The organism is Sphaerisporangium rhizosphaerae, from assembly GCF_042665155.1.
In the GTDB taxonomy this organism is placed as follows: domain Bacteria; phylum Actinomycetota; class Actinomycetes; order Streptosporangiales; family Streptosporangiaceae; genus Sphaerisporangium; species Sphaerisporangium rhizosphaerae.
In genome coordinates this window covers 115,034-170,849 of the sequence record NZ_JBHTCG010000006.1, presented here as the reverse complement: position 1 = coordinate 170,849, position 55,816 = coordinate 115,034, and the positions used below count along the sequence as shown (strand labels likewise).

57 protein-coding genes and 1 pseudogene (2 of these 58 cut by a window edge) are annotated in these 55,816 nt (G+C 71.2%); 41 read left to right on the top strand and 17 right to left on the bottom strand.

All coding sequences use genetic code 11. The features are described 5' to 3' along the window. The 5 genes from ACFQSB_RS11475 to ACFQSB_RS11455 form a co-directional block, all read left to right on the top strand. A protein-coding gene (locus ACFQSB_RS11475) for an Hsp70 family protein (protein WP_380826168.1) crosses the window boundary here: on the top strand, positions 1–1,433 show its 3' portion. 151 nt of this gene lie to the left of the window's left edge; only the last 1,433 of its 1,584 coding nucleotides appear in the window; its start codon lies off the left edge, out of view; it ends in the stop codon at positions 1,431–1,433. A 12-nt stretch (positions 1,434–1,445) separates the two neighbouring features. Further along, positions 1,446–4,139, top strand: a complete 2,694-nt coding sequence (locus tag ACFQSB_RS11470; protein ID WP_380826166.1) for a fibronectin type III domain-containing protein — start codon at positions 1,446–1,448, stop codon at positions 4,137–4,139. A gap of 4 nt (positions 4,140–4,143) precedes the next feature. Next, a complete protein-coding gene (locus tag ACFQSB_RS11465) occupies positions 4,144–5,316 on the top strand; it encodes a TRAFAC clade GTPase domain-containing protein (RefSeq protein WP_354843613.1) in 1,173 nt (390 codons plus the stop codon). 66 nt (positions 5,317–5,382) lie between these two features. After that, a complete protein-coding gene (locus ACFQSB_RS11460) occupies positions 5,383–7,926 on the top strand; it encodes a GAP1-N2 domain-containing protein (protein ID WP_380826163.1) in 2,544 nt (847 codons plus the stop codon). A 58-nt stretch (positions 7,927–7,984) separates the two neighbouring features. After that, on the top strand, positions 7,985–9,976 hold the full coding sequence (locus ACFQSB_RS11455; RefSeq protein WP_380826162.1) for a TRAFAC clade GTPase domain-containing protein: 1,992 nt from the start codon (positions 7,985–7,987) through the stop codon (positions 9,974–9,976). Between the two features lie 60 nt (positions 9,977–10,036). Here the strand turns inward: ACFQSB_RS11455 and ACFQSB_RS11450 are convergent, their stop codons facing one another. After that, on the bottom strand, positions 10,037–10,768 hold the full coding sequence (locus tag ACFQSB_RS11450; protein WP_380826161.1) for a hypothetical protein: 732 nt from the start codon (positions 10,766–10,768) through the stop codon (positions 10,037–10,039). A 249-nt stretch (positions 10,769–11,017) separates the two neighbouring features. Here ACFQSB_RS11450 and ACFQSB_RS11445 point away from each other — a divergent pair, with 249 nt between their 5' ends. Continuing rightward, positions 11,018–11,947 (top strand): hypothetical protein, encoded by a 930-nt coding sequence (locus tag ACFQSB_RS11445; RefSeq protein ID WP_380826160.1) that lies wholly within the window; start codon positions 11,018–11,020, stop codon positions 11,945–11,947. On the opposite strand, the gene ACFQSB_RS11440 is transcribed toward ACFQSB_RS11445, so the two are convergent. The 6 genes from ACFQSB_RS11440 to ACFQSB_RS11415 all read right to left on the bottom strand — a co-directional run bounded on the left by ACFQSB_RS11440 (position 11,902) and on the right by ACFQSB_RS11415 (position 16,634). Beyond that, positions 11,902–12,414 (bottom strand): ParB N-terminal domain-containing protein, encoded by a 513-nt coding sequence (locus tag ACFQSB_RS11440; RefSeq protein WP_380826158.1) that lies wholly within the window; start codon positions 12,412–12,414, stop codon positions 11,902–11,904. The genes ACFQSB_RS11445 and ACFQSB_RS11440 overlap by 46 nt on opposite strands. Positions 12,415–12,520: 106 nt before the next feature. Further along, positions 12,521–12,661 (bottom strand): hypothetical protein, encoded by a 141-nt coding sequence (locus ACFQSB_RS11435; protein ID WP_380826157.1) that lies wholly within the window; start codon positions 12,659–12,661, stop codon positions 12,521–12,523. A gap of 262 nt (positions 12,662–12,923) precedes the next feature. Beyond that, positions 12,924–13,802, bottom strand: coding sequence for a hypothetical protein (locus ACFQSB_RS11430; protein WP_380826155.1), 879 nt, complete (start codon positions 13,800–13,802; stop codon positions 12,924–12,926). A 451-nt stretch (positions 13,803–14,253) separates the two neighbouring features. Next, positions 14,254–15,030, bottom strand: a complete 777-nt coding sequence (locus ACFQSB_RS11425; protein WP_380826153.1) for a cysteine hydrolase family protein — start codon at positions 15,028–15,030, stop codon at positions 14,254–14,256. A gap of 12 nt (positions 15,031–15,042) precedes the next feature. Beyond that, positions 15,043–16,209, bottom strand: a complete 1,167-nt coding sequence (locus ACFQSB_RS11420; protein ID WP_380826152.1) for a hypothetical protein — start codon at positions 16,207–16,209, stop codon at positions 15,043–15,045. 86 nt (positions 16,210–16,295) lie between these two features. Continuing rightward, positions 16,296–16,634 carry a hypothetical protein gene (locus ACFQSB_RS11415; RefSeq protein WP_380826151.1) on the bottom strand — a complete coding sequence of 113 codons (339 nt, stop codon included), beginning with the start codon at positions 16,632–16,634 and terminating at the stop codon, positions 16,296–16,298. A gap of 146 nt (positions 16,635–16,780) precedes the next feature. Here ACFQSB_RS11415 and ACFQSB_RS11410 point away from each other — a divergent pair, with 146 nt between their 5' ends. From ACFQSB_RS11410 to ACFQSB_RS11305, 22 genes and pseudogenes are all read left to right on the top strand, one after another. Further along, on the top strand, positions 16,781–16,951 hold the full coding sequence (locus ACFQSB_RS11410) for a hypothetical protein (RefSeq protein ID WP_380826149.1): 171 nt from the start codon (positions 16,781–16,783) through the stop codon (positions 16,949–16,951). 82 nt (positions 16,952–17,033) lie between these two features. Further along, positions 17,034–17,174 carry a hypothetical protein gene (locus ACFQSB_RS11405; protein WP_380826148.1) on the top strand — a complete coding sequence of 47 codons (141 nt, stop codon included), beginning with the start codon at positions 17,034–17,036 and terminating at the stop codon, positions 17,172–17,174. Positions 17,175–17,561: 387 nt separating this feature from the next. After that, positions 17,562–17,744: a hypothetical protein gene (locus ACFQSB_RS11400; RefSeq protein ID WP_380826147.1), complete on the top strand. Its 183-nt coding sequence runs from the start codon at positions 17,562–17,564 to the stop codon at positions 17,742–17,744. Positions 17,745–17,835: 91 nt separating this feature from the next. Next, positions 17,836–18,009: a hypothetical protein gene (locus ACFQSB_RS11395; protein WP_380826145.1), complete on the top strand. Its 174-nt coding sequence runs from the start codon at positions 17,836–17,838 to the stop codon at positions 18,007–18,009. Positions 18,010–18,115: 106 nt separating this feature from the next. After that, positions 18,116–18,703 carry a WhiB family transcriptional regulator gene (locus ACFQSB_RS11390; protein WP_380826144.1) on the top strand — a complete coding sequence of 196 codons (588 nt, stop codon included), beginning with the start codon at positions 18,116–18,118 and terminating at the stop codon, positions 18,701–18,703. Then, a complete protein-coding gene (locus tag ACFQSB_RS11385; protein WP_380826143.1) occupies positions 18,703–18,945 on the top strand; it encodes a hypothetical protein in 243 nt (80 codons plus the stop codon). The genes ACFQSB_RS11390 and ACFQSB_RS11385 overlap by 1 nt, the downstream gene beginning before the upstream one ends. Next, positions 18,945–19,091, top strand: coding sequence for a hypothetical protein (locus tag ACFQSB_RS11380; protein ID WP_380826142.1), 147 nt, complete (start codon positions 18,945–18,947; stop codon positions 19,089–19,091). The genes ACFQSB_RS11385 and ACFQSB_RS11380 overlap by 1 nt, the downstream gene beginning before the upstream one ends. After that, positions 19,091–19,261: a hypothetical protein gene (locus tag ACFQSB_RS11375; protein ID WP_380826141.1), complete on the top strand. Its 171-nt coding sequence runs from the start codon at positions 19,091–19,093 to the stop codon at positions 19,259–19,261. Before ACFQSB_RS11380 ends, ACFQSB_RS11375 begins: the two co-directional genes overlap by 1 nt. Before the next feature lie 27 nt (positions 19,262–19,288). Further along, the gene (locus ACFQSB_RS11370; RefSeq protein WP_380826139.1) at positions 19,289–19,471 is read left to right on the top strand and encodes a hypothetical protein; all 183 of its coding nucleotides are present in this window, start codon (positions 19,289–19,291) and stop codon (positions 19,469–19,471) included. Then, positions 19,468–19,860 (top strand): RRQRL motif-containing zinc-binding protein, encoded by a 393-nt coding sequence (locus ACFQSB_RS11365; RefSeq protein ID WP_380826138.1) that lies wholly within the window; start codon positions 19,468–19,470, stop codon positions 19,858–19,860. Before ACFQSB_RS11370 ends, ACFQSB_RS11365 begins: the two co-directional genes overlap by 4 nt. Then, positions 19,857–20,882, top strand: coding sequence for a hypothetical protein (locus ACFQSB_RS11360; RefSeq protein WP_380826137.1), 1,026 nt, complete (start codon positions 19,857–19,859; stop codon positions 20,880–20,882). Before ACFQSB_RS11365 ends, ACFQSB_RS11360 begins: the two co-directional genes overlap by 4 nt. After that, positions 20,883–21,272 carry a hypothetical protein gene (locus ACFQSB_RS11355; protein ID WP_380826136.1) on the top strand — a complete coding sequence of 130 codons (390 nt, stop codon included), beginning with the start codon at positions 20,883–20,885 and terminating at the stop codon, positions 21,270–21,272. Then, on the top strand, positions 21,269–23,548 hold the full coding sequence (locus tag ACFQSB_RS11350; RefSeq protein ID WP_380826134.1) for a cell division protein FtsK: 2,280 nt from the start codon (positions 21,269–21,271) through the stop codon (positions 23,546–23,548). Before ACFQSB_RS11355 ends, ACFQSB_RS11350 begins: the two co-directional genes overlap by 4 nt. Before the next feature lie 139 nt (positions 23,549–23,687). After that, the gene (locus ACFQSB_RS11345) at positions 23,688–23,933 is read left to right on the top strand and encodes a hypothetical protein (RefSeq protein WP_380826132.1); all 246 of its coding nucleotides are present in this window, start codon (positions 23,688–23,690) and stop codon (positions 23,931–23,933) included. Beyond that, positions 23,930–24,373 (top strand): annotated as a pseudogene (locus ACFQSB_RS11340) (DNA cytosine methyltransferase); the annotation flags it as partial. The gene ACFQSB_RS11345 and the pseudogene ACFQSB_RS11340, both read left to right, overlap by 4 nt. After that, entirely contained in the window at positions 24,351–24,962 is a 612-nt protein-coding gene (locus tag ACFQSB_RS11335; protein WP_380826386.1) for a hypothetical protein, read from the top strand. The pseudogene ACFQSB_RS11340 and the gene ACFQSB_RS11335, both read left to right, overlap by 23 nt. A gap of 23 nt (positions 24,963–24,985) precedes the next feature. Beyond that, positions 24,986–25,144 carry a hypothetical protein gene (locus ACFQSB_RS11330; RefSeq protein WP_380826385.1) on the top strand — a complete coding sequence of 53 codons (159 nt, stop codon included), beginning with the start codon at positions 24,986–24,988 and terminating at the stop codon, positions 25,142–25,144. Then, on the top strand, positions 25,141–25,311 hold the full coding sequence (locus tag ACFQSB_RS11325; RefSeq protein WP_380826130.1) for a hypothetical protein: 171 nt from the start codon (positions 25,141–25,143) through the stop codon (positions 25,309–25,311). The genes ACFQSB_RS11330 and ACFQSB_RS11325 overlap by 4 nt, the downstream gene beginning before the upstream one ends. Beyond that, entirely contained in the window at positions 25,301–26,197 is an 897-nt protein-coding gene (locus ACFQSB_RS11320; RefSeq protein ID WP_380826128.1) for a bifunctional DNA primase/polymerase, read from the top strand. The genes ACFQSB_RS11325 and ACFQSB_RS11320 overlap by 11 nt, the downstream gene beginning before the upstream one ends. A gap of 31 nt (positions 26,198–26,228) precedes the next feature. Then, positions 26,229–27,479 (top strand): DUF3631 domain-containing protein, encoded by a 1,251-nt coding sequence (locus ACFQSB_RS11315; protein WP_380826127.1) that lies wholly within the window; start codon positions 26,229–26,231, stop codon positions 27,477–27,479. 170 nt (positions 27,480–27,649) lie between these two features. Further along, positions 27,650–27,883: a helix-turn-helix domain-containing protein gene (locus ACFQSB_RS11310; RefSeq protein ID WP_380826125.1), complete on the top strand. Its 234-nt coding sequence runs from the start codon at positions 27,650–27,652 to the stop codon at positions 27,881–27,883. A 1-nt stretch (position 27,884) separates the two neighbouring features. Beyond that, positions 27,885–29,150 (top strand): tyrosine-type recombinase/integrase, encoded by a 1,266-nt coding sequence (locus ACFQSB_RS11305; RefSeq protein ID WP_380826124.1) that lies wholly within the window; start codon positions 27,885–27,887, stop codon positions 29,148–29,150. A 76-nt stretch (positions 29,151–29,226) separates the two neighbouring features. On the opposite strand, the gene ACFQSB_RS11300 is transcribed toward ACFQSB_RS11305, so the two are convergent. Beyond that, positions 29,227–30,588 carry a glutamine synthetase family protein gene (locus ACFQSB_RS11300; protein ID WP_354843630.1) on the bottom strand — a complete coding sequence of 454 codons (1,362 nt, stop codon included), beginning with the start codon at positions 30,586–30,588 and terminating at the stop codon, positions 29,227–29,229. 405 nt (positions 30,589–30,993) lie between these two features. Between ACFQSB_RS11300 and ACFQSB_RS11295 the strand changes: the two genes are divergently transcribed. Continuing rightward, a complete protein-coding gene (locus tag ACFQSB_RS11295; protein WP_380826121.1) occupies positions 30,994–33,039 on the top strand; it encodes an expansin EXLX1 family cellulose-binding protein in 2,046 nt (681 codons plus the stop codon). Between the two features lie 196 nt (positions 33,040–33,235). Here ACFQSB_RS11295 and ACFQSB_RS11290 read toward each other — a convergent pair whose 3' ends face one another. Next, entirely contained in the window at positions 33,236–34,204 is a 969-nt protein-coding gene (locus ACFQSB_RS11290; protein WP_380826120.1) for a DUF5937 family protein, read from the bottom strand. Positions 34,205–34,285: 81 nt separating this feature from the next. Between ACFQSB_RS11290 and ACFQSB_RS11285 the strand changes: the two genes are divergently transcribed. Both ACFQSB_RS11285 and ACFQSB_RS11280 read left to right on the top strand, forming a co-directional pair. Continuing rightward, a complete protein-coding gene (locus tag ACFQSB_RS11285; protein ID WP_380826118.1) occupies positions 34,286–35,515 on the top strand; it encodes an MDR family MFS transporter in 1,230 nt (409 codons plus the stop codon). Positions 35,516–35,629: 114 nt separating this feature from the next. Beyond that, positions 35,630–37,420, top strand: a complete 1,791-nt coding sequence (locus ACFQSB_RS11280; RefSeq protein ID WP_380826117.1) for an NAD+ synthase — start codon at positions 35,630–35,632, stop codon at positions 37,418–37,420. A gap of 94 nt (positions 37,421–37,514) precedes the next feature. Here ACFQSB_RS11280 and ACFQSB_RS11275 read toward each other — a convergent pair whose 3' ends face one another. Then, positions 37,515–38,120: a TetR/AcrR family transcriptional regulator gene (locus tag ACFQSB_RS11275; RefSeq protein WP_354843644.1), complete on the bottom strand. Its 606-nt coding sequence runs from the start codon at positions 38,118–38,120 to the stop codon at positions 37,515–37,517. A 7-nt stretch (positions 38,121–38,127) separates the two neighbouring features. After that, a complete protein-coding gene (locus ACFQSB_RS11270) occupies positions 38,128–39,639 on the bottom strand; it encodes an MFS transporter (protein WP_459117331.1) in 1,512 nt (503 codons plus the stop codon). 478 nt (positions 39,640–40,117) lie between these two features. On the opposite strand from ACFQSB_RS11270, the gene panB reads away from it, so the two are divergent. Next, the gene (panB, locus tag ACFQSB_RS11265) at positions 40,118–40,972 is read left to right on the top strand and encodes a 3-methyl-2-oxobutanoate hydroxymethyltransferase (RefSeq protein ID WP_380826113.1); all 855 of its coding nucleotides are present in this window, start codon (positions 40,118–40,120) and stop codon (positions 40,970–40,972) included. A 128-nt stretch (positions 40,973–41,100) separates the two neighbouring features. On the opposite strand, the gene ACFQSB_RS11260 is transcribed toward panB, so the two are convergent. Together ACFQSB_RS11260 and npdG are read right to left on the bottom strand one after the other, a co-directional pair. Next, entirely contained in the window at positions 41,101–42,276 is a 1,176-nt protein-coding gene (locus tag ACFQSB_RS11260) for a trans-sulfuration enzyme family protein (RefSeq protein WP_380826111.1), read from the bottom strand. A 118-nt stretch (positions 42,277–42,394) separates the two neighbouring features. Continuing rightward, positions 42,395–43,066, bottom strand: coding sequence for an NADPH-dependent F420 reductase (gene npdG / locus ACFQSB_RS11255; RefSeq protein ID WP_380826108.1), 672 nt, complete (start codon positions 43,064–43,066; stop codon positions 42,395–42,397). 97 nt (positions 43,067–43,163) lie between these two features. On the opposite strand from npdG, the gene ACFQSB_RS11250 reads away from it, so the two are divergent. Beyond that, on the top strand, positions 43,164–43,748 hold the full coding sequence (locus ACFQSB_RS11250) for a hypothetical protein (RefSeq protein ID WP_380826107.1): 585 nt from the start codon (positions 43,164–43,166) through the stop codon (positions 43,746–43,748). 409 nt (positions 43,749–44,157) lie between these two features. Next, on the top strand, positions 44,158–44,418 hold the full coding sequence (locus tag ACFQSB_RS11245) for a CBU_0592 family membrane protein (RefSeq protein WP_354843662.1): 261 nt from the start codon (positions 44,158–44,160) through the stop codon (positions 44,416–44,418). Here the strand turns inward: ACFQSB_RS11245 and ACFQSB_RS11240 are convergent. After that, positions 44,415–44,597 (bottom strand): hypothetical protein, encoded by a 183-nt coding sequence (locus ACFQSB_RS11240; RefSeq protein WP_354843665.1) that lies wholly within the window; start codon positions 44,595–44,597, stop codon positions 44,415–44,417. The two genes, ACFQSB_RS11245 and ACFQSB_RS11240, sit on opposite strands and share 4 nt — an antisense overlap. A 105-nt stretch (positions 44,598–44,702) precedes the next feature. Here ACFQSB_RS11240 and map point away from each other — a divergent pair, with 105 nt between their 5' ends. Continuing rightward, on the top strand, positions 44,703–45,551 hold the full coding sequence (map, locus tag ACFQSB_RS11235) for a type I methionyl aminopeptidase (protein WP_354843668.1): 849 nt from the start codon (positions 44,703–44,705) through the stop codon (positions 45,549–45,551). Positions 45,552–45,644: 93 nt separating this feature from the next. Here the strand turns inward: map and ACFQSB_RS11230 are convergent, their stop codons facing one another. After that, the gene (locus ACFQSB_RS11230) at positions 45,645–47,594 is read right to left on the bottom strand and encodes an alpha/beta hydrolase (RefSeq protein ID WP_380826104.1); all 1,950 of its coding nucleotides are present in this window, start codon (positions 47,592–47,594) and stop codon (positions 45,645–45,647) included. Positions 47,595–48,016: 422 nt separating this feature from the next. Between ACFQSB_RS11230 and ACFQSB_RS11225 the strand changes: the two genes are divergently transcribed. Beyond that, entirely contained in the window at positions 48,017–48,655 is a 639-nt protein-coding gene (locus ACFQSB_RS11225; RefSeq protein ID WP_380826103.1) for a DedA family protein, read from the top strand. Between the two features lie 180 nt (positions 48,656–48,835). Beyond that, the gene (locus ACFQSB_RS11220) at positions 48,836–50,554 is read left to right on the top strand and encodes a thiamine pyrophosphate-requiring protein (RefSeq protein ID WP_380826101.1); all 1,719 of its coding nucleotides are present in this window, start codon (positions 48,836–48,838) and stop codon (positions 50,552–50,554) included. Positions 50,555–50,818: 264 nt separating this feature from the next. On the opposite strand, the gene ACFQSB_RS11215 is transcribed toward ACFQSB_RS11220, so the two are convergent. Continuing rightward, entirely contained in the window at positions 50,819–51,637 is an 819-nt protein-coding gene (locus ACFQSB_RS11215) for a hypothetical protein (protein WP_380826099.1), read from the bottom strand. A 445-nt stretch (positions 51,638–52,082) separates the two neighbouring features. Further along, entirely contained in the window at positions 52,083–53,000 is a 918-nt protein-coding gene (locus tag ACFQSB_RS11210; RefSeq protein WP_380826098.1) for a LuxR C-terminal-related transcriptional regulator, read from the bottom strand. A 900-nt stretch (positions 53,001–53,900) separates the two neighbouring features. Between ACFQSB_RS11210 and ACFQSB_RS11205 the strand changes: the two genes are divergently transcribed. The 4 genes from ACFQSB_RS11205 to ACFQSB_RS11190 form a co-directional block, all read left to right on the top strand. After that, positions 53,901–54,719, top strand: a complete 819-nt coding sequence (locus ACFQSB_RS11205; protein ID WP_380826096.1) for a helix-turn-helix domain-containing protein — start codon at positions 53,901–53,903, stop codon at positions 54,717–54,719. Then, entirely contained in the window at positions 54,710–54,976 is a 267-nt protein-coding gene (locus ACFQSB_RS11200; protein WP_354843696.1) for a DUF397 domain-containing protein, read from the top strand. The genes ACFQSB_RS11205 and ACFQSB_RS11200 overlap by 10 nt, the downstream gene beginning before the upstream one ends. A 40-nt stretch (positions 54,977–55,016) precedes the next feature. Next, entirely contained in the window at positions 55,017–55,523 is a 507-nt protein-coding gene (locus ACFQSB_RS11195) for a GNAT family N-acetyltransferase (RefSeq protein ID WP_380826094.1), read from the top strand. A 192-nt stretch (positions 55,524–55,715) separates the two neighbouring features. After that, a protein-coding gene (locus ACFQSB_RS11190; protein ID WP_380826092.1) for a hypothetical protein crosses the window boundary here: on the top strand, positions 55,716–55,816 show its 5' end (the start). The gene runs 2,938 nt beyond the window's last position; the window shows 101 of its 3,039 coding nt (coding positions 1–101); its start codon is at positions 55,716–55,718; the stop codon falls past the right edge of the window.

Genomic DNA, 55,816 nt, shown 5'->3' with positions numbered 1-55,816 from the left:
GGGCGACCGCCAAGGACAGCGCCGTCCTGCACCCCGACCTGGTCGTCAGCCGCATCAAGCGCGACATGGGGCAGGACACCCCGCGCGTGCGGCACGGCAGGCCCTACACCCCGGAGGAGATCTCCGCCTTCGTCCTGCGCAAGCTCGCCGACGACGCCGCCACCGCGACCGGCGAGACGGTGGACGACGTCGTCATCACCGTCCCCGCCTACTTCGGCGCCGCCGAGCGCGACGCCACCAGGAAGGCCGGGCAGATCGCCGGCCTCAACGTCATCGACATCATCTCCGAGCCGATCGCCGCGGCCATCACCTACGGGGTGCTCAACCCCGACCAGGACCACACGATCCTGGTGTACGACCTCGGCGGCGGCACCTTCGACACCACCGTGATGCGCATCCAGGGCGGGGACATCGAGGTCGTCTGCACCGACGGCGACCACGAGCTGGGCGGCGCCGACTGGGACGACCGCCTGGCCGAGCACCTGGCCGAGCGGTTCCGCGAGGAGCACCCCGACGCCGGCGACCCGCTGCTGGACAAGCACTCCGAGCAGCAGCTCCGCCGCGACGCCGAGGATCTCAAGAAGACCCTGTCCACGCGCGCCCAGCACGTCGTCCGCGTCATGCACGAGGGCCGGGTCAGCACCGTCGAGCTCACCCGCGCGTCCTTCGAGGAGCTCACCCGCGACCTGCTCGACCGCACCGTCGAGATCACCCGGCGCACGATGGAGACCGCCACCGGCAAGGGGGTCGCCGCCTACGACCACCTGGTGCTCGTCGGCGGCTCCACCAAGATGCCCGCGGTCACCGAGGCCCTGCAGAAGGAGTTCCAGCTCACCCCCCGCCTGCAGGACCCCGACCTGGCCGTGGCCAAGGGCGCGGCCCTGTTCGCCTTCGAGGAGACCTACCGCCGCCTGATGCGCTCCGGCGAGCCGGCCAAGGCCAAGGAGATCGCCGAGCGGGCGGGCCTGAGCGCCGAGCAGCAGGAGCAGATCGCCGGCCGCACGATCAAGACGGTCGCCTCGCGCGCCTTCGGCATCATCGTCACCGACAAGGAGACCCGGCGCCGCAGCGTCGAGCACCTCGTCCACGCCAACGACGCGCTCCCCGCCGGTGTCACGCAGGACTTCTACACCATCGACAGCGGGCAGACCGGGGTCACCATCGAGGTCATGGAACAGGCCGGCACCGCCGAGTCCGAGGAGGTCGAGGACAACGGCGTCATCGCCGAGGGTGTGCTGAAGATCCCCGCGGGCAAGCCGGCAGGGTGGCCGATCGAGGTCACCTTCGCCCTGGACGCCTCCGGGCTGCTGCAGGTCACCGCCCGCGAGCGCGAGACCGGCGAGGAGCTCGAACTGCGCATCCAGATCGGCGGCATGTCCGAGGAGGACGTCGCCGAGTCCCGGGCCGCCCTGTCCCGCGTCCAGGTCAGCTAGCCGGGCGGTCGCATGGCGTTCGACGAACAGCGCTACACCCGGGAGGTGCTGGAGCCCGCCCGCGAGGCCGGCGGTCTCCCGCCGGAGGACCTGCGCGTCCGCTACCAGCTCACCGAGGCGATGACGGCCGCCCAGGTCGCCGAGACCGTGCGCCAGGTGCGCCAGTGCTGGCGGCGCGCCCGGGGCATGCTGAAGTACAAGCGGCTGGCCGACCGGCTGGAGGCCGACCACGCGCGGTTCTCGCCCATCTTCACCGCCGCCGCCGAGGGCGACCTGGCTCCGCTGCGCGAGGCGCTGGGCGACTCCGAGCGCAGGGCGGCGCGCCGGCTGTCGGGCGCCGGCGGCCGGCTGGAGGACGCCGCGGGGCGGCTGCGCATGCTCTCCCCCGCGCTGCTCGCCACCATCGCCCGCTCCAGCGGCGTCAGCCAGGAGGAGGCCGTCCGGCTGGCCGCCGAGCGGGACATCGAGGTCCGCGACCCCGACCCGCTGCCCGACGCGGCCCCCTACCCCGGGTTCGCCAAGGTGCGCGAGGCGCTGGACGTGCTCGGCGCACCCCACCTGGGCCGGTTCCTGTTCGGCGACCGGTGCGCCGAGATGCGGGTGCTCGACGGCTTCGCGGTCGCCGGTGGCGGCTCGGTGCCCGAGGCCATCGCCGAGGTGGGACGCCACTGGGCCGCCCGCACGCGCGGGCCGTGGACCATCGGCGCCGACACGGTGCTGGCCGCCCTGCGCAACTCCCCCGACCCCGCGGCGCTGGTCCTGTACGACATCGTGTCCCGCCTGCGCGAACGGGTCCGCGAGCACCCCTACGACGACACGCTGCTGCGCCACGCGACCACCGAGCTCGACCTCGCCGCCGGCGACGCGCGCCGGCTGATCTTCGCGGTCCGCGGTGAGGGCGGCCTCGGCGGCGGCGCGGCCTCGCGGCTGCGCGAGCTGGTCGACGCCGGAGAGATCCACGCGGCGGCCGACTTCGCCGAGGCGCTGGAGCCCGGCGCGCTCACCGGCGACGCCGCCGAGCTGGCCACCGAGGTGCGGGCCCGGCTCGCGCAGGCCGTGCGGCTCAGAGAGCGGGCGCGCACCGCCCTGGACCCCGACGACGCCTGGCTCGCGGCGCGCGACGCCCTCCAGCGCGTCCCCGACCTGCCCGGCGCCGCCGAACTGCTCGCCCGGCTGGCCCCCCACCCGGCGCGGGCCGTGCGCGCCGCCGTCCAGGGCGAGGGGGTGAGCCTGGTCTGGCAGCCCTCTCCGTCCCGGGCCGGCCGCATCGTCTACGACGTCTACCGCGACGGCATCCTGCTGGCGACGGCCGAGCGGCCCTCCGCTCGCGACGAGCAGCCGCCGGTCAACACCCCGGTCGCCTACTGGGTGGTCGCCCGCAGGGACGAGGCCGTCGCCATGCCGGCGCTCGCCGCCACGGTGATCGTCCGTCCGGAACCGGGCGACCTGCGGCTGACCGCGGGCGACGGGGTGGTGTCCGGGCGCTGGACGCGGCCCGCCGAGGCCACCCGGGTGATCGTCGCCCGGGACGGGCACCCGGTGCCCGCCGGCGACACCGGGTTCCGCGATAGGGACGTCGCCAACGGCACCAGCTACAGCTACACCGTCCGCGCCGTCTACGCCGACCCCGACGGCGAGGTGGTCACGCCGGGCGTGCGGCGCACGATGACGCCCCTCGGACGGCCGCGGCCGATCACCGACTTCACCCTGCGGCCCGACCCGTCGGCGCCGGGCACCTTCCTGGTCCACTACGAGGAGCCCGCGACCGGCGCCCTGGAGATCGTCGGCCTGGACGCGGCGCCGCCCTGGCCGATGGGCACCACCCTGTCGCTGACCGAGCTGCGCGCGGCGACCCGGGCCGTTCCCTCGGCGCCCACCCGCGACGGCCAGTCGATCCGCCCCGGCGGCGGCCAGGGCGTGCTGCTGGCGGTCACCGTGTCCGGCGAGCTGGCCACCGTCGGCGCGCACATCGAGCACGTCAACCTGGCTCCCCCGGCCCGGCTCACCGCCCAGCGCCGCGGCGTCACCGTGTACGTCGGGTTCGTCTGGCCGCCGGACGTCCCGGAGGTCGAGGTCCGCTGGAACGGCCGCAGCATGATCGTCAACTCGGCGGCCTACCGGGCGCAGGGCGGGGTGCGGCTGGACGTGCCCGAGGGCGAGCCGGTCACCGTCGAGGTCGCGCCCACCTCCATGGTGCGCGGCGAGCGGGTACGCGGCGCCGCCGTCAGCCTGCACCTGCCCGGCCGCGTCCCGGTCCGCTACGACCTCAGCCAGCAGGGGCCCGCCTGGCGGCGCTCGCTGGTGGTCGAGATCACCGCCGACCGGCCCGTCCGGCTGCGCCGCCTGGCCCTGGTGCTCAAGCCCGGGCACGTCCAGCCCAAGTCCGCCGACGACGGCATCCTGCTGGACGACTGGACCGACCTGGAGGTCCCGGCCCGGCTCACCGTCCCGGCCCCGCGGCAGGCCAAGCCGTACTGGCTGCGCTGCTTCGCCGAGGGCGCCGTCGAGAGCGCCCCGGCGTGGGAGCCCTACGGGGACGCCCCGGCGGCCGGCCGCACCCCCATTCCCGGCGGCGGGCCCGGTCCCTCGTTCGGCGGCGGCCTGGTGTTCGACGACCCCGATCCGGGGCCGGCGCACGGCCACGGCGGCCCGGGCGGCGAGGTCGCCCTCATCGACCCGCCGGTCCGGCGGATGAAGGTGGGATGACGCCGTGGTGATCACCTGCCCGTTCTGCTTCGCGCGGCTCGATCGCAACCGCATCGCCTTCCGCTGCGCGGGCAGGTCCGGGCGCGGCGGCGGATGCGACGCCGTGCTGGACGAGACCCTCGCCGACTACCTCGGCTCGCCCGCCGCCGCGTCCCTGCCGCCGGTGTTCTCCGTGCGCAGGCCGGGACGGCGGGCCGACTGCCCCAGGTGCACGCGCTCCACCGGGTGGCGGGTGTGCCCCGAGTGCCACAACCGGCTGCCCGCCGAGTACTGCGCGAACCCCGGCAAGATCGTCGCGCTGGTCGGGGCCAAGGGGTCGGGCAAGAGCACCTACATCGCCGTGCTGCTGCACGAGCTGACCAACCGGGTCGGGGCCGAGCTGGACTCCTCGCTGGTCGCCTGCGACGACCGCACCATCGCCCGCTACAAGCAGGACTTCGCCCGGCCGCTCTACGGCGAGCAGCGGCTGCTGGCCACCACCCGGCCGGCCGCCACCGAGCCCCGCGACCCGCTGGTGTACCTGCTCACCCGCACCGTCCCCGGGCGCCTGCGCTCCAAGACCATGTCGCTGACGCTCGTCCTGTTCGACACCGCCGGTGAGGACCTGCGCAGCCGCGAGTCCACCGAGACCCATCTCCGCTATCTCAACGCCGCCGACGCCATCGTCTTCCTGGTGGACCCGCTGGAGCTGCCCGGGGCCAAGGCGTCGCTCAGCGGCATCGCCGCGGCCAGGAGCGGCGTCAACGCGGGCGACCCCGACAGCGACCCGATCAACGTCATCAGCCGGGTCACCGAACTGCTGCGCGACCGGGCGGGGTCGGGGCGGCTGAAGGTGCCGGTGGCGGTGGCGCTCAGCAAGATCGACGCGTTGCAGGAGGGCATGGACACCCAGTCGGCCCTGCACCGGGCCCGCACCCCGTCCGGCACCCTCGACCTGGACGACCGCGAGGCCGTCCACGAGCAGATCAGGGCGCTGCTGGACGAGTGGCAGGCCGGCATGGTCGACCGCTACCTGCGTCAGCACTTCATCGACTTCGCGCTGTTCGGCCTGTCCGCTCTCGGCGGCGTCCCCGGCGCCGACAGCGTCGGCCCCGGCGGCATCCGCCCCTACCGCGTCGAGGACCCCCTGCTATGGCTCCTCCACCGCTTCGGCATGCTCACCGGAGTCCGCCGATGACCCCCACCCACGCCGTGCGGCGGGGAACCCCGCGCTCCTCGGCGGGCATGGAAGGGGGCGGGGCCGATGGCGTGGCAGTTGCATTACACCTCCGCTGAGGCGGGGCCCGCCGGGCGGGCGGGGTTCCAGTTCGTCGCCGAGTCGCCGGGGCTGCCCCCCGGCCTCGCGGGCAAGGTGGCCCCCTACCTGTCCTACCGCCCGCCGCCGGGCGCGCCGCTCGCCCCCACTCCGGCCGAGGTCGCCCGGCTGCCCGTGGCCCTCGCCTACGGTCCGGCCGGGCCTCGGTACGTCCTCACCCGCTGCGTCTACCTCGGCCAGGACTATTCGGGCCGGTACGGCAACTACCTCGGCCACGCCGTCGTCGCCGACCCCGAGGAGCTGACGGGCCTGCGCCCGGTGGAGTTCTGGCAGGCCCCCCTGTGGTCGGACGTGCCCGCCTCCTCCGGGACGGCGCTCCCGGCGCTCACCGACCTGCCGCCAGGCGACCACGTCGACCCCGAGTCGCTGGCCTCCTGGCTCGCCTCCGGCGGCGAGGCCGCCTACACGCGGCTCGGCGCCCTGCTGGAGGCCGTCGTCAAGGCGCTCTCCCAGGGCCACGGACGGCTGGTGCTGGTCTGCGCGGACGTCGAGGAGATCGTGCGCTGGATCGGCGTCATCTCCTACTCGCTCCCCTGGCAGGTGGCCGCGCGGCTGCCGTTCTGCACCTACAGCGCCGACCCGGGCGCGGCGCCGCAGGTCATCGTCGGGACCACCCCCGACGTCTGGCTGCCCTCCGACATCGACGCCGCCGTGGTGCGGCTTTCCGAGCCCCCGGCCGCGGCGGGCCCCCCGCTCGGCCGCTTCGCCCGTACGGTCGCCGAATGCTGGCGGCGCATGGACCTGGCCGGCATCGACGCGATCGGCGAGCTGCGGTCCGCCGGCGGCCTGGACGTCGAGGGGTTCGAACCGGAGACCAGCGCGGCGCTGCTCGCGCTGTGCCGGGGCGACGACAGCGTGACCGCCGAGGAGCAGTCGGCCATCGCGCGCACGCTCTCGCCCGGCCTGCCCGACTGGCTGTGGTCCGACCTCGGGCGCGTGTGCGACCGGATGGAGTACGAACTGGCCGACGCCGCCCGTGCCCTGGCGCCCGCCGAGACCGCCGAGCTGTGCGCCGCGCGCTGCGCCGTCCTGGCCCTGCGCGACCCCACGCTGCCGTCCCCCGCCCCTCCGGCGTGGCCGCGGACGCGCGAGACGCTGCGTGCGGAGGCCGCGCGGGCGCTGGCCGACGTCCGGGACGCCTCCGAGCTCGTCCAGATCGCGGCCACGGCGGAAGCGGTCGGCGCGCCCATCGACCCCGCCGGCCTCGCGCTCGCGGCCCACGCCGTCGTCCGTGCGGGCAGGGGCGACCTCGGCCTCCTGCTCGAACGGGTGCCGCCGGGCATGCGCGAGGCCGTGCTCTCGGGAGTGGTCCGGGGGCTTGAGGAGTCGGCGCCGGCGGTGCGCGGGCGGATGCTGAGCGACGAGGTGTGCGACCTGCTGGCCTCGCGCGACCTGTCGTCCGCGCCGCTCACCGGGACGGCGGTGATCCTGTCCCGGGTCAGGCGCGACCGCCTCCCCCGCGTCGAGGCCACCGTCCAGTTGATCACCCTCCACGAGACCGCGACCGCCGCGTCCGGCCCCGGCCCCGTTCCCGGCGCCCCGCACAGCCCTGTTCCCGGCACCCCGCACGACGTCGGGCCCGGCGCCCCGCACGACCCCGGGCCCGCGTCCGGTTCGTCCCCTCACGGCGCCGAAGACGCCTGCGGCTCCCCTCTTCCCGGGGCCGGGGACGCCTCCCAGGCCCTTCACCCCTATGGTTCAGCCTCTTCCCGCGCCGCCCTTTCGCACGGATCCGTGGACGCGGCGCATTCTCTGGGGGCGGGCGGGAGCGGCGACGACGTGCCGGCCGGGGCGCTGGACGCCGCGGTGTTCGCGGTGTGGGAGCAGGCGCCCGGCCGGGCCGAGTGCGAGGCCCTGGTGCGACGGCTCGGCGCCGCCATGAGTCGCTCGCCGCACCTCAGCGACCTGCCGGCCCGCACCTTCCTCGCCGAGGGCGTCGAGGCCCCCGCCCTGGTGGGGCTGGCCGGGCTGGTGCGGGACACCGTGCCCGGATATCCCGCCGCGGACGCCGAGGTGGTGCTCCTGGTCGCCGGCCTCCGGGAGGCCGCCGACCCCGCGGGCGCGGCGGCGACACTGCGGCGGCTGGAGGACCTGCGGCCGGACTCCGACGACGAACTGCTGCGGGAAGCGCTGGCCTGCGCCGCCCGGACCACGGCCGACCGGGAGCCGCGCTTCCGCGCCGAGGTCATGCGGCGACTGCCCGAGGAGGCGAGGACCGGGCTGGCCCACGCCTGGCTGGAGGAGCGCAGGAGCCGCGACGAGCAGGCCGCCCTGCTGGAGGTCGCCGTGCGCCTGCACCTGGCCGGCGCCACGGTGCCCGAGCTGGACGCGTGGGCGAGATCGCAGCTCACCGGCTGGTCGCCGTTCGGGTCCGCCGACTCGCGCTTCAAGCACGACCCGGAGCTGGCGGCCGGACTCAAGGAGATGGCGAAGGGCCGGCGCACCCTCCCCTGGCAGCGAGACCCCCGATGACCCTCCACATGAGCCCCTCGATGCCCCTCCACATGAGCCCCTCGAAGGGGGTGGGCTGATGCCGTTCGTCTTCGGCGTCGCGGTCGTGCTGTGGGGCGCGTGCATGTACTTCGGGTTCCTGTACGGGTTCCCGGTCGTCGCCACGCTGACCCTGGCCGCCGCGACCGCGGCCGGTGTCGGGCACTACTTCCTGCGTGCCGGGCGGGTGCTGCTCCCGGTCACGGCACGCGGCGCCTCCCCCGTCGTCGCCGGCGCGGCGGACGCGGAGGGCCGTCCGGGCGCCGCCGAGACCGATCGGGACCCCGTCTACCGCCACTACCTGTTCGGCCAGATGGCACTGGACTGGTGGCGGACGCAGCGCGCGGCCGTCCCCGCGATGGCGCAGGCGGCCAGGCGGGCGCTCGGCACGGTCACACGGCGGCTGATGACCAACGTCCAGGGATTCTTCGTCCTGCCCATCTGGCTGGCCCTGGTCGCGGGCGTCGCCGCGGCGGTGGTCCCGCTGGCCGCCGTCGCCGCCGCGCTCACCGCCGCGTACGCGCTGGTCGCGGCGGCGGGGCTGCTGTTGTGGCTGAGCTGTCTGCTGTTGCTGCTCTGCGTGGAGACGGTGTTCATGCGGGCGCGGCGCATCCTGCAGACCTGCCCGCACCCGCAGTGCTACGCGCGCATCAGTCTGCCCGAATACGCCTGCCCCACCTGTGGGCGGCGGCACCGCCACCTGGCTCCCAACCTCGACGGGGTGTTCCGGCACGTGTGCCGGTGCGGCACACGCCTGCCCACGGCCATCGTCCTCGGCCGTTTCCGGCTGCCGGCGTACTGTCCCGAGTGCGGTCGCGCGCTGCCGCCCCGCATCGGCAGGGCCCGCATCGAGCCGCTGCCCTTCATCGGCGGGCCCGACGCGGGCAAGACGACCTTCATGGTGCTGGCGCTCAACGCGCTGAACCGGGTGGTGAAGGACGCGCAGGGCCGCGCCGGGTTCGTGGTGGAGGGCGATGAGATCGCCTTCTCGCGGCTGCGCCAGGAGCTGCGGCTCGGCAGAGTCTCCAAGACCACGACGCGGGCCCCGTCGGCGACCATGGTGGACGTCACGCTGCCCGGCTCGCGGGCCCGCAGCGGCAACCGCATTCTGTACCTGTTCGACCCCTCCGGGGAGGGGTTCACGGGCGCCACCCAGGTGGAGGCGATGAGCTACCTGGCCCACGGCGAGGCGATGCTGCTCGTGGTCGACCCGTTCGCCCTGCCGCTGGTGCAGCTCGGCCTGTCGGAGGGCGAGCGGCAGTCCCTCCAGCGCGCCGGCGTCGTGCTGTCCCCCGAGGACCCCTCCGACACCTTCCAGCGGGTCAGGAACGAGCTGGCCGCACGGGCCGACGGGGGCCGGCAGAAACGCGTCGCCGTCGTCGTCACCAAGGCCGACCTGCTCCGCACGACGGCCGTGGGCCAGGACGCCGACCGGCTGCCGGAGTGGTTCGACGGGGTCGGCCTGGGCAACATGGTGCGCGACCTGGCCAGGACGGCCGCCGAGGTGCGCTACCTGGCCTCCGGGCTTCCCGCCGACGACACCGCCGTCGCCGGCCTGCTCGCCTGGCTGGTCGGCCTGCCCGTGAACGGCTCCGACCCGGACGGCCACGACCACGCCTCCTCCGCGAGCGTCGCCAACGGCGCCAAGCTCAGGCTCAACGGGAGAGTCCGCCTCGCCACGGCCCCGGCTCGGCGGGACACGGCGCGGGACGCGTCCACCGGACCGGGCACGGTGACAGAGCCGAAGGCGGAACCGGCCGCGGGCACCCGGCCCGGCAGTCCGCGGCCCGACGGGGACGAAGGCACGGACGCAGGCCGGGACGGCTCTGAAGGGGACGGCGATCCGGAGCTGACGACGGCCGACCTGCGCGGGCCGTGGGCGCCGAGCCGGGGCGCGGAGGACCGGGTGCCGCTGACCCACCGGCTGCTGCGCTGGTCGATCTTCGGCGCATCGGCCCTGCTGGGCACAGGCGTGCTGGCCCTCCTGGCGATCTGGGCGGTCAGCCTGATCCGCGCCGGCCTCGCGCTCTGACCCGGCGTCCGCACGCGCCGACGGGACCGGCCCTCACACGAGGATGCCGGGGCGGGGCGTTCAGGCGGGGATGATCCAGGTGGCCTTGGCGGCGGCGACGAGGGTGCCGTCCACTTCGTACACCGCGCTCTCGCCGAAGAGCTTGCGCCCTTCGCGCCCGGTGGAGCGTGCCACGACGGAGTAGGTGCCGTTCGGGTACACGCGCCGGAAGACCTGCGCCGTGATGCGTCCCAGCAGGCCCGGGCCGCCCTCCCCGGCGTTCGCCCACCCGGTGGGGCAGTCGAGCGCGGCCCACACCAGGGCGTCCGGGACGACGCCGTCGTCGGTCACGGTCACCGGCACCCGCCACCCGGCCGCGACCAGGCCGGTGCCCTCGACGGGGCCGGGGAAGATCCGCAGCCCGTCGCCCGGGTCGCGCAGGCCGCACACGAAGCATCCGGGCGCGGGATGGCCGCCGGTGAGCCCGGGGAAGCCCGCCTCGGCGCGCGCGGCGTCGGTGAAGGGCACGAAGGGCGGCGGGGTCACGTCGAGCGCGACGGGGATCGCCTCCACGAGCACCTGCCCGTCGAGGGACAGCGACGCGGAGTTGGCCATGTGGCTCACGGCGAGTTCGGTGTCCAGCGGGACGGGCCGGTGCAGGGTGACCTCGAGCGCGTGGGCGCAGTCGAGCCGATCGGCGAGGGTTCCGGCCAGCGTCCCGGCCACCCAGCCGCCGTTCGCCATCCCCTCAGGGCCACGGAACCGGGCCGGTACGGTAAGCGCGGTCTGCACACCTGCGGACGTCGTTGTCATGCGGTAGCACCCCCCATGCTGCTCCCAACAGGAGCGATAGACCGTAAATTCCGGTAGATACCGCCAGATATTATCCGTACCGCTTGATCGTCATTGCATCAGCCGACGATGACGGAGCCGTTAGCGGTGCGTAACGGCGGCATGACGCATGAGAGCCGGTCCGCCCACCACCATCGGCTCCCTTGACGGAGATCACCGCGGTCGATACCTCTTGATGCGTCGCGACAGACGGTCCCGGGGGTGCCAACGGTGGATCCACTCACTCCTCTGCTGGGAGGCGCGGAACTGGCGCGCGGCCGGATGTCCTTCTACATCAGCCTTCAACTGGCCAGCGTCCTCGCGCCGGGCCTGGTGGTCCTCACCGAGGGCACCGTGCTCGTCAACCAGTTACGTCACGAGGACACCCTGCGGACATTGGCGGGCGCGACGGGCGTTCTGGGGGTGATGGTCGCCATCTGCGCGCTCGCGGGCGCCTTCGTCCTCGGCTACATCTGCCGTGAACTCGCATTCAAGCTGGTGAGCCGACTGGAGCGGTTGAGGTTCGTCAGGCGCAGGTACCAGATCGGGTCTCAGGACCGGCTGAAGGAGTGGTTCGCGCCGGAGGATCTCGCCGAGTGCTTCGAGGTGCACGCGCATCTCGGGCGACGGGAGCGATCGGGCGAGCCCGTCCCGCAGGAGCGCGAAGGCGCCCGCACGAGCGAAGCGGCCCCGCGGAAAGGGGGCACCCCACGGGAGCCAGGTCAGAGGGCCGCCCGGCCGGCCAAGGCGGCCGAGGCGGCGAGCGGTCGTTTCCACCCGACCGGCGGCTACCACACGGGCGATGTGCAGTACTACCGGTTCGTCTACAGCAAGCTCTGGCTGCGGGCGTACGCGCCCGTCTACAGCATCGACAAGACGGAGCTGGAGATCAACGTCCTGGCCGCCATCCTCGCGCCCGTGCTGCTCGCGTCGGCGAACCTCATGGTCGCCTTCGGCTTCCACTGGACGGCCGTCGTGGCGGGGCCGGTCGGCGCCCTGCTGTTCTGCGCGGTTCTGCTGGACTCGCTGCTGCGGCTGCGGGTGTCCGAGAAGCGGGAGGCGGTGGAGAATCTGCTCCTGGACTTTCTCGCCCGCCGCGCCGCCGCCCGCCCCCCTTACGCGTCCGCTCCGCGGGCGGAAGCCGCCGAAGAGGCCGAATAGCGGGCGAGATCAGGAAGCACGGCCGCGTCCATCGGTCCCTCGATGGAGAACACCAGCAGCCGTACGTCCAGGCCGGACAGATGCGCCGCGACCGCGCGGTGGGTGCCGTCGAGCAGCAGAACCCGGCCGTTCCCCAGCGAGTATCCGGGCAGCACGAGGTGAACCGGACGGCCCTCACGCTGGAAGGCGTCCCTCAGGCGCGCGATGCGGTCAGCACGCCCTTCCGGCCAACCGCTCGACGTGGTGTGGGCTTCGCCCACCCGCAGTGGCCGGTCCCGCTCACCTCTCCAGTCGCCGTCGGAGCCGTCCGGAGTCACGTACCACATGGTGTACAGCCCCGCGAGGTACTCCCTCGACCGCGTGCAGATCTGCGTGACCGGGCAGTCCGACGCGGTGACCGCGTCCCAGCGCAGCCATGCGCCGACCACCTCCGGGTCGAAGAACTCGACGTACTCGCCGATGTCCATCAGCGGTTCAGGTCGCCACGAGGGGGATGTGGCAGAAGGCCGACGACCCGCCGTCGCGTCCCTCTGCCACCTCTCGCCCGTCGGCGCGCACGCCGCCCCAGCGCGATCACAGCACGGGCAGGTAGCGACCCAGTTCGAACTCGGTGACCTGGCGGCGGTACTCGTGCCATTCGGCGCGCTTGTTGCGCAGGAAGTGATGCCCCGCCGAAGCGACCTGCGGACACTCCCGCACCCCCCTGCTCAGCATGCTATTGACCCGTCAACCCTAGGCGTCTGTTGTCATCATTGGCCCGCTCCGGACGGCCCCAGGACGGCCCACGACGAAGGCGCGCGACGAAGGCGCGCGACGAAGGCGCGCGCGAGCGCGATGCACTGCGCCAGCCTTGGCACCGCCACCCTCTGCTCCGTCACGGTGTGCGGCCCGACAGCGCCCAGTCCTTCGAATACGGCGCGAGGGTGGTCGCAGAGGATCGGCTGTCACGGATCGCTGATGGCTCTTTTCAAGGCAATCAACACTCGAACTCGAACCAGTGAGTATTCTTCTTCGATTCAATGCCGTTTCTGCCATATGCCCAAATGTGATCATAAGAAATATGACCCATGACAATATCCCGTCCATCCTTAGCCATCACGAAATTGCCCCTTTTGTCACGCGGAGCAGGATCAACACAGTTGAAGGGCGTGACCAAGAAGGGTCGTTCGCCATATCCGATGATCTGGTGACGTCGCTGTCCACCAATCCGGTAGTCGATACGGATCTTGAACGAGACTGCATACCGAGTGCCGGTCATGGCGATGTTGATCTCATCTTCCTTGCCGTCCTCGATTGTCAAAGTGTGCTTATCGAAGTACGGCACGCCTGGCTTAAGAGGGGCGCCACTCACGTCGTCGCCGTCTATAGTTGTCCGGGCACGGGGTGTAATCTCGTCGAAATTGAACATCATCTGCAAAGTGTCTCCGCCGCCCTCAGGTGTAATGTTGACTAAGGTTCCGCTGTAAGGGGCGGTTCGATGTATCTGGACGGGATATATGGCGTCCACATGAATCGGCTGGCGACGACGACCTTCTACAGAGATTGCGATGTGGGTTACATCGACAGGAGTCGCGGCTCCGATTTCCCGTAATTCTTTCAACAGATCTGGCACCTTTTCGTCCGAGTTGCGCGCGCCTTCTCTGGCCAAGCTCCACCCCTTCAAGTAGGCCGCCTGCTTTGCCGTCAGGTCCACGCCAGCAGGCAGCACCAACTGAATAGCGGGATCGTTGTAGTCAACGGCATAGCGGAAGTCGTCGGCGTCTCTCCACTCGCGCAAGTCGTCCTGGATGGCGGGTATATCAAATAGATCAGGTCCCAGGGTGGTCCCAACGGTAACAATAACGGCTACGATCACCGGGCAGACGACTCCCACGGCCCAGGCGCCTGGGGACTTCAGCCAACGCCGCCATCGCGACGACGGCTGGGCCGAAGAGAAGTTTCCCTGCGATGCAGGTACCGTAGGCGCTGAGCCCTGAGGTACCGAGGCCGGGCTCTGCGCCCTGGGCGCTGAGCCGTTGGCAGCCCGGGGTGGGGTCTTCGTTTTGGACGTCTTGGTGCGGTGGCGTTTCGGCATCAGCACTAAGCCCATGTGTGAGTCTGGCGGACAGAAAGCGCGCGTCCGTCTGATGGCTTTCAGTGTGGAGGATAGTTCCGGTTCGGGACAACGCGCCTACGGACATGTTCGGCACCTTAGAAGGCAGGCTGTAGTACCTGCAGCACATCATCCTATTTGTTATCAACCCGCTTGGAGTCATGACCCTCGCCAACCTCGGCCGACCGCACGCTGAGCGGAACCCGTCACGGCCTTACGGTCGTTCAGTCGCCTTCTGCCCTCGCGTGGACGTCTCCAGGGCGACCCGGGCCGATGAGTCAGACATCCCTCGTATGGTCTCAGCGAGACGAGCGGCGCCATGCGACGCCTCTTGTGCATCGGAGATGCCACGAACGGCCGTTGCCGCCTGCTGGTAGGCGCGTGTGAGTGCTACGAGAGCCGCATCCATGCGGCCGTTCTCATCCGACGTTCTGCTTTCGCTCTCGTGTCGCGGGTACCGAGGGTCGGCCTCAGCGGCCTTGACGAACTGGCGAGGGCCGATGAACCGCGCGGTCACGAGCAAGCCCGCTTCGTGTGACATCTCGCCGGCGTGGCTGGCCGAAGCGTCCTCGATCACCCATGGCGTCAGATTCCGCTCAAATGCATCAGCCGCAGTTTTTAGCACGCAGCTCTCAGTGGCTATTCCACACACGTAGATGTCAGTCCATCCGCGTTGCGATACGAGCGCCTGTCCTTCGTCGTTGAAGAGACTGTATATAGTCTTGTCGATAACTGCCGTTGCCTTTGACAGATATGGCTGTAGTTCAGGAACAATGTCTACCTCAGGCGAGGTCATTAGCTTGGACCACGCGAAAAGCCGCTGAAATATGCTGCCTTCATAGTTGAGGTAGCGAGTGAAGATGACGTCGCCGCCTACCGCCTGCCAACGTTTGACGAGATCGGCGATCACGGGGACAACGTGCGCCGACTCTTCGCGCACGAACCCGTTTTGAACATCTACTACGGCAAGGACGGCCGATCTGTTGATCACTAGCCCTACCCTTCACTCGGTCTCGCGAAGTATATCTATGGCCTGTGCCAGGTGCCCTGGCAGGCCGCTAGTGTCCAGGATGGCGGCGCGCATGAACCGGTGTTGGTCGGTTTCCTGCGGGCGAGGGTTCGTCAGGCGGGAGCGCACTCCGCGAAGAAATCGCCAACTGTACTCGGCGGGCACTGTGGGGTCACGGCCCTGCTCAACCTGTTCGTTAATGTGGGCGCAGTAGGCCCAGATCGCTTGCGTTGCCAATTCGGTGGATACCAGCTCTTGTTCTGCTAGCGAGCGCTGTAGAGCTATCGGAGAGTAGACAACGCCTGACCACGACGCGTAGCCAAGAGAGATGCCCTTTACGCCGAAGGAGGTCATCTCCGGATATTCAAATCCGTCCGCCAATAGGGAACGCTCTACTAACTCGGCATGCGCAAGAGAAGATTCCGAGGTCTCGGGGTCGCGGGCGAGAAGAGTCTTAGGAAAGCACATGATCCGCAGAGCCGTGTCGATCTCGTGGGCCGGCCATATCGGAGAGTGCACCCAGTAGAGACTCAACACATATGAGGCTTCCGCTTCGGCTCGCACCAGGTTACCGATGTAACGGGAGGCCCATGCCAGGTTTTCGACATAGGTTCGCCTTCTCCATATCGCAAGGTGTGCGACGTTGGGGAAGGCGAGTTCTTCGGCAAGATGGAATATGGCGACGCCGAACGGCCAGACATGTAAGCGGCATAAGCCTTCGTCATGCTCTACCTCACGGGCCATGCACCCGAGTCCATGGTGCGACGCACCGGGTGTGACCAGCTCCCTGGCCGCCAGTTCCGCCACTCGATCGGCCCCGATGTAGGCAGCGATGAACTTATGAGAGCGCACACCGTAGCGCTCCCCGACTTGCGCCGCGGGCGCTACGCCTCCAAATAGCTCGTGAGCTGTGGCCTTGTAGGCGGCGCAATACAACTCGATGTACAGCGGGTCACGGCAGACCGTCGCGCCAGTTTCGTGGCGGTACAGCGCTTTCTCCAGCGCATCTAGTTCCGGCGTGCCCAGACCTCGCGCTTCGCCGATGCGCTGGAGTTCGCGGGCCGCGCGCCGGCGGCTCCAGCCCAGCGATTCGCGCTTGGAGATCAGGACATAGTTCGGGCCCCGGCGCCTGCCGTTGGCTTGTCCCGTCGCTTCGGACATGCACCACGTCCTTTCGCGTCCGTACCTGTCATCTAGTGCTCAGCAGGCTTGATCACGACTCTTGAGGTGTGAGCAAGCACACGAGATCACTCCTGATCAGCCAGGCGAGATTCGATGGCATCAACCCTGCGACGAAGCGCGGCAAGTTCCTTGACAAGCTGCGCGACCGTCGCATCCTCGTCGTCATCGCGTCCTGCGTCTGGCTGCGACCGAGCGGCGACGTGGCTCAGGTGCTCCTCAGGGAAGCCGAGCGCTCTGGAGATCGCAGCAAGAGTGTTCCTGTTGCGCTTCCGATCTACGCCCTGCTGAATCTGCCGAATGGTCATCGGGGCGACCTTCGACCGCTCGATGAGCTCTCGCTGCGTCATGCCAACTTCGGCCATTCGATCGTTGACGACCTTCGCCACCGCCGCCCAGTCCGCCACCCGTAACGCCCTCCTAGCTGGGCTCATCCCCGCACCTGCACTGATCACAGCGTAGCCAACAGGCGCGCTATTGACAGCGGCGCTAGAGGCGCTAATATTAGCGCTGTAAGTAGCGCGGCATTCGGCACGAGAAAGGCAGTCCACAGATGATGCCGACGCCCAAGCCTCACCGCGTTCTACCGATCCTGCTCGTGATCTGCGCTTTGTTCTTCGTCGTTCGCGAGCCGGCCAAGGCCGCGGTTGCCGCTACGAACGCCATGCACGGCATTGGCGTGGTGGCCGACGCACTGATCACGTTCGCGTCCAACCTCGGCTAACCCGTCCACGCAAAGAGGGACGGCCCCCATCCCGCAAAGACGTTGGGCCGCCCCTCGACTCCCACAAAGGAGCGCAACCATCATGACCCACCGATCGCACGTCGCCAAGGCTGACGGTTGTCCGTCGGACTGCCGTAACGGTCAGATCTGGAACCCCGGCTCCGGCCCGTACCCCTGCCCGTTCTGCCAGAGCGACAACTCCAGTCAGGGCGGCGGCAAGTGATGCGGCTGCCCGGCGGTAAGCCCGCCGCGCTGGCCTGTCCGACGTGTAGCGGTGTCGGGCGCATCGTGACCCGTACCGCGGTGCTGGGGAAGGGCTGGGTGACCAAGGGTCCCAAGTGCCCGACCTGTAAGGGCCGTGGCATGTTGAGGACTCGATGAGCTGGCCCGTCCGGCGCGTGATTGGGCGCTGGGTCGCGCTGGCCGATCGGCTGATCTGTGCCTCCGATGAGGAGATGGCCCGCCATCTGGGCTGGCAGGTCACCCGGACTGGGTTCGGCGCCCGCCGTTTCCGTGACCGGCGATTCTCCGCCACCGTGGCGGCCCCCGCACCCCCGGACCTCGATTCGACACCACACCCGGTTCACACCGCCTCTTCAGGAGTTCAGCGATGACCAAGGCCGGTAAGACCATTCGTTTCAGCACCATTGGCGGCAACTTCGTGACCTTCACCCCCGACCCCACCTCCTGCCACGGCTACGGCTCGTGGAAGTGCCTGGGCTGCGAGGAGTCGGGAATGCGTGGCACTCGCGGCGAGGCCAACAAGCACGCCGAGCGGTGCCGCGCCCTGTGACCTGATCACAACCACGTGCGCCCCGGGGCGGCACATCGGCTGTGACGCCGGCCGCCCCGGTTCGGACCGACACCAGCACAGGAGTTCAGCGATGAGCGACCCCGTCAAGTTCAGCACCGTCGGCGGTAAGACCGTCACCTGGACCCCGGACGAGGCCCATCCCACCTGGGGTGACTACACCTGCGACGGCTGCAAGCTCACCCGTCTTCGCGACGCGCGGCGCGAGCACGCCGACGAGCACGCCGCCACGTGCCGCGTCGTCTGACCGATCAGCACCAACAGCGCCCGGGGCGGCTCGTATCCGCCAAGACCCGAAGCCGCCCCGGGGCTCTCCCTTCCCTCTTCGCGAGTAGTCAGGAGTGCTTCCCATCATGGCAAATCCCGTTCGCCTGGACACCGCTCACCCGCCGGCGCTCTCGATGCGGCACACCGTCGGCATCGAGCCCGTCACCGCCGAGCTGCGCCGCTTGGACCCGTCCGTGCCCGCCGGCGCGGTGCTGGCCGTGGTGGAGCGGACCGGGGGCCGGTTCGGCAAGGTCTGCACCACCGACCTGCACGCTGCCAAGCAGGGCACCGGCGACCTGGAGTCCTGCGCGCGTGGCTACGCCCACGCCTACGGCGCCCACTTCGTCCCCGCCGCGCCCGAGGTGGCGCACCCCGCCATCGTGGCGGCCGATCAGATGCCCGCCCCGCTGGTGCCTCTGGTCGAGCGGGCCGAATGCGTCTATGACCCCGAACTGCACACCGGCCCCGACAGCGCCGCCGGCGTCGAGACGGGCCAGGAGCGGGCGGCGCGAGAGCAGGTGGCCCGCGAGGTGTGCGAGGGCTGCCCGGTGCGCACGCTGTGCCTGGCCTACGCCCTGGCCATCCGCCCCGCCGCCGGCGTGTGGGCCACCTTCACCGCCGAACAGATCGCCACGCTCGCCGTCCGTCTGCCCGAGCTGGCGGAGGTGGCCTGATGAGCGCCGGCTACTTCTCGGTGACCGCGCCCGCGTCGTGGAACAAGTCCGGTAAGGCCACCATCACTATCCGGACCGGCGGCGCCTACCCGGTGTACCTGTGTGTGGGTAACCAGCGCACCGGCCTGAACGAGGCAGAAGCGTGGGCGCTGTGGGTCGCCCTCGGCAACGCCCTGCCCGCCACCTTCGGCCCCGCCCCCACCTGGGCCACCTCCCAGAGCCACACCGACGGGGGCAAGTGATGGGCCGCTACCAGTGCCCGCTGTGCAACGGCATCCACCGCCACGAGGACACCCCGCACTGCCCGGTGCATGGCATGGGTTCGGCCCGTGACTGCGCCGACTGCGCCCGCGTGGCCGCCCTGGTGCCGTGCGGGGGTGGCCGCTGATGGGTCGCTTTCAGTGCATCGACTGCGAGCACGAGCACGGCACCGCGACCGGTTGCCCGCGCTGCCAGGTGCTGCGCGGACAAGTGGAGATCTGCGGCTCCCACGGCGCCCGGCACGTCCACCGCTGCCCCGCCTGCCGCACCCTCACCCGTTCCCAGTCCGGCATCTGACCGGCCAACTAGGAAGCGAGCACGAGCGTGAAGAAGCTCACCATGCGCACCCCGGGCGGTAAGAGCACCACCTGGACCCAGACCACCCCCGACCTGTACGTCGGCCGCCTGGAATGCGACGGCTGCCACGCCAACGCGCCGGAGACCACCCTCAAGTCCGCCAAAGACCACGCCGACAAGTGCCGCGTCATCAGCGTGGAGGACCTGTGAGCCGCACACGCGCCGCCTTCTTCGACCCCACCGGGCAGCGCTACGGCATCCCCACCTGGCCATGGCGGATGGCCCCGCCGCACCTGCTCACCTTCCGCCAGCTCACCGCCCGGGGCCTGCGCCCCGGCGGACAGCAGGTACAGGCACAGGTGCTCTGGCGCTCCCGCCGCTACCGCGCCCCCGGCGGCATCCGCGCCGCCTACCTCTACGACATCCGGCTCGCCCTGCCCAAGCGCACCCCGACCCCGCGCCAGCTCGAAGCACTCGCCAAGGCCAACGCCGCCCGGCGCACCTGCCCCACCTGCGGTACCGATGCCGGTTACGTGCTGCCCCGCCACCTTGGCACCTGCCTGGACTGCGCCGACGGCAACGAAAGGAGCGCCGCATGACCACCGCCACCCCGACCCCGGAGCCGACGCCTGAGGACATCGCGCGCGGCCTGGCCGAACTGGAACACCACCTGGCCGCCAACACCCCCGCACCGGCGCCGACACCGGCCGGCATCGACGGCCAGACCCGGCGCGTGGCCCGACTGCGCGCCGAGGTCGCCGAGGCTCACCAGCTCGCTCGCCTTCAGAGCGACGACGCGCCGCTGTTGCTGGACACGCCCAAGGTGCGCAAGCGGCGCCGCGCCGCGAACGAAGCCGCGCGGCTGCACGAGCTGGGGCAGGACCCAGCCATGCGCGCCTGGCAGGCCGCCCGGATGCGGCGGGTCCTGGTGGCCGCTGCCATGGCCGCCCTGACCCTGGCCCTGGCGTGGTCCACCGCCGGTGTGCAGCACTTCGCCGCCGACGGCGCCGCCGCATGGTCGCCGTCGTGGGTGTTCGCCTGGCTGGTGGAACCCTTCATGTCCCTGGCCCTGCTGGTGGTCGTCGGCGCCCGCGCCTACATGGGCACCCGCGGCCAACCGATCGACTCGCTCACGCTGGTGCGGATCGAGTGGCTGTTTCTGGGCCTGACCGTCGGCATGAACGCCTGGCCCTACCTGCCGTGGTCGGTGCCGGTGTTCTCCCTGTCACGGCTGGTGCTGCACGTACTGGGACCGATCGTCGCCGTCGCCATCGTGACCGCCCTGCCCATCATCCTCGCGGCATTCACCGACCTCGACCACAGCACCGGCACCGGCACCGGCACCGGCACCGGCACCGGCACCGGCACCGGCACCGGCGGCAGGCTTACCGCTCTTACGTACGGGGCGAACGCCCATGATCCGGTAAGCCCGACCGCCACCGACCCGGCACGGCCGGCCGCCCCCGAGATGCCCGCCCTGGTGCAACGGGCACGGGCACTGATCACGGCCGGAGAACTGCCCGCGACCCCGAGCGCCTACAAGCTGCGGCAGGTGCTCCGGTGCGGCATGGACGACGCCCGCGCCGTCCGTGACGCCCTCCTGGCCGAGGGGATGGCCTGAATGGGCCTGCATATCACCCCCGCCGCCATGACCCTCACCCCCACCGGCCCCGTCGTCCCGGACGGCGCCGCCACCACCGCCGCCGCCGAGTACCGCGGCGGCGCCTGGCAGGTGACCGGCCACCCCGGCCGGCGCTTCACCAGAGACCAGGCCATCACCGCCCTGACTCTGGCCGAACTCCTCACCGACCCCACACCGGCCAACGAGATGCGGCTGGTGGTCATCAACGACCTACGCGCCGAACTCGACCTGCCACCCCTCACCACCGCCGACGCCGGTACCAACACCGGCACCGGCACGACGCGGGACGCGGCCTCATCCGCCAAGACAACGGCCGCGCCCCGCCACCCCGCCCGCTCCAACAACTCGCACGAGGTGACCCCATCATGACCCCGCCCAACGACCCGAGCGAACACCGCCCGGCCACCGACCCCGACCAGCCCACCACCCTGCCGACCACCGACCGCCCGGCCGAGGCGGAGCGGGACGACGACGGCCCCGGCGCCGAGGTCGTCTCGATCGAGACCGCCCGCGCCGGCCGCCACCCCTACCCGCCCACCACCCCGGCGCCGGAGTCCCCGGCGTTGGAGGGCGAAGTCGTGCGGGTTGACCTGCCCGGCGGGGAGCGCCGTGACTGGCTGACCGATCTGGAGAACAAGGCGCGGACCCGCCGGCCGATCGTGCCGCTGTGGCTGCGCTCGCGTACCGAGGCCGTCCACACCCTTCGCTGGGTCGGTGTGCATTACGCCCACGTCGCCGGTTACCAGGCCACCCGGACCCCGCTGTATGCCGGGCGGCTGGCCGCCCGCTCGCCGCGGGGGCTGGTCCGGCTGGTGGGCGGCATGGTGAAGTGGACCTTCGACCTGGAGGGCGAGCCGGTACGGCTGGCCGCGGTCCAAAAGGCCGACCCGGAGAACTACCTGAAGCTGTCGCGTCAGCGGGACGCCCGCGTGCGGCTGCGCGTCCCGGCCACCCTCGGCGCTCTGGTGACGCTGCTGATCGTGGGCATCGCGGTCGCCGCCGCCCCCACGTCCGCGCAGTGGGGTGCGCTGGCCGTCGCCCTGGCCGTTCTCGGTGTGGTCGGCAGGCCCGCCGACCGGCCGCTGATCGACCGCGCGGTCATCCCCGCCAGCGTGGAGAAGCTGACCAGTGACATCGTGATCCGCGCCCTGACGGCGCTGGGCATCGCCGGCATCACCCAGGCCATGGCCAAGAACCCCAAGGACGCCATCCGGTTCGTCGCCCCGATCACCCGCGATGGCCCCGGCTGGCGCGCTGACCTGGACCTGCCCTACGGCGTGACCGTGGGCGACGTGCTCGACAAGCGCGATCGCATGTCCGGGGCGCTGCGCCGCCCGTTGGGCTGCATCTGGCCCGAGGGCGACCCCTCCGTCCACGAGGGACGGCTGATCCTGTGGGTCGGCGACAAGGACCTGTCCAAGACCATCGTCAAGTCCCCCCTGCTCAAGGCCGCCTCGCACGATGTGTTCAAGGGCATCCCGTTCGGCAACGACCCGCGCGGTCGGCTGGTCACCGTGCCGGTCATCGAGAACAACGCGCTGATCGGCTCGCTGCCCGGCCAGGGCAAGACCGCCTCGGTGCGCGAGCTGGCCGCCGGCGTGGTGCTCGACCCCACCGCCGAGGGATGGTTCCACGAGCTGAAGGGCAGCGGCGATCTGGACCCGTATGAGAAGGTCTGCCACCGCTACGTCTCCGGCATCCAGGATGAGGCCATCGCCTACGCCGCCGACTCCCTGGCCCTGCTGCGCAAGGAGGTCATGCGCCGCGCCGCCGCGCTCAAGACGCTGCCCCCGGACCTGTGCCCGGACAAGAAGGTCACCCGGCAGATCGCCGATAAGCGCTCCCTCGGCCTGCACCCCCTGGTGTGCATCATCGACGAGTGCCAGAACCTGTTCGCCCACCCTGCGTACGGGGCGAAGGCGGGTGAGGACGCCGAGTTCATCATCAAGTTGGGGCGTGCCCTCGGCGTGGTGCTGATCCTGGCCACCCAGCGCCCGGACAAGGACAGTCTGCCTACCGGCATCTCGGCGAACGTGTCCATCCGGTTCTGCCTGAAGGTGGCCGGCCAGATCGAGAACGACATGATCCTCGGCACCTCGGCATACAAGAACGGCATCCGCGCCACGATGTTCAACCCTGGCCCTCCGGACAAGGGCGGCGACGCCGGTACCGGCTACCTGGTCGGCGCCACGCCGATGCCCAAGGTCGTCAAGTCGGCCTACCTGAACACTGCGGAAACCCAGCTCATCGCCGATCGCGCTTACGCGCTTCGGCGGGCTGGCGGCACGCTGTCGGGTCACGCCCTCGGCGAGACCCCTGCCCCGGCCGCACCGGCTCATGACCTGCTGGCCGACATCCTCGCCGTCGTGGCCGTGTCCGAGGCCAAGGTGTGGAACGAGGTGGTCGTGGCGCGGCTGGCCGAGCTTCGGCCCGAGGTCTACGGGCCGTGGATGGAGCTGGAGGCCGATGCCCGCGCCGCCCAGCTCACCACCGCGCTCAAGCCCTACGGCGTGCGCACCGGCCAGGTGTGGGGGACGCCCGAGGGCGGCGGCAAGGGCGCCAACCGGCGCGGCATCACCCGCGACGACATCACCACCGCAATCACCGAGCGTGACGGAAAGAAGGGGTCCGGCGGCGCTGCCTGACCGGCGAACCGGTGCTAGGTCTAGCACCTTCCCCCGCTAGACCTAGCACCCCCGCTAGCACCCCATCCGCTGATCTACCAGCGACCTAGCGTCTAGCGCCCCACCTGCGAAAACCCCGCAAACCGGCCTGGGAGGCCCTGTGGCAACCGCCATCGCCCTGCTAGTCCTCTGCCTACCCGCCATCACGCTCGGTTACGTCGGCTTCTGTCTCGCATCCCCGTGGGGCACCTGCCGGCGATGCCGCCCGGCGTCCGCGGCCAAGCGCCGCCGCACCTGCCGCACCTGCCGCACCTGCCGCACCTGCGACGGCACCGGCATGCGCCCCCGCATCGGCTGGCGCCTGTACGTCCACTTCCGCCGCCTCCACCGCGACGGCACCCGATGACGCCCCCGCTGCTGACCGCCGGGTCGGTGTGCACCGGGTACGGCGGCCTTGACCTGGCCGTCTCGGCGATGGTCAGCGCCCGGCCGGTCTGGGTCGCCGACCCCGGCCCCGCCGCCGCCCGCATACTGGCCCACCGCTTCCCCCACCTGCCCAACCTCGGCGACATCACCACCGTGCGATGGGCCGACGTCGAACCCGTGGACGTGCTCACCGCCGGGTTCCCCTGCCAAGACCTCAGCTACGCCGGACGCGGTGCCGGCATCCGGGAGGACACCCGAAGTGGCCTTTGGTTCACCATCGCCCGCGCCATCGGTGCGCTACGACCCCGACTCCTCGTGCTGGAGAACGTCCGGGCCATCGTTGGTCGGCGACCTGGCCTTGACGTCGTCCTCGCTGACCTTGCCCGCCTCGGGTTCGATGCGAACTGGACATGTCTGCGAGCGTCCGACATCGGCGCCCCGCACCGCCGCGAACGCTGGTTCTGCCTCGCCTGGCCTGCCGACCCCGAGGGCACGCGACAGCAAGGGACCCGGCTACCCCGACGACCTGCCCACGACGGTGGAGACGCTGCTACCGACGCCGACCACCTCGGAGGGCACCGGGACCGGGCATGCGGCACGCGGGGGGATGAACCTGCGCCACACCGTCTCCCTGTTACCGACCCCTCGGGCGTCGGAGCGGGAGAACCGGCAGACCAAGCGCTCACCCTCGCAGGAAGCGGGCCGGCATGGCCTGTGCCTGGCCGCCGAGGTGGCCACGTTGCTGCCGACCCCGAGGGCGAGCGACACCGGGACACCGGGCAGACGCGCGAGCGAGGGTTTCCGGCCGCCGCTGTCACAGGTGCTCCTGCCGACGCCGAAGGCGACCGACGGCACCAAGGGCGGACCCAACCAGCGAGGCAGCTCCGGGGACCTGACCCTTCCCTCGGCGACGCACCGGATTGGGGACCCTACGCCCCCGCCATCGCCCGCTGGGAAGCCGTCACCGGCCGCCGGGCACCCCGGCCAACTGACGATCGACGACGCCTAGCCCCCGCCTTCGTCGAATGGCTGATGGGCCTGCCCGCCGGATGGGTCACCGACGTCCCCGGCCTGACCCGCAACCAGCAGTTGCACGCCCTGGGCAACGGCGTGCTCCCCGCCCAGGCCACCGCCGCCCTACTCGACCTCCTACCCGACCACCTCGCACCCGGCATCAGGAACGCGGCGTGATCGGCCGGACCTACCTCGAACGCGGGCGCCCCGTCGTGGTCCTCATCCGCTGGGGACCCGGCGGCGGCCCCCGCAACGTCCTGATCCAACGCACCGACGGCACCAAAGTCGTACGCCCCTTCCGCGGCCTACGCCGCCCAAAGGAGGACACCAGCAATGCCGGCTGACCTCACCCGCTACGCCCTGGCCGCCGCCGCCCGCGGCTGGCACGTCTTCCCCCTGGCCCCCGGCGGAAAGGTCCCACCCCGCGGGCTCGACCACTGGCAGACCCGCGCCACCACCAACCCCGACACCATCCGCCGCTGGTGGACCCGCGCCCCCTACAACATCGGCATTGCATGCGGTCCCTCACGCCTGGTGGTGCTAGACCTGGACACCCCAAAGCAGAAGGAGGGGCTTCGCCCCCCGCCCCCCTTCGACCTGCCGGGCGTCACCTGCGGCGCCGATGTGCTCGCTCTGGTCTGCGAACGCGCCGGCCAACCGTTCCCGACCCTGGAGACCTTCCAAGTTCACACCCGCCGCGGCGGCCTGCACCTGTACTACGCCGCACCCAACGGCGCCGAACTGGGCAACACCCAAAGCCGGTTGGGGTGGCTCATCGACACTCGCGCCCACGGGGGCTACGTCGTCGGCCCCGGCAGCTTCGTGGATCTACCCGACGGCACCGGCACCTACCAGGTGATCCACAACGCGACCCCGGCCCCGTTGCCCCCCTGGCTGTTACAGCCGCTCTCACCCCCGCCGCTACCGCCGCAGCACCCCATCACCCTGCCCATTCCCGACACCCGTGTCAGCGCCTACGTGCGCGCCGCCCTGGAACGCGAAGCCGAACGGGTGACCACCGCCCCACCTCATGGGCGCAACCGCGCGCTGTACGTGGCCGCCGTCGCGCTCGGCCAACTCGTCGCGGGCGGCTCCATCACCGAGCAACAGGTCACAAGCCTGCTGGAACAGGCAGGGGGCGCCGTCGGACAGACCCCCTCACAGATCAGCCACACCATCACCGCGGGACTCAAAGCAGGCGCCCAACGCCCCCGCACGGTCGCCGCATGACCACCCGCCATCTCACCCGGGAGATCCCCTCATGACCCCACCCCACGCCCAACCGCACACCGACGGCGCCGCCCTCCTGGACGCCCTGCGCGACGCGCTCACCCGATACGTGATCCTGCCAACACCTGAGGCCGCCGACGCCGTCACCCTGTGGATCGCCGCCAGTCACGCTCAACTCGCCTGGGCGCACGCGCCCCGCCTGGTGATCCGTGGCCCGGAGAAGCGATGCGGTAAGAGCCGCTTGCTCGACGTGGTGGAAGCCACCTGCCATGACCCGTTCATCACCGTCAACTCCTCATCCGCCGCCATCTACCGGTCCATCAGCGAGGACCCGCCCACGATGCTGGTCGATGAGGCCGACACCATCTTCGGTCCCAAGGCCGACGGCAACGAGGACCTACGCGGCCTGCTCAACGCCGGCCACCAGCGCAACCGCCCGGCCAAGCGCTACGACGCCGCGACCAACCGCGTGGAGAGCATCCCCACGTTCGCCATGGCCGCACTCGCCGGCATCGGCGCCATGCCCGACACCATCGAAGACCGCGCCGTCGTCATCCGCATGCGCCGCCGCGGCCCCGGCGAGTCGGTCGCGCCCTACCGGCACAAGCGCGACCGCCCCAACCTCCGCCAGCTCGCCGAAGCGCTCGCCGCCTGGCTGCGACCCGACATCGACACCTTGCAGGAAGCCGAACCGCCCATGCCCGTGGAAGACCGCGCCGCCGACACCTGGGAACCCCTCGTCGCCGTCGCCGACCACGCCGGCGGCACCTGGCCCGCCCGCGCCCGCGCCGCCGTGCTCGCCCTCACCGCCGAAGCCGACGACAACAGCGAGACCTCCACCCGTATCCGACTGCTGACCGACTGCCGCACCGCGTTCGGCACCGATTCCGTTCTGCCCACCGCCACCCTGCTGGAGCGACTCAAAGCCGACCCTGAGGCCGGATGGGCCGACTACGGACCCACCGGCCTGACCCCCATGAAGCTCGGCGCCCTCCTGCGCGAATACGAAATCCGATCGGACACCATCCGCTTTCCCGCCCCCGTCGGACAGGCCAAGGGCTACCAGCGCGCCGCCTTCACCGACGCATGGGCGCGCTACTGCCCCACGCCCAACAGCGTCGAAAACGACCCGCCGGCCACAACCGAGCCCGCCGAAGTGCTCCCCTTCGGCAGGGGAAGCCGTACCAGCCGTACCAGCCTCAACAGCGCAGGTCAGCCCCGGTACGGCTTGCCGCCTGGTACGGCTCAAGCCGTACCACCGAGCGACCTTGGTACGGCTTGAGCCGTACCACAGAACAAGCCGTACCAGCCCTGACCAGCAAAAACGAGGCTGGTACGGCTGGTACGGCTACCCCCCTCAAACCCGACCTCAACGTCTTCAGCGGTACCCCTCGAACGCCAGGTTCGCGACCGCTTGCCGCCCGATCCCGGAATCGGAAGGACTTTCGCCTGATGGCCCCCGCCCCGCCCCTTCACACGATCGATAACAGCGCGCTCGCCGGACCGCGCTTTCTCACACCGGACGAGATCGCCGATCTGTTCCGTGTGCCGCTGGAGACCGTCTACCAGTGGCGACGCAAGCGCACCGGCCCGCCGGGCTTCCGCGCTGGCCGGCACCTCCGCTACGACCTGACCGCCGTACTCGCCTGGGTCGCAGAGCAGACCCGACCCGCCGGGAGGGCTTGATTTGGCCGGACACATTCAAGACCGCTGGTACAAGAACGAGACGGGACCCGACGGTAAGCCCAAGCGCGTACGGACCGACCGCTACGGCACCGGCCTGCGGTACCGCGCCCGCTACATCGGACCTGACGGCACGGAAAAGAGCCGCTCTTTCCCCGACCGTCAGAAGCGCCAGGCGGAAGAGTGGCTAGCCCGCATTGAGGCTGACATGTCCCGAGGTCAGTACGTTGATCCCCGCGCTGGCCGCATCACCTTCAGGCAGTACGCAGAACAGTGGCTAGCATCCCAAACCACCGACCTGAACACCCGCTACTCCGTCGTGTCGCAGATTCGCCGGCACGCCATCCCCCATCTCGGCCCCCGCCCGCTCGACTCGTTCCAGCCTGGCCACATTCGGGCCTGGCTGAGTGAGCTGGAAAGCGCGCTTCCCACGTCGTCGTATCGCCGCGTCATCTTCGGCAACGTAGCGGCCATATTCACCGCCGCGGTTGATGACGGCCTTCTCTCCAAGAATCCATGTAGCGCACGATCGGTAACGGCCCCGGCGCCGGCGCGGGGCCGCGTGCAGCCATGGACGGCTGAGAGAGTGTTCGCTGTCCGCGCTGGACTGCCGAAGCGCTATCAGGCCATGGTGGACCTCGGTAGCGGCTGCGGACTACGGCAGGGGGAAATCTTCGGTCTGCCGCTCGATGAGGTGGACTTTGACGGCGGTTGGCTGCACGTCGCCCATCAGGTCAAGGTCATCAACGGTCACCTTGTATTCGCGCCGCCGAAGCGAGAGAAAGAGCGTGACGTCCCCCTCCCGGCACGAGTAGCCGATGCTTTGAAGGCGCACGCCGATCTGTTTCCACCCGCCAAGGTCACCCTTCCCTGGCGTACGCCGGACGGCGCACCGCTCACCAAACTGCTGTTCTTCTCCCGGGACGGCCGCTTCCCCGTTCGTCGGAGCGACTTCAACGTCTTCGCCTGGAAGCCCGCTTTGGTAGCCGCCGGCGTCATCCCAGCACCGACCAAGGGTGAGCGTCACCAGGCGGCGCGAGAGCACGGCATGCATGCCCTCAGGCACTTCTACGCCTCCGTGCTGCTCGACGCCGGCGAGAACATCAAGGCCCTGAGCCAGTACCTCGGACACAGTGACCCCGGCTTCACGCTCAGGGTCTACACGCACCTGATGCCGAGCAGTGAGGGGCGTACCCGACGAGCCGTAGACAGGGCGTATGAGGCCGTGAACCACAGGTCTGACGGCCCACAGACGGCCCAGGACCGATGAAACGGTGAGGGGCCAGCGGTTGCGCACCGCTGGCCCCTCACTGTTCTATCAACGATAGACCGGTTCTGAGCTGCGACTACAGCACCGGCAGGTAGCGGCCCAGTTCGAACTCGGTGACCTGGCGGCGGTACTCGTGCCATTCGGCGCGCTTGTTGCGCAGGAAGTAGTCGAAGACGTGCTCGCCCAGGGTCTCGGCGACCAGTTCGCTGCGCTCCATCGTGGTGATCGCCTCGTCCAGGCTCTGCGGCAGCGGCTCGATGCCGAGGGCGCGCCGCTCGGCGCTGGTGAGCGCCCACACGTCGTCCTCGGCGCCGGGCGGCATCTCGTAGCCTCCCTCGATGCCCTTCAGGCCGGCGGCGAGGATCACCGCGTACGCCAGATAGGGGTTGCACGCCGAGTCCAGCGAGCGGAACTCGACGCGGGTCGAGTTGCCCTTGTGCGGCTTGTACATGGGGACGCGGACGAGCGCGGACCGGTTGTTGTGTCCCCAGCTGATGTAGCTGGGCGCCTCGCCCCCGAGCCCGGCGATCGCCTCGGCGCCGCCCCACAGCCGCTTGTAGGAGTTCACCCACTGGTTGCAGACCGCGGTGATCTCGGCCGCGTGCCGCAGCAGGCCGCCGATGAACGACCGGCCGATCTTGGAGAGCTGATAGTCGGCGCCCGGCTCGTAGAAGGCGTTGCGGTCGCCCTCGAACAGCGACATGTGGGTGTGCATGCCAGAGCCGGGGAAGTCGGTGAAGGGCTTGGGCATGAACGACGCCCAGATGCCCTGCTCCAAGGCGACCTCCTTCATGACCAGCCGGAAGGTCATGATGTTGTCGGCCGTCGTGAGCGCGTCGGCGTACCGCAGGTCGATCTCCTGCTGGCCGGGGGCGCCCTCGTGGTGGCTGTACTCCACCGAGATGCCCATCGCCTCCAGCATCATGATCGCGTTGCGGCGGAAGTCGTGGCCCGAGCTGTGCGGGGTGTGGTCGAAGTAGCCGCCCGAGTCGATCGGCACGGGCCTGTCGCCTTCCTCCGGCCGTCCCTTGAGCAGGAAGAACTCCACCTCGGGGTGGGTGTAGAAGGTGAAGCCCATATCGGCGGCCTTCGCGAGCGTGCGCTTGAGCACCCAGCGCGGATCGGCGTGCGACGGCGAGCCGTCCGGCATGAGGATGTCGCAGAACATGCGGCCGGCGCCCGGCGTCTCGCTGCGCCACGGCAGGATCTGGAACGTCGAAGGGTCGGGCTTGGCCAGCATGTCCGACTCGTACACGCGGGCGAACCCCTCGATCGCCGACCCGTCGAAGCCGATGCCCTCGGCGAAGGCGCCCTCGAGTTCGGCCGGGGCGATCGCCACGGATTTGAGGAACCCGAGCACGTCGGTGAACCACAGCCGGATGAACCGGATGTCGCGTTCTTCGAGCGTACGGAGCACGAATTCCTGCTGGCGGTCCAAGGCATCCCCTTCTGCCGGACGGTGTTCGGACACCATCGTCGTCACGCTGAGCCAGGTTCTGAGTCGGCGGAAGACATGTCTGGTCATCTACCAGTCTGCCCGCTTGGTGTTTCGCACACGTTACGCGGGTCCGTAGTGAGGAGTCGAAGCCATGACCTTCACCATTTCGCGCCGGTCCGCGCCCGCCATCGGCCCGCGACGACCTTCGCGCCCATCGGTCACCGAATGCCCTGCGATCGGCATCCCACTCCGGAGATGGGACAAGACCAGCCTGCGGTTGCTTAATGTGACAGCATGGTGCCGTTCCGCATTCGTCAATGCCGACGTCCGGCGAGGAGAGCACACATGGAGGCGGATCGGCGGCGCGCCAGGCCGACGGCATCGCGACGGTGGCCACGGCGTCCGATGACGCACGCTCATGATCAGGCGCGGGCAGGAGCCCGCGACCTGCCGGACGCGCGCCGCGCGCCGGGCGACGACGAGATCACGTCAGGACGCTCGCCGAGCGACGACGAGATCACTTCTGGACGCTCGCCGGGCGACGACGAGGTCATTTCCGGACGCTCGCCGGGTGACGGCGACGTCATGCCCGGGCGGGCACCGCGCGATCGCAGGGCCACGTCGAGACGCTCGCCGGGCGCCGGCGAGGCCGCGTCCGGACGATCACCGGACGACGGCGAGGTCGTGTCAGCGCGCCCTCGGGGCGACCGTCGGCGCAGGCGGCGACGGGCGCGGGCGGCGGCGTGGCACCGGCTGGCGTGGGCGGTGTCCCTGGGCACCGCGCTCGCGCTTGTGGCGCTCGGCGCGCAGGTCGGCCGCAACGCCGCGTGCGCCGCGTCGGGCCCGGGGCCGGGCGGGCCGGCCGGCCTGTCGCGGGTGCTCGGCGGCGACTGCTCCCTGCTGGGGGCGGTGCGCGATGCCCTGGTCGTCGCGGTCTCCCCCGTCGAGTACGCCGGCTCGGCCGCCTGCGGCGCGTATCTCGACGTCACCGGCCCGCGCGGCACCGTCCGCGTGCAGGTCGTCGACGAGTGCCTGTCGTGCGCCACGGGAGAGCTCGACCTCAGCCGCCCCGCCTTCGCCCGCATCGCCGACCCCGGCCGGGGCGTCGTGCCCGTCGGCTACCACAGGGTGCGCAACCCCGCGGTCCCGAGGCCGGTGGCGTTCCGCCTCAAGCAGGGGTCCTCGGCCCGCTGGCTCGCCATCCAGGCCGTCGACCACGGCAACCCGCTGCGCCGGCTGCAGATCTCACGGGACGGGCGCTGGCGCGACCTGTCGCGCGCGCCGGACAACTACTGGGTGGCCGACCACGGGGCCGGGTCCGGGCCGTACACCGTCCGCATCACCGACGTCTACGGGCAGCGGCTGGTCGCGCGCGGCATCGGCCTGCTGCCCGGCAGCCTCCAGCGCACCTCCGACCGCCTGTACGCCCCGGGGTCGGCATCTCCCGCCCCATCGGCGTGGGGGGCGTCCGCGCGGCGCACCTCCGGCAACGCACCTCCGCGCATCGGCGGGTGGCCGCCCCGCACGGGCGGCGGCGTCCCCTCCCGCGTGGACGACCGACCGGCCGGCGCCTCAAGGTGGTCGGCCGCACATGGCGCCCCCGGTGCGCCGGGCTCCCATGGGCCCGCGGGCTCTCGATGGCCGCCGGGTTCCCGGGCTCCCTCAGCCGGCTCGGGTCCCTCGGGTCTCTCCGGCGCCTCGGGTGCGCAAGGGCGGTCCGGCACGCAGGGGGCCTCCGGCGCCCACGGAGCCCCCGGCGCGTCCGCGCCTTCCCGCCCTGGCGGTTCGGGCGGTTCCGGCACTTCCGGCACTTCCGGCGGTCCCGGCGGTCCCGGCGGTTCCGGCGGTTCCGAGGCTTCCGGGCCTTCTGGTGGTTCCGGGGCCTCCGGGCCTCGTGGTTCCGGGTCTTCCGGCGGTTCCGGGGCCTCCGGGCCTTCTGGTGGTTCCGGGTCTTCTGGTGGTGCCGGGGCTTCCCGGGCGGGCGGCCGAACCGCCGGGCTGACCGGCGGCGGGCCGGCGGCACGGCCGCGCTCCGGGGACGGCACGGCCGCGGACGTCGCGCCAGGGGGCGGTACGAACGCGAGCCTTCCGCCCTCGGCGGGTGCGAACGGCGCCGGCGGGGGCGCCTCGTCCGCGAGCCGATCCTGGGGGGCCGGGTCCGCGGACGCCTCCTCCCTGGCCGGCGCGTCCGGCGGGACGCGTCCTGACGGGGCCGTCCCGGACGGCGCGGCGCTCGGGCCGGCCGCGTCCGGTCTCGCGTCGGCCGGCGGCATCGCCTCCGAGGGCATGCCGGTGGGCGGCGGTGAGTCCTCACGGGCCGTGGCCGAGGGGCCGGTGAACGAGAACGGCGCGGCGCGGGGCACGTTGGACGCCTATCCGGGCGGCTCGCGTCCCGCGTCCGGCCGCGCCCCGTTCGCCGCGCTGCCCTCCGTCCGCCCCTTCTTCTGCTGACGCCGGCGACCCGCCCGCCGTCGCCGGGATCGCCGGTCCGGCGGCGGTCAGGCGGCGGTCAGGCGGCGGTCAGGGGCGGCTCGCGCGCCGTCGCCCGGACCACCGATCCAGACGGAGTCACCATCACCGCCGTCCCGGATCCGGCTGGGGTCAAAGGAGGGACGCCGGCCGGTGTGCCGCCGCCGGTGCCTTGAAGTCAGGAGGCTCCGGCGAGGGCGTCGCCGGTGGGGGTGCGCCGGTAGAGGACCTCACGGCCGAGTCGTCTGCGGACGACCAGGCCGCTGGCGCTCAGGACGGACAGATGCTGCGAGACCGCGCCAGGGGTGATGGACATCCGCCTGGCGATGGCCGTGGTGGAGGCGGGGTCGCGCAGCGACAGCAGCAACTGGGCGCGGGTCCTGCCGATGAGCGCGGCGAGCGCGCCGGGCGCCGGGGGCGGGCCGGCCTCCCACAGCGTGCCGACGCCACGCGCCGGGTAGACGAGCATCGGCTGGTAGGGCTCGGCCATGACCGCGATGTCCGGCCAGCGGAAGGCGCTCGGCACCAGCAACAACCCGTCTCCTCCCAGGTCACCGGCGTGGCACCAGGCTCCTCCTGTGGCGGTGGTGAGCCGGTCGCCCTCCCAGCGGACCGAGGGGTGCAGGTCGGCGAACAGCTCCTTGGCCCCGCCCGCGGCCAGACGGCGGGTGCGCCACATCAGGTCGGCCTCCAGCAGCCCGTGCACGCGCGGCCAGTGCTCGGCGTGCGCGAGCTCCCAGTACGCGGCGAGGGTGTCGGCCACGCGGCGGACCCCGGCGGCCGGGTCGGCCTGGAACCGGGCGATGGCCCGGGTGTCGGGCGTCGTCACCCAGCCGGCCTCCTCCGCGGCCTTCTCTGCGGGCGTCTCGCGCACCCGGGCCAGCTCGGCGGCGAAGTCGGGCAGCGGCGTGTCGGGCGGCGGGGTCAGGAAGTCGGCGATGTACCCGCGGGCCGGGGCCAGGGCGAGCAGTTCGGACAGGTCGAGCTGGCCGAGCCGCGGCTTGACGGCGCGCAACCACGGCAGGTGGACGGAGTGGCGCGCGGGAGCGCTGAGCACGCGCAGGCTCGCGACGACCTCCCAGAGCGGGGAGAAGGCGAACCGCAGGCGCGCCAGGTCGTCGGCCTCGAACCGCCACTGCACTGCCACGGGGCCCCCGCCCTTCACCGATGTTTTAGCACAGCCTAAAAGATTGGCACGGCGGCGAGGCCATGTCCAAGGCTGGACCTCGTGACCAGCGTTATCTCCGACAGGCCTTCCTTCCTCCGGTCCAGAATCGGGGGGTTCCCGCGCGCCTTCTGGGTGCTCCTCGGCGGCACCTTCATCAACCGGCTCGGCACCATGGTCGAGCCCTTCATCGGCATCTATCTGACCCAGGCGCGCGGGCTGCCCCTGGCGACGGCCGGCCTGGTGCTGGCGGTCTTCGGCATCGGCTCGTTGATGTCGCAGCTCGTCGCGGGCTGGCTGGCCGACCATCTCGGCCGGCGCGCGACCCTGGCGGGCGGCATGGTCGCCACGGCGGCCACGATGATCGCCCTCGGGTACAGCACCTCGCTGCCGGCGATCGTCGCCGCGATGGGCGTGCTCGGCGTCGTCGTGGACGCCTACCGCCCGGCCTCGCAGGCCCTGGTCGCCGACCTGATCCCGGCGCACGACCGGTCGCGCGCGTTCGGGTTGCTCTTCTGGGCGATCAACCTGGGCTTCGCGGTGGCGATGGTCGCGGGCGGCATGCTGGTCAGGTCCGGGTTCGTCTGGCTGTTCTGGATCGACGCGGTCACCTCGGTGGTCTTCGGCGTGCTGGTGTGGCGTGCCGTGCCGGAGACGCGCCCCGACAGGACGCGCGAGGCGGGCGGCTTCGGTGATGTGCTGAAGGACCGGCTGATGGTCACCTATGTCGCCTTGACGCTGCTGTACACCTTCGTCTACCTCCAGGCGTACACGACGCTGCCCCTGGCGGTCACCTCCTCGGGGCTGCCCGCCTCCGCGTACGGGTTCGCGATGGCGGTGAACGGTCTGCTGATCGTGGTGGTGCAGCCGCTGGTGGGGCACTGGCTGGCCAAGCGGGACCCCAGCGGCACGCTGGCGCTGGGCATGGCGGTGTGCGCGCTCGGGTTCGCGCTCACCGCGTTCGTCTCCACCACCGCCGGGTACGCGGTGAGCGTCGCGATCTGGACGCTGGGCGAGGTGGTCACGGCGGGCATGGCGGGCACGGTCGTCGCGCTCCTGGCTCCGCCGCATCTGCGCGGCCGTTACAGCGGGCTGTTCGGCTTCGCCTGGTCGGCCGGCGGGCTGCTGGCCCCGCTGATCGGCACCCGCCTGCTGAGCGCCGGCCAGGCCACGTTGTGGATCACGGTCGGCGTACTGGGGCTGCTCGCGGCTCTCGGTCAGCTCGCCATCGGCCCCGCCATCCGCCGGCGCGCCGCCGCCGGCCACCCCGTCGGGGTGGGCGTGGGCGCCTAGAGCAGGGAAGGGATGGGCGGCCCCCGCCGGGGAAGGCGGGTCACGGCCGGGCGCTCGTCCACAGCCACGGTCCGGCCCCTGTTCGCCGACGCCGTCACACGTAAGGTGGACACCGTGCCTCAACTGCGAATAGCCCTCGCCCAGACCAACCCGTCGGTAGGCGACCTGTCCGCCAACGCCGGTGAACTCGTCGAGTGGACGCGGCGCGCCGCAGATCGCGGCGCACACCTGGTCGTGTTCACCGAGATGTTCCTGACGGGTTACCCCGTCGAAGACCTGGTGCTGCGCACCTCGTTCGTCGACGCCTCGATCGCGACGCTCTCGGCGGCGGCGACCCGGCTGGCCGACGAGGGCCTCGGCGAGCTGCCCGTGGTCGTCGGCTACGTCGACCGTTCCGGGGTCACGCCCCGCGCCGGGCAGCCGAAGGGGGCGCCGCTGGACGCCGCCGCGCTGCTCCACCGCGGCCGGGTCGTCACCAGGACCGCCAAGCACCACCTGCCCAATTACGGCGTCTTCGATGAATACCGCTACTTCATCCGCGGCGACCGGCTGCCGATCTTCCGGCTGCACGGCGTGGACGTGGCGATCGCCGTCTGCGAAGACCTGTGGCAGGACGGCGGCCCGGTCTCCGCGGTCGCGCAGGCGGGCGCGGGCCTGCTCGTGGTGCCGAACGCCTCCCCCTACGAGCGCGAGAAGGACGACGTGCGCCTGGGGCTGTGCGCCAACCGCGCCCGGGAGGCCGGGTGCGCCCTCGCCTACGCCAACCAGGTCGGCGGCCAGGATGAGCTGATCTTCGACGGCGACTCGATCGTGGTGGACGCGCAGGGTGAGCTGGTCGCCCGGGCGGGCCAGTTCCGCGAGGAGCTCCTGGTCACCGATCTCGAGCTGCCGGCCGCCGACCCGTGGGTCAGCCCCGGCTCGTTTCCCGTGGACGCCGGCGACGGCACCACGATCACGGTCGAGCGGCTGGTGCTGTCGGGTGACCCGCTGCCCGCCTACGACCCCGAGCCGCCGACGGTCGCCCCGCGTCTCCCCGACCTGGAGGAGGTCTACTCGGCGCTGGTCCTCGGCGTGCGCGACTACTTCGCCAAGAACGGCTTCCGGTCGGTCATCCTCGGCCTGTCCGGCGGCATCGACTCGGCGCTGACCGCCACGATCGCCGCCGACGCCGTCGGCCCCGACCGGGTCCACGTCGTCCTGATGCCCTCCCGTCACTCCTCCGACCACTCGGTGAGCGACGCGCGCGACCTGGTCGACCGGCAGGGGTTGCACTCGCGGCTGGTCCCGATCGAGGGCATCGTCGACGCCTTCGAGAAGGAGGTCGAGCTGAGCGGGCTGGCCGCCGAGAACCTCCAGGCGCGCGTGCGGGGCATGCTGCTGATGGGGCTGTCCAACGAGCACGGCCACCTGGTGCTCACCACGGGCAACAAGAGCGAGCTGGCCACCGGTTACTCCACGCTCTACGGCGACTCGGCGGGCGGCTTCGCCCCGATCAAGGACGTCCTGAAGACGACGGTGTGGCAGCTGTCGCGCTGGCGCAACGAGCAGGCCGGGCGTGAGGGCGAGCTGCTGCACCGCTTCGACGGGCCGCCCATCCCCGAGAACTCCATCACCAAGGAGCCGAGCGCCGAGCTGCGTCCGGACCAGCGGGACACCGACTCCCTGCCGCCGTACGACGTGCTCGACCGGCTGCTCGCCGACTACGTCGAGCACGACATGGGCAAGGGTGAGCTGGTCGCCGCCGGGCACGACGCCGAGCTGGTGGCCAGGGTCATCCGCCTGGTCGACCTGGCCGAGTACAAGCGCCGGCAGTATCCCCCGGGCCCCAAGATCACCCCGAAGAACTTCGGCCGTGACCGCCGCCTGCCCATCACCAACCGCTGGCGGGAGACTCCCGCCTCGTAGTCTCCGCCCTACGCCGAGCGGCGGCCGGGCCACGATCCCTCGGCCGCCGGCCGCCCTCGAAGCCCCCCGGGGAACGCTCGCTGGGACGAACCGCTCAGGGCCGCAGGCCGCTGAGGATGAGGTCGGCGATGCGGTCGGGGAGGTCGGCAGGCAGTTCGTCGTCGTTGTCACGCCATTTGGTGAAGAACATCATCGCGCCGGACAGCGCCGCGATCGCCATCTCGACGTCCACGTCCGGGCGCAGCTCACCGGATTCGACACCCCGCTGGATGACCGACCGCAGGGCCTCCCGCCGGGGACGCACCACGATCTCCCGGAACCGCTCGGTCAGGTGGGGGAAGCGGTCGGACTCGCCCAGCGCGATGTTCATGATGCAGCGGGTGCGCGGACTGTGGCTGTCGGCCTGCATCGCCGCCAGGTAGCGGATGACGTCGTCGCGCACCGACAGGCCGGGCAGCTCGGGTATCGGGGCCTTGAGGCTGGCGAGCGCGTCGACGACGAGCTCCTCCTTGTTGGACCACCGCCGGTAGATGGTGGTCTTCCCGACACCCGCCCGCGCGGCGATCGCCTCGATGGACAGCTCGGCGACACCGGTGCCATCGGCGATCATGGCGATCGCCGCGTCGATGATCGCCTTCTCGGCCTTCTCGCTGCGGGGACGGCCGGGCGTACGGACCGTCCCCGTCTGCTCAGTCACCATGGTCAGATCACACTACTGCCGGTTCCTTGCTTTCTGGTCGAGCGACCGGGGTGGCGGTCGCGTTCTTACCTGGCAGCCACTTGGCGACGACGGCCGCGCCGATGAGCGCGACGACCGCGCCGCACAGCGCCGTCACGTGCATGCCGTCGACGAACGCCTGCTTGGCCGGGGCGATGAGCGCGGCGCCCTTGGGGCCGAGCGACTGGGCGACGCCCAAGGTGGCCGTGATCGACTCGCCGGCCGCGTGCCGCACGTTCTCCGGCAGCCCCGACAGCGCCCCCGCCATGTTGTCGCGGTAGCTGGCCGACAGCAGCGAGCCGAGGACGGCGACGCCGAGCGCTCCGCCCACCTGGCGGACGGTGTTGGTCATCGCCGAGCCGACGCCGGCCTTCTCCCGCGGAAGGGACGACATGACGGCCTCGGTGGCCGGCGGGTTGATGTTGGCCATGGCCGCGCCCTGGACGAAGGCGAGTCCCATGAAGACCCAGATCGAGGTGCCGACCTCCAGGAAGGCGAAGCCCGCCAGCGCGCCGGCCACGATGACCAGGCTGACCGTGGCGACGGCCTTGCCGCCGAACCTGCGCACCATCTGGGCGCTGAGCGGCGAGAAGATGAGCTGCGCCGCCGCGAACGGCAGCATCAGCGCCCCCGCCTGCAGCGGGCTGTACCCCTTGACGATCTGCAGATAGAACGCCAGGAAGAACATCACGCCCATCATGGCGAAGAACACCAGGCCGACGCTGGCGACGGCGGTGGAGAACCTCGCGATGCCGAAGTAGCGGACGTCGAAGGCCGGGTGGGCGGTCCTGCGCTCGTGCCAGACGAAGGCCGCGAGCACCGCGACGCCTGCCAGGCCGGGCGCCCACACCTCGGGGTCGGTGACGGTGCCGAGCTCGCCGCCCTTGATGATGCCGTAGATGACGCCGACCAGGCCGATGATCGACAGCAGCACGCCGACCGGGTCGAGCTGTGCCTTGTCCGGGTTCCTGGACTCGGGCACCAGCAGCGCGATCAGCACCGAGCTGATGAGCACGACCGGCACGTTGACCAGGAAGACCGAGCCCCACCAGAAGTGCTCGAGCAGCACGCCGCCGGTGATCGGGCCGATGGCGATGGCCAGGCCGACGCCGCCCGCCCAGATGCCGATCGCCTTGGCGCGCTCCTGCGGCGCGAATACGTTGGCGATGATCGCCAGAGTGGCCGGCATGACGGCGGCGCCGCCGAGGCCCATTGCGGCCCGCGCGAAGATCAGTTGCGTCGGGTCCTGCGCGTAGGCGCTGGCCAGCGAGGCCAGGCCGAACAACACCATGCCGACCTGCAGCATGCGCTTGCGCCCGAACCGGTCACCCAGCACGCCGAAGGTGAACAGCAGGCCGGCGAAGACCAGCGTGTAGGAGTTGATGGCCCACTCGAGCTGGCTCTGCGTCGCGCCGAGCCCTGCCTCGGGGTCGGAGATGACCTTCAGCGCGACGTTGAGGATCGTGTTGTCCAGAACGATCGCCAGCAGGCTGAACACCATGACGCCGAGGACCTGCCATCGGCGTGGGTGACCTGTCGGTTGTTCCACTGCTTCATCCCCCCAGGAATTAACACGTCCGTAATTTCGATACGGTTGAGTATCGCAACGCTACCGTAGCGCTTCTAGATTCGATACGCAACGGTTTCGTTTCGTTATTCACCGGCCGTCCACCCGGCCGTCCCATTCGCGGGCATGACGGACCTCGGGCGTTCCCGGGCGGCGCCGGACGCTCTCCCAGGGGCCTGCGGGACGCTACCCGAGCGCACCGACAGAACCTCCTCGGACGTGCGGCGGCATCCCCGCCGGCGCGCCCGCGACCTCTCCGGCACGGGCTCGCGGACCCAGGGGTATGGGGGACTCCGACAGGGGAACGCCGGGATGAGGAGGGGGCCTCCCGGGTGTTGCCTTGACGGTCAGACATGCGATGATCTGACCGTCCGGGGACGCCACAAGGGCGCCTCGAGGCCTGGAGGGATCCATGATGTCCTCTACGTCCCAGATTGCCAGCTCGCCGACCGCGCTCTACGGCGGCCAAGCTGGACGCAGGATCACCGTCCGCGACATCTCCGCCGCCAAGGAACGCGGCGAGAAGTGGCCGATGGTCACCGCCTACGACGCGATGACGGCTCGGGTGTTCGACGAAGCCGGCATTCCGGTCATGCTGGTGGGCGACTCGGCCGCCATGGTCGTCTACGGGTACGACTCGACCCTTCCCGTCTCCGTCGACGACCTCATCCCGCTCACGGCGGCGGTCGTCCGCGGGTCCTCGCGGGCGATGGTGGTCGCCGACCTGCCCTTCGGCTCCTACCAGTCCTCACCCCAGCAGGCCCTGGAGTCCGCGGCGCGGTTCCTGAAGGAGGCCGGCGCCCACGCGGTCAAGCTGGAGGGCGGCCGCCGGGTGCTCCCCCAGGTCGAGACGCTGGTCTCGGCCGGCATCCCGGTGATGGGCCACCTCGGGCTGACCCCGCAGTCGGTCAACGCGTTCGGCGGCTACCGCGTGCAGGGACGCGGCGAGTCGGGCGAGCAGCTCATGGCCGACGCCAAGGCGCTGGAGCACGCGGGCGCCTTCTCCGTCGTGCTCGAATGCGTGCCCGCCGACCTGGCCGCGCGGGTGACCGCCGCCCTGTCGATCCCCACCATCGGCATCGGCGCGGGCCCGTCCTGCGACGCCCAGGTGCTCGTCTGGCAGGACCTCATGGGTCTCACCCAGCGTCCGGCGAAGTTCGTGAAGAAGTACTTCGACCTGGCCGGCGAGATGGACCACGCGGTCCGCGCGTTCGCCGACGAGGTCGTCTCCGGCGCCTTCCCGGCTCCCGAGCACAGCTACCGCTGACCGCCCGCGGCGGCCCGCCGACCGGCCAGGCCGCCGCCCGCGCTGCACCCCGTACCCGGCCGTCCCGCCCGCTCTACCTCGTTCCCACCAACGGAGCAGAGCGGGCGGGTGGCGTGGTGACCGTCGGTCTAGGCGTCGAGGGCCTGGGCGAAGTCGGCCCACAGGTCGTCGGGGTGCTCGATGCCGACCGCGACCCGTACGGTGCCCTCGCCGATCCCCGCCCGCTGGAGCTCGTGGGCGGTCAGCGAGCGGTGCGAGGTCGTGGCCGGGTGCAGGATCAGCGTCTCGACGCCGCCGAGCGAGGGGGCGAGCAGGGCGAGCCGGACCGAGCTCATGAACCTCTCCCCCGCCGCGCGCCCGCCCACCAGGTCGAAGGAGAACACCCCGCCGAAGTCGGGCAGCAGCTTGGCGGCCAGCTCGTACGACGGGTGCGAGGGCAGGCCGGGCCAGTGGACGGCCGCGACGGCCGGGTGCTCGGCCAGCCGGGTCGCGAGCGAGCGGGTGTTGTCGCAGTGGCGGGCCATGCGCAGCGGCAGCGTCTGCATGCCGCGCAGCGTCAGCCAGGCGGCGAACGGGTCGAGGGTCGCGCCGAGCTTCGTCGCGTACGACCAGACCTCGCGATGCGCCGCGTCGTCGGCGAAGACCGCGATGCCGCCCAGCACGTCGCTGTGCCCGCTCAGGTACTTGGTCATGGAGTGGACGACGACGTCGGCGCCGTGCTCCAGCGGCCGGCACAGCACCGGGGAGGCGAAGGTGTTGTCCACCACCGTGGTCACCCCGGCCTCGCGGGCGACGGCGCACATGCCGGGCAGGTCGGCCACCTGGGTCATCGGGTTGGCGATGGTCTCCAGGTACAGCAGCTTGGTCTCGGGCCGGATCGCCTCGCGCGCCGCCGCCGGGTCGTCCTGCGGCACGTAGGTCACCGACACCCCGAACCGCTCCTGGAGGTCGGAGAACGACGCGGCGGTGCCGCCGTACAGGGCCGTCTGCGCGATCACATGGTCACCGGGCTGGAGCAGCCCGAACAGCACGGTGTTGATCGCCCCCATGCCCGAACCCGCGGCCACCGCGCCCACGCCGCCCTCCAGGCCCGCCACGGCCTCCTCCAGCGCGCGCACGGTCGGGTTGCTCAGCCGCCCATAGACGAAGGCGCCGTCGGGACGTCCCATGCCGTCGGCGAAGACGGCCGGATCGTCGAACACGAACCCCGACGTCTGGTACAGCGGCACCGCGATCGGCGTGCTTCCGTTCAGCGGCGGGTTGGGCAGGTGGACGGCACGGGTCTCCGGGTGCAAAGAGCTCATGCCGTCAAGAATGACCGCAAACGCCCCGTTTTGTCAGATCGCCTCCGGGCCACAGGCCGCAACCCCCACCACCGTCCGGCACCCGCACCACGGTCAGGCGCCCTCGCAGGACGCGAGGTCAGACGTCGGTCACCCGCAGACCGGCGTGGGCCTTGTACCGGCGGTTGATCGAGATGAGGTTGGCGGTGAACGCCTCGATCTGCCGGGCGTTGCGCAGCCGCCCGCCGTACACGCCGCGCGCACCGGGGATCCGCGACGCCAGCGCCTGCACCGTGTCGGTCGCCTCGCGGTCGTCTCCCAGCACCAGCACGTCGAGATCGATCTCCGCCACGGCCGGGTCGAGCAGCAGGACGGCGGAGACATGGTGGAAGGCCGCGACGACGCGGCTGCCGGGCAGGACCGCCGCCGCCTGCTGCGCGGCGCTGCCCTCCTCCACCTCCAGCGCGAAGGCCCCCTGCTTGTCGAACCCGAGCGGGTTCACGCAGTCGACGACGATCTTGCCGGTCAGCTCCGAGCTCAGCGACGCGAGGATGGACCGGTGCCCGTCCCACGGCACGGCCACGATGACGACGTCCGCCTCCGCGGCCACGGCGGCGTTGTCGGCGCCGCTGATCGGCAGCCCGGAACCGAGACCGTCGGCCGCCTCCTGGGCCCGCGAGGCGCTGCGCGAGCCGATCATCACGGTGTGCCCCGCGATCGCGAACCTGCGGGCGAGCCCCTTCCCCTGGTCGCCCGTGCCGCCGAGGATCCCCACCGACAGGCCGCTGACGTCCGGCAGTGCATCGCTCATGGTGTGCCTGATCTCCTCGTCGCGCTCTGATCCTCTCGATCATGCCAGGTGGCGCTATCCGGGACGGCGGCGGGGGCGATGATGCACCATGGAGGCCATGGACGCTGCGTCGGTGGCCTTCCTGCGCGAGGTGCTCTCCACCACCCGCTGGGTCGAGCGCACCCGTGAGCTCGGCACCTTCCTCCGCTCGACCCGCTCGCCCGGCGGGCTGCTGCTGGTCGGCACCCCGCAGGACGAGCCGTGGCACCTCGCCGCCCACCTCGACGACGAGGCGCGCATGTCGGGGCTGTCCCAGCTGGCCCCGACGCTGGTGCGCTGGTCGCCCCCGGCGGACGCGCCGCCGCACCTCGCCGTCGGCATCGACCGCATCCAGGCGGCCCGTCGCGGCGAGACGCTGTTCGTCGTGGCCGAGGACAAGGCGCCGGCGCCTCTGCTCGAACGCGTCGACGACGCGCGGCGCACAGGGGCGACGATCCTCGCTCTGGACGGCGGCGACCCCGAGCTCGAGGGTCTGGCCCACGACGCGCTGGCGGTGCCGTCCCACGACGGCCTGTTCACCTTCGACGCCGCCCAGCACCTGGTCAGCATGGCCGCCGGGGAGGAGCCGCGCTCGGGCGGCCGGCTCATCGATCGCCTGGCCCGCCTGGCCGAACGCATCACCGGCCCGCGCCTCCCCGACTGAGCCACCGGCCCCGCACGACGGCCACCCTCCGGGGCCGGACGGACATCGTCGAAGAAAGACCCATTCGGCCGGGATATCGGAAGCAGAACCTACGTCCCGATAGGACGTAGATGCGCTCGCTGCTGAATCATGCCCAACCAGGTGGCATGCCTGTTCAGGGCCCACCCCGGACGGCGCCCGCACCGGGCGTACGCTGGCGGACAACACCGGTCAAGCGAGGTGAGCCGCACGAACGCCGGCACTCGCGGCAGCGCGCGGCCCGGCCCGCCGCGGACGCCGGCATGTCGATGGATAGGGGGACCAGAGTTGCACTGCACCCACCCACGCCAGACATTTCCCGTTATAGGCGACACACGCCGCCTGCATCGCCTTTCCCGCCGGCCGCGCGCTTCCGCCGGGGCATGAGACGGTGCCGCTCCTGATCGACATCCTGGGCATGCTCGGCGCCGGGGTGCTCGTCTATGCCTACGCCATGCTGTCGATGCGCAGGTTGTCCGGCGACGGCCTCGCCTACCAGCTCCTGAACCTCGGCGGAGCGATCGCCCTAATGATCAACTCCGCCGTGCACCTCGCGTGGCCATCGGCCCTGCTCAACCTCGTCTGGTGCGGCATCGGCATCCTCGCCGTCCGGCGCGTGATGGCCACCCGGCCGTGGAGGCGCGAGGTCTAGTCTCCGTCCCACTCCTTGTCGCCTTCCTGCCAGCTCTTGTTGCGCGCGGCGGCCGTCTCCAACGCCGCCGCCGCCGCGTCACGCGTGGCATAGGGCCCCATGCGGTCCTTGTTCGGACAGCCCTCGTCCGGCTCGACCGCCATGTGCTTCAGGCAGAACCACCACTGGTCGGCGCTCATGTCTCTCCTTGCCGTACGGATGATCGACAACAATGCCCGCAGAACGGCCGGCGCGCTCGTTCTGCGGCAGATCCTGCCCGCTTGCCGCCGAACTAGACTTGGCGCATGACGACACTGCTCCGGCCAGGACGGCTCTCGCCCACCCGCAAGGTTCCCGCCGACATCGAGCGCCCGGAGTACGTCGGCCGCAAGGAGCCCCGTCGCGGCACCTCCGACGTCCAGACGCCCGAGACGATCGAGCGCATGCGCGTCGCGGGCCGCATCGCCGCCCAGGCGCTGGAGGAGGTCGGCCGGCACATCGCCCCCGGCGTGACCACCGACGAACTCGACCGCATCGGGCACGAGTTCCTCTGCGACCACGGCGCCTACCCTTCGACGCTGGGCTACCGCGGCTACCCCAAGTCGCTGTGCACCTCGATCAACGAGGTGATCTGCCACGGCATCCCCGACGACACCGTCCTCAACGACGGCGACATCGTCAACATCGACATCACCGCCTACATCGGCGGCGTGCACGGCGACACCGACGCCACCTACCTGGTCGGCGAGGTGGACGAGGAGTCGCGCCTGCTGGTCGAGCGCACGCGCGAGGCGATGATGCGGGCGATCAAGGCGGTGGCCCCGGGGCGTCAGCTCAACATCGTGGGCCGGGTGATCTCCGCGTACGCCAAGCGCTTCGGCTACGGCGTGGTGCGCGACTTCACCGGGCACGGCATCTCGACCTCCTTCCACTCGGGTCTGATCGTGCCCCACTACGACGACCCGTCGCTGTCGGTCACCCTGGTGCCCGGCATGACCTTCACGATCGAGCCCATGCTCACCCTGGGCACCATCGAGTACGACCTGTGGCCCGACGGCTGGACCGCCGTCACCAAGGACCGCAAGCGCACCGCCCAGTTCGAGCACACCTTGGTGGTCACCGACACCGGCAGCGAGATCCTCACCCTCCCCTGACCGCTCCCCGCGCACCGCGCCCGCCCTGAACCGCCATGCGCGAGATGCGGAGCATCGTCGGAGTGCCGCGCACCGGCCGGCGGCCGGGCGTGATCACAGGTACAGCACCCACCACAGCAGCAGGGTGACGGCGGCGGCCACGGGGACGGCGGTCTGCCAGTGCAGGCGGCTGCGGAGCAGCGCCACCAGGCTCAGCGCCGCCGAAAGGGCCGCGACGGTGCCGTACCACAGGACCGCCGAGGGGATGCCGATGCCGAGCGCGGTCTGGTTGGACGCCGCGGCGCTGTAGAGGCCCACCGCGGTCAGCAGGATGAAGGTGACCCCCGTGAAACCGGCGACCGTGGTGAGGGCCACCACCGAGCTCACCCTGCCTGCCGCGCTCTGCCGGACCAGCGCCCGCATCCCCACCACGAGCTGGCCGAACGAGGTGACCAGGAACAGGGCGAACGGGATGAGCAGCCACCAGGCGCCGGTGCTCACGCGGTAGACGACCGGGGTGACGTGGAAGTCCCCCGGGCCCGAGATCGCGTACGACGCCCGGCCGGGATCGCACGGGGCCGCCGCACGGGGGTCGGACACGAAGGCCGAGATGGTCTGCCGCCCGCACCGGCTCGACAGGAACACGGCGTGCCCCACGCCGGCGAACTCGACGACCCTCGCCCCGGGCAGTGCCCGGGCCGCGGACCTGGCCTTCGCGACCGGCGTCGTGGGATCGAACTCCCCGCCCACCACCAGCACCGGCGCGCTGACGCCCCTGCGCGGCGCCGTCGGTGCGGGGCCGCGGGTGAGGACGGCGGACGGGGAGGCGGGCAGCCCCCAGGCGTCGCAGACCGCCTTGTCGGCCTCGACCGTGAACAGCCGAGGGTGGCCCTGGCCGGAGAAGGTGTTGAAGGGCGCCTCGTCCTGGCACATCACCGCGTAGAACAGCCCGAACTCGTGGGACACCAGCCCGCCGCCGGCCTGGTCGGCCAGCACCTGCAACGGGCGGTCGTCCCCGTCGGCCACGGCGTCCACCAGCGCGGGCACGACCGGCAGGACGTCCACCTCGTGCATCGCCTCGTCCAGGATGGTGGCCACGTCGTCCCCGGTCAGCCGGACGGTGATCGGACGGCCGGTGAGGGGGTCGGAGGTGCGGACCTGCGCCGGCCGTTGGTTCAGGCGCCGGACCATCGTCGCGAAGCGCCCGGACAGGCCCGCCCATTCGCGGCCGAGCGACGCGACGGAACCCGCCAGATCGGCGGCCGCCTCGTCGTACCGGCGGGTCAGCGGGGGGAGGAAGGAGTCCAGGACGACCGATCGCGTGCCCTCGGGGTCGGCCTCCGCGGCGGCGAGCATCGACCTGGTCGAGTAGCTGACGCCGAACAGGTTCCACCGGTCGTATCCCAGCGCGCGCCGCAGGTCGACGACGTCGGCGGCGATCTCGGAGGTCACGTAGCCGCGCAGGTCGACCCCCTGCCGCGTGAGCCGGTCGCGGCAGGCCGTGGCGCCGGAGGCCATGCGGGCGTGTTCGGCCGGGTCGGCGGGCCCGCCGGGCATGCTCAGGGTGTCGAGAAGGGCCCGGGCGATCTCGGGGCAGTCGAGCCGCGGCCGTGACCACCGGCTGCCGCGCTGTTCGAGCACGACGACGTCACGGTCGCGGCCGAGAGGCATGTCGGTGAGGTAGCCGGTGAGCTGGACGGAGGCCGAGGCCGGGCCGCCGCTGGTGTAGACGACGGGATCGGGCCGGCGGTCGGCCGCCGTGGAGCGGTGAAGGGCGTAACCGACGCGGATCTCCCGGCTGTCGCCGACGTCCCTGCGCTCGGGCACCACCAGGAACCCACACTGCGTGCCCGCCGGCACCGGGACCGGGCAGACCGCCGCCTCCACCCGGGGAACCCGGGCGGTGGTGGCGTCGGTGAGGGGAGGGGCGGCGGCCGCCGCGGAGGGCGGGGCGAGGGTGGCCGGCAGAAGGGCAGAGGTCAGGGTGAGCAGGGTGAGCAGGGTGAACCCCAATGCCGGCCACCGCCGGGTCAGGCGCGTGAAACCGCGGAACGGCCGGTGCATCGATCTCCTCCAGCCCGGGGCCACTCGGTCATGTGTCCCGAGACTAGTAGCCTGATCTTCGCCACGAGCAGGCCGACCTCTGCCCTGTGGACAACCGCTCTAACAGCGGACGAGCGCAGGCCGCGGCACATGATCGTCCACGGTTCGCGGACCGGCCTGCCCCCTTTAGTGCGCTGTCCACGAATGTTCACCGGTTCGGGCGCCGTGGCAGGCGCCGGCATCGCCGTACCACGACCCGGCGCCGATCACCGCAGCACGTGGCCGGGGATGGAGAGCCGCGCCCGGTGAACGCATGTGGTCACCGCGCTAGCCACTCGCGGTGGCGTCCGGGGCCCGGTGACCTCGCGGCCCTGACGCCGGATCGCCCACCCGGTTCTCGCCCTCATGCCGCGGAATGCCCGATCTTGCATAGCGTGTCGGGCATGGACACGACGGTTGACGGGGTCGCCGGATGGGCGACCGGGATGATGGAACGGCTCGGAGCCCCGGGCGCCGGACTGGCGATCGCGCTGGAGAATCTGTTCCCCCCGCTGCCGAGCGAGGTGATCCTCCCCCTGGCGGGGTTCACCGCGAGCAGGGGTGAGATGAGCCTGTTCGACGCGCTGCTCTGGACCACCCTCGGCTCGGTGATCGGCGCTCTGGCCCTGTACGGCGTCGGGGCCGCGCTCGGGCGCGATCGGACGGTGGCGATCGCCGCGCGCCTGCCGCTGGTCAAGGTAGAGGACATCGAGAAGGCCGAGGCGTGGTTCCGCGAGCACGGGACGAAGACGGTGTTCTTCGGACGGATGATCCCGGTCCTCCGCAGCCTGATCTCGGTGCCCGCCGGGGTGGAGCGGATGCCGCTGGCGCACTTCGTCACCTTGACGACCCTGGGAAGCCTGATCTGGAACTCGGTGTTCGTGCTGGCCGGATACCAGCTGGGCGAGAGCTGGTCGCTGGTCGAGGGCTACGCGGGCATTCTGTCGAAGGTCGTCGTCGGGCTCGCGGCGCTGGCCGTGATCACGTTCGTGGTCGTGCGGCTACGCGAACGCCGGAGCAAGGGCAGGCACGCCGCCCGCTGATCCGCCGGCACACGGTCGACGGCACGGCGGCCGCGGCCGCCGGATGCCCGGGGTGCCGGGCGCCTCCGGTCCTGCCGCCGAGGGGGAGACGGCGCGGGCGCTGATCTTCTACGCTCAGCACTCGACGCAGATTCAACGCGCGATAGATGCCGCTATGTCAGTTATGTCAGGAGATACCGCGTGGACCACTTCCAGCCGGCGACGACCGCCGAGCACCTGCTGTGGCTGCTCGCCGAGCACGGCGTGGAGCACCTGTTCCTCAACCCCGGCACGGACTCCGCCCCGCTGCAGGAGGCGATCGCCACGCTGGCCAAGGCCGGCGCGCCCGCCCCCAAGGTCATCATCTGCTCGTTCGAGGCGGTCGCGCTGGCCGCGGCGCACGGCTACTGGCAGGTGACCCGCCGCCCGCAGGCCGTGTTCGTGCACGTGGACGTGGGCACGCAGAACCTCGGCGCCATGGTGCACAACATGCTGCGCGACCGCGCCGGAGTGGTGGTCATCGCGGGCAAGACGCCGTACGCGGAGGAACCGGGCGCGCCCGGCGGCCGTTCCCACACCATCCACTGGCAGCAGGACGTCCCCGACCAGGCCGGCGTCGTGCGCGGGTACGCCAAGTGGGTCACCGAGATCACCCGGCCGGGCATGCTGGCCCGGGCCATCGGTCGTGCGGTGCAGGTCGCGACGGGCGGGGTGCCCGGGCCGTCGTACCTCATGGTCTCCCGCGACGTCCTGATGGACCCGCCGGCGCCGGAGCTCGGCCGCACCACCGGCTACGCGGTCCCCCGCCCGCCCGCGGCCGACCCCGAGACCGTGCGCTGGATCGCCGAGCGGGTGGCGGGCGCCGAACGGCCGCTGCTCATCACCGCGAAGGTGGGCCGCCGCGCCGAGGGCTTCCACGCGGTCACGCGCCTGGCCGATCTCGCGCGGGTCCGGGTCGTCGATCTGGCCGAGAGCGGCTGCGTCAGCATCTCGACGTCGCACCCGATGAACCTGCTGACGGCGGCGGAGGCGCAGCAGGCCGTCGAGGAGTCCGACCTGATCATCGTCGTGGACGCGGACGTGCCCTGGATCCCGAGGTTCACCCATCCCCGCGAGGACGCGACGGTCGTCCACATCGACGTCGACCCGCTGAAGACCGACATGCCGATGTGGACCTTCCCGGTGGACGTGGCCGTGACGGCCGACGGGGCCACCGCCCTCGGCCAGATCGCCGACCGGCTGGAGGAGATCGGCCACACCGCGCCCGCGACGCGGCCGGCCGCGACCGCCACGGCCACCTCCACGTCCGCGAGCACGACGGCCTCGGCGGCCACGAGCGGCGCCGCCGAGGGGCCGATGACCGGGGCCGAGGTCGTCACCGCGCTGAACGAGGTGCTGCGCGCCGACGACCTCGTCGTCGAGGAGTCGGTCACCAACGCCCGCGCGCTGCACGAGAACCTCGGCCGCACCGAGGCCGCGACCATGTACGGCACGGGGTCGCCCGGCCTGGGCTGGGGGCTCGGCGGGGCGGTGGGCGTCAGCCTGGCCTCACCGGGACGCCGGGTCGTGACCGTGGTGGGCGACGGCAGCTTCATGTTCGGCGTGCCGACGGCGGCGCTGTGCCTCGCGGCCGAGGCGGGCGCGCCGATCATGGCCGTCGTGCTCAACAACGACGGCTACCGCGCCAGCCGGCTGCCGGTCTTCGAGCTGTTCCCCGAGGGCCTGTCCGCGAACCGCGGGGATGCCGAGGGGACGCGTTTCAGCGCGCCGCCCGACTTCGCCGCCGTCGCCCGCGCCTGCCACGCCCACGGCGAGACCGTCACCGACCGTGCCGACCTGCTGCCCGCGCTGCGCCGCGGCCTCGAGGCCGTCGAGGCGGGCCGGTCGGCGGTGGTGGACGTCCACATCATCCGCGACTGAGCACCCTCTGACAGCGGTGCGGGCGCTCGATCACGGCCGCCCGCACCGCCCACAGCGGACGACACCACCGGTAGGCGGACGACACCGCGGACGCCGCACCGCGCACCGGCACAGGTGGACGACACCGCGGACGCCGCACGGCGGCACCGGCACCGGCACCGGCACAGGTGGACGACATCCCGGACACCGCGCGGCGGCGCCGGCGAAGGACACAGGCCGGTCCCGTCGCCGCCCACCCGGCGACGGGGCCGGCCTGCGCGCCGGTCAGGGCCTCGGCACGGCGTCGCACCGTCTTCGGCCCGCGTCCACTCCGTAAAGCACGTCCACCGCACCGCGGGCGCCCGCCCGATGCCGGGCCACCGCACCTCGCCGGACGCGCATCAGCCGACCGCTACCACGCCCGGCATGCGCACCGCGACCGCTGTCCGTTCCCTGACCGGCGTCCGTTCCCTGACCGGCGTCCGTCCCCTGACGGCCATCCGTCCCCTGACCGGAGTCCTCCCTTCGCCGGGCGTTCTCCCTCTGGCCGGTTTCCCGCCCTTGGCCGGCGTTCGTCCTTCGGCCGGTGTTCGCGGCGAGGACGGTCTCCGGCTCGTGGACGTGATCCACTCCGGCCGAGTCCCCCTCGCGTGCCGCGAAGGCGAGGGCGTCGAAGACCCGCTCGCGCCGCCGGAGCAGCCGCGCGGGGTTCCTCGGCATGCCCGCCGTCATGGTCAGCACGTCCGCCGGTGAGACGCCGAACCCTCCCGGTTGCGGCATCCGGACGATCGCGATCTCCTCGGCCCGCCCGGTGACCCGGCTTCCCGACGGGGTCTGGCGGATCTCGAACGACATCACTCCCGCACCGCACTCGATCTCGACCTTCAGTACATCTCCGCTACGCGTCACGGGCACGGCTCTGCCGTTCGCCCTTTCCCGCCATGTCAGACCAGCCTCCATCGCGATCAGCGCGGCCTGCTCGGGCGTCATCGGGAATTCACCGGCGATCGACGCGAGCGCGTCGCTCCCCCGCCGGTTGCTCCACGAATAGACGACTCCGGACAGCAGCGTGATCCCGAGGATGGCGATGGTCAACCCCTCCATAGCCGCTCCTCGCCTGCGCCGGCACCACCGGCGACGTCGACCCGTCTCCCCCCGTGCCGACGGCCGGAAGCCGCCAGGTGCCGACAAACCCCTCCCTTTTGACATAAGGACGATATCCGCATCGATCACCCATAGCGCCACCCCTTGGGGTGGGTTTTCCCGGTGGATGCCGCAGTACTAAGTACTGCCTGGGCTCGCTCGGTGAAGCCGAGCGAACAGCCGGTGACCAGAATGCGGGGAGAGGGCAGCCGAGAAACCCCTCAAACGACCTCAGAGCACCATACAGAGAACGCGGAACGTGCAGACGAACGTGTGTTGCGAATGGTTCGCAAGTAACGTGCGAGACGCCGCCGTCCAGGGACGATGCGGTCACACAAGATCGGCCAGGGGTCCTCAGGGGGTACGGACGCGCCGGGAGCGCCGCCCGCGCCCGGAACCGGCGGCACTAGTCGAAGAATTGCTCCAGCCTGGCCGCGATACCGGACCGTTGCTCGACGCCGAGCTTGCGCAATATGCGGGAGACGTGGCCTTTGATGGTGGATTCGGTGACGAAAACCCGCGCGGCGATCTCCTTGTTGCTCAGGCCGCCGCGCGCGATCAGCAAGGCGATCTCCCGCTCCTTGGAGGAAAGCGAGTTGAGCAGGTTCTCGGCCCGGACGGAAGGCCGGGCGATGATGTCCATGGTCTCGGTCTGGCCCCGCTCGCACTGGTGCCGCAGTTCCCTGACCATGCGCACCAGCTCTCGCTCTCCGATGGGGATGGCCTCCTCCACCGCGCAGATCTTGCTGTGCAGCTCGGCGAGGATCTCCGAGACGTCCTGCACCACCTCCACCACCGACGGCTGGTCGCCGTCCGCGCCGGCCGGCGGGACGGCCAGCCCTTCACGGTTGAGCTCGTCCTCCCGCTCGCGGGCGAGCACGGTCGCCACCGAAGCGGCCGTCCATTCGAAGGCCCGCACGTGCTCGTCGGTGTAGGCGTGGCTCTTGTAGGTCTGGATGGAGGCCAGGCCGATCACCACCTCCTCGCCGTCGCGGGTGTCGAACATCGGGATCGTGATGGCGTCGGCCGACACCCGCTGCTCGTCGCCGAAGGCGACGCCGTGGTGCAGGAGCATGCCGTTGTCGCTGGCGTAGGTGTAGGTGCGCTTGTTCCGCAGAATCCACGCGGCCTGCCCTGTGGGGCCGTATCCGAACACCTCCGGCGGCATGTAGCGCTTGACGGCGATGGTGTCGTCGTAGGTGTACGGATAGACGATTCTGCGCCCCTCCCGGTAGAACCCCACGTAGAAGGCGTCCACGCTGCAGATCGTGCTCATGGCGAAGCGCCAGTAGTCGAACAGCGCGTGATGGTCGCCCATCCGCATGCGAATTCCCCGGTCAGCCTGGCTCAGAGCCGCTGCGACGTCCGGCGAGAACCCGGAGTTGGAACGAGCTGCCGACACTCGTCTCTCCCTTGACCATCTCGGCGTCCGTGGACTCACACCCGGCGAATGCGGATGTGCTGTCGAGCCTTACTGACCGACGTCCACTACGTCATCATTCCACCGGAATTGGTGCCATTAAGTGATCGTTTCGCTCCCAAACCCACCCAAAGAACACGGACAACCGCGGCTCACAAGCCCGCGACCTCGGTCGATACCATTTCGTTATATGCGTGCCACTGGAACATGAGAAACCCTCCGAAACGACGCCGAGACGCGGCACTGACTGCGGAACGAGCGGACGGAGTCAAGAACGGCGGCGCGGCGCACGGGTTCGCGGGGAGTGGAGCGGTCCCCGGGGGCGAACCCGCCCCATCCACTCGCCCACCCGAACGCGCGTCCGCGCCCCGGCGAATCGCGGGACGCGGGCCGGTTCGGCGTTTCCGCGCCACGCGCACATCACGTGTGCCGAATTGGTGTGCCATAGCCCAGCGACGCGGCCCCATTAGCGCGGCAGATCAGAACGCCGGCCGATTCTTCACACCGCGGCGGCACCGGACGGCCCGGGGAGCACAGCGGCCAGAGTTCATCCCACGGACGACCGGAAAAGGACTGCCCGGATCGTATGGATATGACCGTTCCAGCGCCCAGCCCGCATGCCGCTTTTCCGGCACGTCGAGATGCGACGGCGCCGACCATAACGATTCTGTCTTCTCGTGATACTCCCGATCCATTACCTTGGGTATCCGATTAACTACACACCGGAACCACGGTCTCCGTGGAACGGTGGTCACCCCCCATGTCATCACTCCCGAAATGGAATAGATGTTTCAAATGCCACATATGACGAAAATCAACCCCGGGGAATCCGCGCGCGCCCGCTTCGCCTACGAGCTTCAGCGCCACCGCATACTCGCCGGGCTCACCCAAGGGCAGCTCGGCCGGCGCGTGGGCTTCTCCGGCAGCCTCGTCGGCGCGGTGGAGAACCTCAAGCGCACCCCCAGCGAGGACTTCGCCAAGCGCTGTGACCAGGCATTCGGCCTGGAGGGGGACTTCGAGGCCCTCTACCTGGAGGGCTGGCCACCGCCGCCTCCGGTCGCCGATCATTTCCGCGATTTCACCTTCGAGGAGCGGCGGGCGACCGCGATCCAGACCTGGGACCCACTGCTCGTTCCGGGGATCTTCCAGACCGAGCCATATGCGCGGCGAATCTTCTGCCGCGCGCCCGACAGCACACCCGAAATAGTGGAGGAGCGAGTGGCCGGCAGGATGCAACGCAAGAGCATCTTGTCCCAGGAAAACCCGCCGTTGGTCCTCAGTTTGATGGACGAAGGCGTCCTGCGCCGTCCCATCGGCGGTAAGGAGGTGATGCGCGATCAGATGCTGCACCTTCTGGAAATTGCGGAGCACCCGCGGGTGACGATCCAGATCGTTCCGTTCGACGCCGAGGCCATCCCCGGACTTCTTGCCGGATTCGTTATAGCCGAACAGCGCGGCACGCCTTATACGGTATATGTGGATTCGGTGCCCGACGGACGCACGATGACCGATCGAAACGCGATCGCGTCGCTGACCGCTCGTTACGACGCCATCAGGGCGGAGGCCTTCCCTCAGTCGCTGTCGCTCAAAGTAATCAAGGAAGCGGTAGACAAATGGACCTGAGCCACGCGTTATGGCGCAAATCATCTCGGTCTGGTGACAACGGCGGCCATTGCGTCGAGGTGGCGAGCAACCTGGCCGGCGAGGACGCCATCGCCGTGCGTGACTCCAAGAACCCCGACGGCCCCGCCCTCGTCGTCGCCTCCGGCGAGTGGTCCACGTTCGTGAACACCCTCAAGGCCGGCCGCGTCGTGCTCGGGCCCATCATGGCGGCTGCCCCGGCGACCACCGCCTTCCGGCGGGCGCCGGGCCGCACGTAAACGACTGTTCAGCGGCGCCGGCGGCGACGACAATGAGCCGATGAGCATCCGTATGGCCGCCCTCGACGAGCTTTCCCTCCTGCAGGACATCGAGCGCGCCGCCGGGCGATCCTTCCTCGACCTGGGCATGACGAAGGTCGCCGACGACGAGCCCTTCCCCATCGACGTCCTGGCCGGCTACCAGCGCGCGGGACGCGCGTGGGTGAAGACCGACTCCGGCGACCGGCCGGTCGCCTACCTCCTCGCCGACGTGATCGACGGCAACCTCCACCTGGAACAGGTCTCGGTGCATCCCGCGTCGGCCCGCAGGGGCATGGGACGCTCGCTCATCGACCACGCCGCCGCCTACGCCACGGCCGAGGGCCTGCCGGCGCTCACGCTGATCACCTTCACCCGCGTGCCGTGGAACGCCCCCTATTACGAGCGGTGCGGGTTCTGGTCACTGGACGACGCCGAGTTGACCCCGGGCCTGCGCGACCTGCGCCGGCGCGAGCGGGCGCTCGGCCTGGACCGCTGGCCCCGGGTGTGCATGCGACGCGACCTCTGACCGCCCGCACCCCGCCGACCTCGACACCGGCCGCGAGCCCGGACGCCAGGCGCCACGAGCCCACGGCCCATCTGCGGACGTGAGCTTCGACCGCCGCGGGCGCCGGAAGCCTATGCTGGAATCCGACCCCTCCCCACCGCACGACCAGCCGAAAGCGAGCGCGTCAGCCCCTGCCGATCGGGAGTGAACCCAGTGCCCCCTGCACCCCCGCCCTCCCCGGATCCGGACGACCCGGCCACCGCGGCGCCCGACTCCCCGTCCGGGAACCGCACCGGGAACCAGACGGGAACGGT

Coding starts and splice junctions, on each gene's coding strand:
- ACFQSB_RS11470 (WP_380826166.1), top strand. CDS start 1,446: ATGGCGTTCGACGAACAGCGCTACACCCGGGAGGTGCTGGAGCCCGCC.
- ACFQSB_RS11460 (WP_380826163.1), top strand. CDS start 5,383: ATGGCGTGGCAGTTGCATTACACCTCCGCTGAGGCGGGGCCCGCCGGG.
- ACFQSB_RS11455 (WP_380826162.1), top strand. CDS start 7,985: ATGCCGTTCGTCTTCGGCGTCGCGGTCGTGCTGTGGGGCGCGTGCATG.
- ACFQSB_RS11450 (WP_380826161.1), bottom strand. CDS start 10,768: ATGACAACGACGTCCGCAGGTGTGCAGACCGCGCTTACCGTACCGGCC.
- ACFQSB_RS11440 (WP_380826158.1), bottom strand. CDS start 12,414: ATGGACATCGGCGAGTACGTCGAGTTCTTCGACCCGGAGGTGGTCGGC.
- ACFQSB_RS11435 (WP_380826157.1), bottom strand. CDS start 12,661: ATGCTGAGCAGGGGGGTGCGGGAGTGTCCGCAGGTCGCTTCGGCGGGG.
- ACFQSB_RS11420 (WP_380826152.1), bottom strand. CDS start 16,209: ATGTCCGAAGCGACGGGACAAGCCAACGGCAGGCGCCGGGGCCCGAAC.
- ACFQSB_RS11410 (WP_380826149.1), top strand. CDS start 16,781: ATGATGCCGACGCCCAAGCCTCACCGCGTTCTACCGATCCTGCTCGTG.
- ACFQSB_RS11405 (WP_380826148.1), top strand. CDS start 17,034: ATGACCCACCGATCGCACGTCGCCAAGGCTGACGGTTGTCCGTCGGAC.
- ACFQSB_RS11400 (WP_380826147.1), top strand. CDS start 17,562: ATGACCAAGGCCGGTAAGACCATTCGTTTCAGCACCATTGGCGGCAAC.
- ACFQSB_RS11395 (WP_380826145.1), top strand. CDS start 17,836: ATGAGCGACCCCGTCAAGTTCAGCACCGTCGGCGGTAAGACCGTCACC.
- ACFQSB_RS11390 (WP_380826144.1), top strand. CDS start 18,116: ATGGCAAATCCCGTTCGCCTGGACACCGCTCACCCGCCGGCGCTCTCG.
- ACFQSB_RS11385 (WP_380826143.1), top strand. CDS start 18,703: ATGAGCGCCGGCTACTTCTCGGTGACCGCGCCCGCGTCGTGGAACAAG.
- ACFQSB_RS11380 (WP_380826142.1), top strand. CDS start 18,945: ATGGGCCGCTACCAGTGCCCGCTGTGCAACGGCATCCACCGCCACGAG.
- ACFQSB_RS11375 (WP_380826141.1), top strand. CDS start 19,091: ATGGGTCGCTTTCAGTGCATCGACTGCGAGCACGAGCACGGCACCGCG.
- ACFQSB_RS11360 (WP_380826137.1), top strand. CDS start 19,857: ATGACCACCGCCACCCCGACCCCGGAGCCGACGCCTGAGGACATCGCG.
- ACFQSB_RS11355 (WP_380826136.1), top strand. CDS start 20,883: ATGGGCCTGCATATCACCCCCGCCGCCATGACCCTCACCCCCACCGGC.
- ACFQSB_RS11350 (WP_380826134.1), top strand. CDS start 21,269: ATGACCCCGCCCAACGACCCGAGCGAACACCGCCCGGCCACCGACCCC.
- ACFQSB_RS11335 (WP_380826386.1), top strand. CDS start 24,351: ATGCGAACTGGACATGTCTGCGAGCGTCCGACATCGGCGCCCCGCACC.
- ACFQSB_RS11330 (WP_380826385.1), top strand. CDS start 24,986: ATGGGCCTGCCCGCCGGATGGGTCACCGACGTCCCCGGCCTGACCCGC.
- ACFQSB_RS11320 (WP_380826128.1), top strand. CDS start 25,301: ATGCCGGCTGACCTCACCCGCTACGCCCTGGCCGCCGCCGCCCGCGGC.
- ACFQSB_RS11315 (WP_380826127.1), top strand. CDS start 26,229: ATGACCCCACCCCACGCCCAACCGCACACCGACGGCGCCGCCCTCCTG.
- ACFQSB_RS11310 (WP_380826125.1), top strand. CDS start 27,650: ATGGCCCCCGCCCCGCCCCTTCACACGATCGATAACAGCGCGCTCGCC.
- ACFQSB_RS11295 (WP_380826121.1), top strand. CDS start 30,994: ATGACGCACGCTCATGATCAGGCGCGGGCAGGAGCCCGCGACCTGCCG.
- ACFQSB_RS11275 (WP_354843644.1), bottom strand. CDS start 38,120: ATGGTGACTGAGCAGACGGGGACGGTCCGTACGCCCGGCCGTCCCCGC.
- ACFQSB_RS11270 (WP_459117331.1), bottom strand. CDS start 39,639: ATGGTGTTCAGCCTGCTGGCGATCGTTCTGGACAACACGATCCTCAAC.
- panB (WP_380826113.1), top strand. CDS start 40,118: ATGATGTCCTCTACGTCCCAGATTGCCAGCTCGCCGACCGCGCTCTAC.
- ACFQSB_RS11260 (WP_380826111.1), bottom strand. CDS start 42,276: ATGAGCTCTTTGCACCCGGAGACCCGTGCCGTCCACCTGCCCAACCCG.
- npdG (WP_380826108.1), bottom strand. CDS start 43,066: ATGAGCGATGCACTGCCGGACGTCAGCGGCCTGTCGGTGGGGATCCTC.
- ACFQSB_RS11250 (WP_380826107.1), top strand. CDS start 43,164: ATGGACGCTGCGTCGGTGGCCTTCCTGCGCGAGGTGCTCTCCACCACC.
- ACFQSB_RS11240 (WP_354843665.1), bottom strand. CDS start 44,597: ATGAGCGCCGACCAGTGGTGGTTCTGCCTGAAGCACATGGCGGTCGAG.
- map (WP_354843668.1), top strand. CDS start 44,703: ATGACGACACTGCTCCGGCCAGGACGGCTCTCGCCCACCCGCAAGGTT.
- ACFQSB_RS11230 (WP_380826104.1), bottom strand. CDS start 47,594: ATGCACCGGCCGTTCCGCGGTTTCACGCGCCTGACCCGGCGGTGGCCG.
- ACFQSB_RS11225 (WP_380826103.1), top strand. CDS start 48,017: ATGGACACGACGGTTGACGGGGTCGCCGGATGGGCGACCGGGATGATG.
- ACFQSB_RS11215 (WP_380826099.1), bottom strand. CDS start 51,637: ATGGAGGGGTTGACCATCGCCATCCTCGGGATCACGCTGCTGTCCGGA.
- ACFQSB_RS11210 (WP_380826098.1), bottom strand. CDS start 53,000: ATGCGGATGGGCGACCATCACGCGCTGTTCGACTACTGGCGCTTCGCC.
- ACFQSB_RS11205 (WP_380826096.1), top strand. CDS start 53,901: ATGACGAAAATCAACCCCGGGGAATCCGCGCGCGCCCGCTTCGCCTAC.
- ACFQSB_RS11200 (WP_354843696.1), top strand. CDS start 54,710: ATGGACCTGAGCCACGCGTTATGGCGCAAATCATCTCGGTCTGGTGAC.
- ACFQSB_RS11195 (WP_380826094.1), top strand. CDS start 55,017: ATGAGCATCCGTATGGCCGCCCTCGACGAGCTTTCCCTCCTGCAGGAC.